The sequence below is a fragment of the Mycetohabitans sp. B46 genome, from assembly GCF_037389205.1.
Classification (GTDB): domain Bacteria; phylum Pseudomonadota; class Gammaproteobacteria; order Burkholderiales; family Burkholderiaceae; genus Mycetohabitans.
In genome coordinates, this window is sequence record NZ_JADBGL010000005.1 from 115,344 (window position 1) to 173,014 (window position 57,671).

Annotated in this window: 48 protein-coding genes and 7 pseudogenes (2 of these 55 cut by a window edge); 23 read left to right on the forward strand and 32 right to left on the reverse strand. The window is 60.1% G+C overall.

The window, feature by feature from the left end; genetic code table 11:
- A protein-coding gene (locus tag IHE30_RS07250; RefSeq protein WP_337689707.1) for a 4-hydroxyphenylacetate 3-hydroxylase family protein crosses the window boundary here: on the reverse strand, positions 1–130 show its start. It extends 1,433 nt beyond the left edge of the window; only the first 130 of its 1,563 coding nucleotides appear in the window; its start codon is at positions 128–130; its stop codon lies beyond the left edge, outside the window.
- A gap of 77 nt (positions 131–207) precedes the next feature.
- A complete protein-coding gene (locus IHE30_RS07255) occupies positions 208–963 on the reverse strand; it encodes a sulfite exporter TauE/SafE family protein (protein WP_337689708.1) in 756 nt (251 codons plus the stop codon).
- A gap of 200 nt (positions 964–1,163) precedes the next feature.
- On the opposite strand from IHE30_RS07255, the gene IHE30_RS07260 reads away from it, so the two are divergent.
- Both IHE30_RS07260 and IHE30_RS07265 read left to right on the forward strand, forming a co-directional pair.
- On the forward strand, positions 1,164–2,051 hold the full coding sequence (locus IHE30_RS07260) for a LysR substrate-binding domain-containing protein (RefSeq protein WP_337689709.1): 888 nt from the start codon (positions 1,164–1,166) through the stop codon (positions 2,049–2,051).
- A 132-nt stretch (positions 2,052–2,183) separates the two neighbouring features.
- Positions 2,184–2,798, forward strand: a complete 615-nt coding sequence (locus IHE30_RS07265; RefSeq protein WP_443193618.1) for an OmpW/AlkL family protein — start codon at positions 2,184–2,186, stop codon at positions 2,796–2,798.
- Between the two features lie 135 nt (positions 2,799–2,933).
- On the opposite strand, the gene IHE30_RS07270 is transcribed toward IHE30_RS07265, so the two are convergent.
- The 5 genes from IHE30_RS07270 to IHE30_RS07290 all read right to left on the reverse strand — a co-directional run bounded on the left by IHE30_RS07270 (position 2,934) and on the right by IHE30_RS07290 (position 5,441).
- Positions 2,934–4,094: a glycosyltransferase family 9 protein gene (locus IHE30_RS07270; RefSeq protein WP_337689710.1), complete on the reverse strand. Its 1,161-nt coding sequence runs from the start codon at positions 4,092–4,094 to the stop codon at positions 2,934–2,936.
- 44 nt (positions 4,095–4,138) lie between these two features.
- Positions 4,139–4,336, reverse strand: a complete 198-nt coding sequence (locus tag IHE30_RS07275; RefSeq protein ID WP_337689711.1) for a hypothetical protein — start codon at positions 4,334–4,336, stop codon at positions 4,139–4,141.
- On the reverse strand, positions 4,336–4,563 hold the full coding sequence (locus IHE30_RS07280; protein ID WP_337689712.1) for a hypothetical protein: 228 nt from the start codon (positions 4,561–4,563) through the stop codon (positions 4,336–4,338). Before IHE30_RS07280 ends, IHE30_RS07275 begins: the two co-directional genes overlap by 1 nt.
- Positions 4,563–5,192: a GTP cyclohydrolase II gene (gene ribA, locus IHE30_RS07285; protein WP_337689713.1), complete on the reverse strand. Its 630-nt coding sequence runs from the start codon at positions 5,190–5,192 to the stop codon at positions 4,563–4,565. Before ribA ends, IHE30_RS07280 begins: the two co-directional genes overlap by 1 nt.
- A 111-nt stretch (positions 5,193–5,303) precedes the next feature.
- Entirely contained in the window at positions 5,304–5,441 is a 138-nt protein-coding gene (locus tag IHE30_RS07290; RefSeq protein WP_337689714.1) for a hypothetical protein, read from the reverse strand.
- Between the two features lie 361 nt (positions 5,442–5,802).
- On the opposite strand from IHE30_RS07290, the gene IHE30_RS07295 reads away from it, so the two are divergent.
- From IHE30_RS07295 to IHE30_RS07305, 3 genes and pseudogenes are all read left to right on the forward strand, one after another.
- Positions 5,803–6,288: a universal stress protein gene (locus tag IHE30_RS07295; RefSeq protein ID WP_337689715.1), complete on the forward strand. Its 486-nt coding sequence runs from the start codon at positions 5,803–5,805 to the stop codon at positions 6,286–6,288.
- Positions 6,289–6,449: 161 nt separating this feature from the next.
- Positions 6,450–6,539: pseudogene (gene cydX, locus IHE30_RS07300) on the forward strand (cytochrome bd-I oxidase subunit CydX); the annotation flags it as partial.
- Positions 6,540–6,664: 125 nt separating this feature from the next.
- Complete coding sequence (locus IHE30_RS07305; RefSeq protein WP_337689716.1) at positions 6,665–7,330, forward strand: AAA family ATPase; 666 nt, start codon at positions 6,665–6,667, stop codon at positions 7,328–7,330.
- Positions 7,331–7,391: 61 nt separating this feature from the next.
- Here IHE30_RS07305 and IHE30_RS07310 read toward each other — a convergent pair whose 3' ends face one another.
- Positions 7,392–7,757: a DUF3022 domain-containing protein gene (locus tag IHE30_RS07310; protein ID WP_337689717.1), complete on the reverse strand. Its 366-nt coding sequence runs from the start codon at positions 7,755–7,757 to the stop codon at positions 7,392–7,394.
- A gap of 183 nt (positions 7,758–7,940) precedes the next feature.
- On the opposite strand from IHE30_RS07310, the gene IHE30_RS07315 reads away from it, so the two are divergent.
- The gene (locus tag IHE30_RS07315) at positions 7,941–8,588 is read left to right on the forward strand and encodes a phosphatase PAP2 family protein (RefSeq protein WP_337689812.1); all 648 of its coding nucleotides are present in this window, start codon (positions 7,941–7,943) and stop codon (positions 8,586–8,588) included.
- 43 nt (positions 8,589–8,631) lie between these two features.
- On the opposite strand, the gene IHE30_RS07320 is transcribed toward IHE30_RS07315, so the two are convergent.
- Together IHE30_RS07320 and IHE30_RS07325 are read right to left on the reverse strand one after the other, a co-directional pair.
- Complete coding sequence (locus IHE30_RS07320; protein ID WP_337689718.1) at positions 8,632–9,588, reverse strand: sugar kinase; 957 nt, start codon at positions 9,586–9,588, stop codon at positions 8,632–8,634.
- 469 nt (positions 9,589–10,057) lie between these two features.
- Positions 10,058–10,933 carry a LysR family transcriptional regulator gene (locus IHE30_RS07325; protein ID WP_337689719.1) on the reverse strand — a complete coding sequence of 292 codons (876 nt, stop codon included), beginning with the start codon at positions 10,931–10,933 and terminating at the stop codon, positions 10,058–10,060.
- Between the two features lie 110 nt (positions 10,934–11,043).
- On the opposite strand from IHE30_RS07325, the gene IHE30_RS07330 reads away from it, so the two are divergent.
- From IHE30_RS07330 to IHE30_RS07355, 6 genes are all read left to right on the forward strand, one after another.
- The gene (locus IHE30_RS07330) at positions 11,044–12,141 is read left to right on the forward strand and encodes a YeiH family protein (RefSeq protein WP_337689720.1); all 1,098 of its coding nucleotides are present in this window, start codon (positions 11,044–11,046) and stop codon (positions 12,139–12,141) included.
- A gap of 223 nt (positions 12,142–12,364) precedes the next feature.
- Positions 12,365–13,126 carry a glutathione S-transferase gene (locus tag IHE30_RS07335; RefSeq protein WP_337689813.1) on the forward strand — a complete coding sequence of 254 codons (762 nt, stop codon included), beginning with the start codon at positions 12,365–12,367 and terminating at the stop codon, positions 13,124–13,126.
- 17 nt (positions 13,127–13,143) lie between these two features.
- Positions 13,144–14,877 (forward strand): ClcB-like voltage-gated chloride channel protein, encoded by a 1,734-nt coding sequence (locus tag IHE30_RS07340; protein ID WP_337689814.1) that lies wholly within the window; start codon positions 13,144–13,146, stop codon positions 14,875–14,877.
- Positions 14,878–14,952: 75 nt separating this feature from the next.
- Positions 14,953–16,290: a C45 family peptidase gene (locus tag IHE30_RS07345; protein ID WP_337689721.1), complete on the forward strand. Its 1,338-nt coding sequence runs from the start codon at positions 14,953–14,955 to the stop codon at positions 16,288–16,290.
- A gap of 97 nt (positions 16,291–16,387) precedes the next feature.
- A complete protein-coding gene (locus tag IHE30_RS07350) occupies positions 16,388–16,657 on the forward strand; it encodes a hypothetical protein (RefSeq protein WP_337689722.1) in 270 nt (89 codons plus the stop codon).
- Positions 16,658–16,713: 56 nt separating this feature from the next.
- The gene (locus IHE30_RS07355; protein ID WP_337689723.1) at positions 16,714–16,932 is read left to right on the forward strand and encodes a DUF2795 domain-containing protein; all 219 of its coding nucleotides are present in this window, start codon (positions 16,714–16,716) and stop codon (positions 16,930–16,932) included.
- A gap of 23 nt (positions 16,933–16,955) precedes the next feature.
- Here IHE30_RS07355 and IHE30_RS07360 read toward each other — a convergent pair whose 3' ends face one another.
- Positions 16,956–17,600 (reverse strand): TetR/AcrR family transcriptional regulator, encoded by a 645-nt coding sequence (locus IHE30_RS07360; protein ID WP_337689724.1) that lies wholly within the window; start codon positions 17,598–17,600, stop codon positions 16,956–16,958.
- A gap of 178 nt (positions 17,601–17,778) precedes the next feature.
- On the opposite strand from IHE30_RS07360, the gene IHE30_RS07365 reads away from it, so the two are divergent.
- From IHE30_RS07365 to IHE30_RS07380, 4 genes are all read left to right on the forward strand, one after another.
- Complete coding sequence (locus IHE30_RS07365; protein ID WP_443193619.1) at positions 17,779–18,996, forward strand: efflux RND transporter periplasmic adaptor subunit; 1,218 nt, start codon at positions 17,779–17,781, stop codon at positions 18,994–18,996.
- On the forward strand, positions 18,993–22,190 hold the full coding sequence (locus IHE30_RS07370) for an efflux RND transporter permease subunit (protein ID WP_337689725.1): 3,198 nt from the start codon (positions 18,993–18,995) through the stop codon (positions 22,188–22,190). Before IHE30_RS07365 ends, IHE30_RS07370 begins: the two co-directional genes overlap by 4 nt.
- Positions 22,190–23,782: an efflux transporter outer membrane subunit gene (locus IHE30_RS07375; protein WP_337689726.1), complete on the forward strand. Its 1,593-nt coding sequence runs from the start codon at positions 22,190–22,192 to the stop codon at positions 23,780–23,782. The genes IHE30_RS07370 and IHE30_RS07375 overlap by 1 nt, the downstream gene beginning before the upstream one ends.
- Before the next feature lie 330 nt (positions 23,783–24,112).
- Positions 24,113–24,322, forward strand: a complete 210-nt coding sequence (locus tag IHE30_RS07380) for a dodecin (RefSeq protein ID WP_337689727.1) — start codon at positions 24,113–24,115, stop codon at positions 24,320–24,322.
- Positions 24,323–24,352: 30 nt separating this feature from the next.
- On the opposite strand, the gene IHE30_RS07385 is transcribed toward IHE30_RS07380, so the two are convergent.
- The gene (locus IHE30_RS07385; RefSeq protein ID WP_337689728.1) at positions 24,353–25,183 is read right to left on the reverse strand and encodes a response regulator transcription factor; all 831 of its coding nucleotides are present in this window, start codon (positions 25,181–25,183) and stop codon (positions 24,353–24,355) included.
- A 491-nt stretch (positions 25,184–25,674) separates the two neighbouring features.
- On the opposite strand from IHE30_RS07385, the gene IHE30_RS07390 reads away from it, so the two are divergent.
- On the forward strand, positions 25,675–27,792 hold the full coding sequence (locus IHE30_RS07390; RefSeq protein ID WP_337689729.1) for a sigma-54-dependent Fis family transcriptional regulator: 2,118 nt from the start codon (positions 25,675–25,677) through the stop codon (positions 27,790–27,792).
- Between the two features lie 177 nt (positions 27,793–27,969).
- On the opposite strand, the gene IHE30_RS07395 is transcribed toward IHE30_RS07390, so the two are convergent.
- The 8 genes and pseudogenes from IHE30_RS07395 to IHE30_RS07430 all read right to left on the reverse strand — a co-directional run.
- Positions 27,970–29,187 (reverse strand): glycosyltransferase family 4 protein, encoded by a 1,218-nt coding sequence (locus IHE30_RS07395; protein ID WP_337689730.1) that lies wholly within the window; start codon positions 29,185–29,187, stop codon positions 27,970–27,972.
- A complete protein-coding gene (locus tag IHE30_RS07400) occupies positions 29,171–31,507 on the reverse strand; it encodes a polysaccharide biosynthesis tyrosine autokinase (protein ID WP_337689731.1) in 2,337 nt (778 codons plus the stop codon). Before IHE30_RS07400 ends, IHE30_RS07395 begins: the two co-directional genes overlap by 17 nt.
- Before the next feature lie 70 nt (positions 31,508–31,577).
- Positions 31,578–32,858: a polysaccharide biosynthesis/export family protein gene (locus tag IHE30_RS07405; protein ID WP_337689732.1), complete on the reverse strand. Its 1,281-nt coding sequence runs from the start codon at positions 32,856–32,858 to the stop codon at positions 31,578–31,580.
- Positions 32,859–33,004: 146 nt separating this feature from the next.
- Complete coding sequence (locus IHE30_RS07410; protein ID WP_337689733.1) at positions 33,005–34,381, reverse strand: undecaprenyl-phosphate glucose phosphotransferase; 1,377 nt, start codon at positions 34,379–34,381, stop codon at positions 33,005–33,007.
- Positions 34,382–34,404: 23 nt separating this feature from the next.
- Complete coding sequence (locus IHE30_RS07415) at positions 34,405–35,214, reverse strand: Crp/Fnr family transcriptional regulator (protein WP_337689734.1); 810 nt, start codon at positions 35,212–35,214, stop codon at positions 34,405–34,407.
- A gap of 740 nt (positions 35,215–35,954) precedes the next feature.
- Positions 35,955–37,211, reverse strand: a complete 1,257-nt coding sequence (locus tag IHE30_RS07420; protein WP_337689735.1) for an acyl-CoA dehydrogenase family protein — start codon at positions 37,209–37,211, stop codon at positions 35,955–35,957.
- Positions 37,208–37,459 carry an acyl carrier protein gene (locus tag IHE30_RS07425; protein WP_337689736.1) on the reverse strand — a complete coding sequence of 84 codons (252 nt, stop codon included), beginning with the start codon at positions 37,457–37,459 and terminating at the stop codon, positions 37,208–37,210. The genes IHE30_RS07420 and IHE30_RS07425 overlap by 4 nt, the downstream gene beginning before the upstream one ends.
- 565 nt (positions 37,460–38,024) lie before the next feature.
- Positions 38,025–39,407 (reverse strand): annotated as a pseudogene (locus IHE30_RS07430) (sigma 54-interacting transcriptional regulator); the annotation flags it as partial.
- 807 nt (positions 39,408–40,214) lie between these two features.
- On the opposite strand from IHE30_RS07430, the gene IHE30_RS07435 reads away from it, so the two are divergent.
- Entirely contained in the window at positions 40,215–40,976 is a 762-nt protein-coding gene (locus IHE30_RS07435; RefSeq protein ID WP_337689737.1) for a J domain-containing protein, read from the forward strand.
- Here IHE30_RS07435 and IHE30_RS07440 read toward each other — a convergent pair.
- The gene (locus IHE30_RS07440; RefSeq protein ID WP_337689738.1) at positions 40,942–41,121 is read right to left on the reverse strand and encodes a hypothetical protein; all 180 of its coding nucleotides are present in this window, start codon (positions 41,119–41,121) and stop codon (positions 40,942–40,944) included. The genes IHE30_RS07435 and IHE30_RS07440 overlap by 35 nt on opposite strands.
- A 626-nt stretch (positions 41,122–41,747) precedes the next feature.
- Between IHE30_RS07440 and IHE30_RS07445 the strand changes: the two are divergent.
- A pseudogene (locus IHE30_RS07445) lies at positions 41,748–42,026 on the forward strand (transposase); the annotation flags it as partial.
- On the opposite strand, the pseudogene IHE30_RS07450 reads toward IHE30_RS07445, so the two are convergent.
- The 8 genes and pseudogenes from IHE30_RS07450 to IHE30_RS15135 all read right to left on the reverse strand — a co-directional run.
- Positions 42,026–42,226, reverse strand: a pseudogene (locus tag IHE30_RS07450) (IS5/IS1182 family transposase); the annotation flags it as partial. The pseudogenes IHE30_RS07445 and IHE30_RS07450 overlap by 1 nt on opposite strands.
- Positions 42,227–42,548: 322 nt before the next feature.
- Positions 42,549–42,869: pseudogene (locus IHE30_RS07455) on the reverse strand (hypothetical protein); the annotation flags it as partial.
- Between the two features lie 17 nt (positions 42,870–42,886).
- Positions 42,887–43,221 (reverse strand): annotated as a pseudogene (locus IHE30_RS07460) (transposase); the annotation flags it as partial.
- A gap of 89 nt (positions 43,222–43,310) precedes the next feature.
- Positions 43,311–44,411: a hypothetical protein gene (locus IHE30_RS07465; protein ID WP_337689739.1), complete on the reverse strand. Its 1,101-nt coding sequence runs from the start codon at positions 44,409–44,411 to the stop codon at positions 43,311–43,313.
- Between the two features lie 39 nt (positions 44,412–44,450).
- Positions 44,451–44,697 (reverse strand): annotated as a pseudogene (locus tag IHE30_RS07470) (IS5/IS1182 family transposase); the annotation flags it as partial.
- Positions 44,698–44,859: 162 nt separating this feature from the next.
- Complete coding sequence (locus IHE30_RS07475; protein ID WP_337689740.1) at positions 44,860–45,798, reverse strand: DUF4255 domain-containing protein; 939 nt, start codon at positions 45,796–45,798, stop codon at positions 44,860–44,862.
- A 67-nt stretch (positions 45,799–45,865) separates the two neighbouring features.
- Positions 45,866–48,031 carry an ATP-binding protein gene (locus tag IHE30_RS07480; RefSeq protein ID WP_337689741.1) on the reverse strand — a complete coding sequence of 722 codons (2,166 nt, stop codon included), beginning with the start codon at positions 48,029–48,031 and terminating at the stop codon, positions 45,866–45,868.
- A gap of 20 nt (positions 48,032–48,051) precedes the next feature.
- Positions 48,052–48,189 (reverse strand): contractile injection system tape measure protein, encoded by a 138-nt coding sequence (locus IHE30_RS15135; RefSeq protein ID WP_443193627.1) that lies wholly within the window; start codon positions 48,187–48,189, stop codon positions 48,052–48,054.
- Between the two features lie 761 nt (positions 48,190–48,950).
- Here IHE30_RS15135 and IHE30_RS07485 point away from each other — a divergent pair.
- From IHE30_RS07485 to IHE30_RS07500, 4 genes are all read left to right on the forward strand, one after another.
- A complete protein-coding gene (locus IHE30_RS07485; RefSeq protein WP_337689742.1) occupies positions 48,951–49,667 on the forward strand; it encodes a hypothetical protein in 717 nt (238 codons plus the stop codon).
- Positions 49,668–49,781: 114 nt separating this feature from the next.
- A complete protein-coding gene (locus IHE30_RS07490; protein WP_337689743.1) occupies positions 49,782–51,185 on the forward strand; it encodes a hypothetical protein in 1,404 nt (467 codons plus the stop codon).
- A 42-nt stretch (positions 51,186–51,227) separates the two neighbouring features.
- On the forward strand, positions 51,228–52,037 hold the full coding sequence (locus IHE30_RS07495) for a hypothetical protein (protein ID WP_337689744.1): 810 nt from the start codon (positions 51,228–51,230) through the stop codon (positions 52,035–52,037).
- Positions 52,038–52,154: 117 nt separating this feature from the next.
- On the forward strand, positions 52,155–52,856 hold the full coding sequence (locus IHE30_RS07500; protein WP_337689745.1) for a hypothetical protein: 702 nt from the start codon (positions 52,155–52,157) through the stop codon (positions 52,854–52,856).
- 57 nt (positions 52,857–52,913) lie between these two features.
- Here IHE30_RS07500 and IHE30_RS07505 read toward each other — a convergent pair whose 3' ends face one another.
- The 3 genes from IHE30_RS07505 to IHE30_RS07515 form a co-directional block, all read right to left on the reverse strand.
- A complete protein-coding gene (locus tag IHE30_RS07505) occupies positions 52,914–55,262 on the reverse strand; it encodes a contractile injection system tape measure protein (protein WP_337689746.1) in 2,349 nt (782 codons plus the stop codon).
- 13 nt (positions 55,263–55,275) lie between these two features.
- On the reverse strand, positions 55,276–57,015 hold the full coding sequence (locus IHE30_RS07510) for a class I SAM-dependent methyltransferase (RefSeq protein WP_337689747.1): 1,740 nt from the start codon (positions 57,013–57,015) through the stop codon (positions 55,276–55,278).
- A gap of 89 nt (positions 57,016–57,104) precedes the next feature.
- A protein-coding gene (locus IHE30_RS07515; protein ID WP_337689748.1) for a hypothetical protein crosses the window boundary here: on the reverse strand, positions 57,105–57,671 show its end. 1,206 nt of this gene lie beyond the right edge of the window; only the last 567 of its 1,773 coding nucleotides appear in the window; its start codon lies beyond the right edge, outside the window — the gene reads right to left on this strand; its stop codon occupies positions 57,105–57,107.

Genomic DNA, 57,671 nt, shown 5'->3' on the forward strand with positions numbered 1-57,671 from the left:
ATCGAACCTTTTCACCATAGATGAACACTTCACGGCCGTCGTCGAGACTGGCGAGATACTCGTCAGCCGTCAACATTTCGTCCTGCTCGGCGGCTTTCAACTTCAATGCCGCGGATGTGCTTTGAGTCATGGATACTCCTGGTAACGTTGAGTCTTACCGCGACGGCCTACAGCGCCATGGAACCGCCCGATCCTACCGGGTATAACCTATGAAATTGACGAAAAATACCGCACCAGCAAAAACACGCCGGATACAAGAATGACGCTATTCACCAGCTTGACGAATTGCTCACGCGAGAGCTTCAGCGTGATGTGGCGTCCCATCCACACACCAGCCAGCATGCCTGGCGCGAGCAGCACCGCGAGCAGTAGCAGGCTGCGGTTGGCATAGACGCCGGCCGCCAGGAACATCACCAGCCTGGTGAGCGTCGACAAGCCAATCAGCGTGGTTTGCGTGACGCGGATATGCTCCTTGTTTTCAAGCCGCCCCTGCAAGTAAATCGCATAAATAAAACCGCCACTGCCAAATAACGCGCTGAAAATGCCGCCCACAAGGCCAAAAGGCACCGACGACCATGAACGCAATTGTGTCATTGGTCGATAGCCACTTAGCGAGTATGCCGCGTAACCCATCACAAAAATTCCAAGTAGCAGCAACAGCAGATCCGGTTTCGTCGCCAACAAGATCACCGCACCGATTCCGCTGCCGGCAACCATCAAAGGAACCAGTCGCTTCAATTCGTCAAGCTCGGCTTTTCTGCCGTCTCGCACCACATTCGTGGTGGCCGCACAAAAATCCAGCAATGCAAGCAGCGGAACAATGTGCGATACCGGTATGAAATGGGCCAACAGCGGACTGGCCACCAGTGCAGTGCCAAACCCAGTCATACCAAACACGACATACGCTAATGCGATCCCTAGCCATACGATGAACACATGCGTTACAGTCAGATCAAATATCAATTGTGATCCCTTGATTGATTGCTATTTTGGTGTTATCTACCGGCCACTCGAAATAGGGGAAAACCACAGAATCCATTGTGACCCTTATTTATCAGACCAGTTATTTGGTCTAACCGCCAAATCCGCAGGCAATATATCTCGCTGAATTTGGGCCAACCAATATAATTTTGGCAAAGTGCTATCTCAATGAGGCATGGAGCATGATGTCGCTACGGCAGCTGCGCTACTTTGTGGAAATCGTCGAGGCGGGCAGCTACAGCCTTGCCGCCGAGCGGCTTTTCATCGCGCAATCCGCATTGAGCAGGCAGATCAAGGAGCTAGAGGCAACGGCACAAGTGCAGCTACTCGTGCGCGGTGCGCGCCGGATTGAGCTGACCCGGGCTGGAAAGGCGCTGTATGATGGCGCAAAGCGTCTACTGTTCAACCTCAATGAAACGCTTGTGCAGACGCGTCATGCGGATCGTGGCGAACAAGGCATCATCCGCCTAGTCCATTCAAGCTCGGTGCCATTGGCTGGACCCTTGCTGGAACGCGTTCGATGCTATCTTGACGCCAACGAGCACGTTTCAGTGCAGGTGTCCCAAATGCCGTCAGAAGAGCAGATGGCGAGTATCGAGCAAGGCGTGAACGATGTCGGCTTTGTACGACTGCCTGTTCACCTAGAATTTCCCGGTGTGCGAGTTGACGAGCTTTATTCAGAGCCACTGATGCTTGCCGTCAGCGCCACGCATCCGCTTGCGGTACGCGAAGCCGTCTCGATTGCCGAGCTACGCGAGGAGCCGTTTGTATCACTGCCGCATCACGAACGAGGCGGGCTCAGTTTTCGTGTCGCGGAATTGTGCATGAAAAACGGCTACTTTCCGCGTTCGGCTCGCGTGACATCACGCAAGACAACACAACTGAGTCTGATCGAAGCGGGTTTCGGCGTATCGCTGGTCGCGGAAAGCATGCGCTTGATCGCGCCAGCAGGCGTGCGCTTCATTCGGCTTGCCGGCACCGGCAATACCACTGCCGTTGCGATGCTGTACCGAAGCAATGCATCCGCACTCGTCCAAGCGTTTGTGGCGGCAACCATGGAAAAAAACTGAGCACCGATCCCGGCTTGCGGCGGCCCATCCCTCAGCAAGCGCACGGGTATTGACTCACGTCAATACAGGGCGTGAACGCCCGTTCGACAATATGCATGGCTCACCCACAACATTGCACAAGAGGACTACACCATGAACGCACTTTATCGTATCGCAGCCGGCATGCTGCTCGCGGCGCCCGTTTTGTTCACGGCGCCCGTCCATGCCGAGCAAGGTGATATCTTGGCCCGCTTGCGCGCGATCAGCATTCAGCCCAACGTGTCGGCCGGCGGCACACTCGGCCAACTTGGCACCGGGGTCAACAATGCGATCGTTCCGGAACTCGATTTCACGTACATGGCAACACGCAACATCGGCATCGAGTTGATCCTTGGAACATCACGGCACCAGGTTACATCCAACATCGGCGCATTGGGTGGTGTCAACGTGCTGCCGCCTACGTTGTTGTTGCAATATCATTTCAATCCGGGCAGCACGATCCGCCCGTATGTGGGCGCCGGGTTGAACTACACCTATTTCTATAACGATGGGCTGCATGCGGGCGACACGCCGGTGTCAATCAAGCATTCCAGTTTCGGCCCGGCGCTACAGGCTGGCGTGGACGTGCAAATGACCAAGCGCATCTTCGTCAACGCCGATATCAAGAAGATCTGGATGCGCACCAGCGCATCGATCGGCGACACGCAGCTTGGTTCATTGAAGATCGATCCGCTGGTGGTAGGCATCGGCGTTGGGATGCGCTTCTGATACGCTCGCGCCAATAACAACAAGCAGACGTTTGCACCGCCAGCGTGATCGCGTCCATCGTGCGGCCCGCTTGGCGGCCAACTCGGTCTCGCCCTGCACGTGCAACGCCGACTCTGTGTACCGACTCATGCGCGACTACGGGTTGTGGACCGACGTCGCCGGCGAGCCGAGCCCGCTCGGCGTCATTTCTGGCAGGGTCAGTTTTGGTTGGCTCGTCATCCATTGGCTTAGCACCGATTGCCCCGGCGCGCGACCACGGGGTGCCAACCAGTTGCCGCGGGCCGCATGCCATGCTTGGTATGCGCGCTCGACCCGACGCAAGTCCGCCTCCCGCCCGCTCGCATGCATCTCATCCAATTCCGGTACGTCCAGCGCGAACGCCTCGCAGTGTGGATAGTCACGCACGCGCAGCGCCGGTGCAATCGTCGTGAAATACGCGGTACTCGGCACGCCAAAGCCTGCCGCCACGTGTACCGCAGCTGTGTCGGACGTCACCACGTGGCGGGCATGGGCGATCCAACTCAGAAAGCTCGCCGTATCGGGCGACAGCGCGGCAATATCCGTATAGTGCTCGTGCTCCAGCGCGCCGAAGCCCAGCACCGGCAAGCCGAAAGTACGCCACATCTCATCGACGATCGACACGCGCACGGCGGCCGGGATACTGCGCACCGGCGTGCTCGCCTCCGGACAAAGCAACGTGTAGCCACGCGCACGCCACGCCCCACCGGGGGCTGGTAAGGGCAGCGTGGTGAGCCATTCGTTCGCCTTGTACCGCGCGGGCACGGCGTGAGGCGCCATGCCGAGCGCGAACAAGAAAAAATCAATCATTGGCCGGGTCGCGAAGCCCGGCCAGAAAAGATGGTTGCCAACGTCGATGGCAAGCTCGGTTGCCGGAATCGAGTCGAGCGGCACCGGCAAGTCGATCACGCCGCCGAAGCGGGGTGCCGCCAATGCATACAGTTGCTTCACGTAATCCGGCGCATGGGCGGGCCGGTAGATCGTCACCGACAACGACGGATACAGGCGTCGGATTGCATCGAGCGCGCTCAATCCAATGATCGAGTCGCCGAGCGTGACGCCCATGCCATTGATCAGATGCAAATGCGTTGGCTGGCGATAGTCAATCGTGAAGGGCGCCGCATTCGCATTGCGGATCCAGCTGACTGCCGACAACGGCCGGTAGCCCTGCGCCCGCTTGCCGGTCACCTCTAAGTCATACGAAGCCACCACGTGGGCGTGCGGCGACAGCAGTGAGCCAGGGCTTGACAGTGCAGACACCTCGTCAAGCGTGGTCATGGCGTGCCGGTCTAAACAACGATTCCCCTGCCTTGTTTTCCTGCTTACGAGCGCGGCAGCTTCTTGCTCTGTGCATCTGCGCCCAACAACAATCCCAGTGTCGCTTCTGGGCAAATCACGCGCTCGGTGAGGCGCTCAATCTTCGCCTGCGGCGCTTTGACTGCACCGGCAAGCGACACACCCTTGTCATTCATCTTGATCACAGCCGTAAGCACGTCCCAGACCTTGTCGGTCACCCCCATTATGGCTTGCTCCCCGTCGTCGCCCCAATACGCTTGTTCAATCCTGCGATAAACGACAGAGCGTCATCGATTGCACCATTCACTTCTTTCGTGGACGCGTTCACGCACTCGATCAGTGCGAACCTGTCCGCCGCGCCTCCGGTCGGGATGAAGTCCTGCGCAGCTTGATGCATGAGTTCGCTCACGTTCAATAACAGATGAGCACCTCGCAGAGCCAGCTCGTACATTATTCGTTCTCGCTGAAATAGTGGCCAAAGCGCTTGCGCTTGGTCCAGATATAGCGTTCATTTTCCTCGCGCATTGGGATGGCGAGGTCGACGCGGTCATGCACGGGAATACCATGGCGCCGTAGCGTGTCGAACTTGTCCGGATTGTTGCTCATCAATCGTACCGACGACACGCCGAGCCAGCGCAGGATGCTCGCGGCTGAATCGTATTCGCGCGCATCATCGGGCAGCCCGAGGTCCCGGTTTGCATCGATCGTGTCGCGGCCCTGCTCCTGCAGTGCGTACGCGAGAATCTTGTTCGACAATCCGATGCCGCGTCCTTCGTGTCCGCGCAGATACAGCAGCACGCCTGCCGCTTCAGCCGCGATCTGGCGCAGCGCCGCGTCCAGCTGCTCACCGCAATCGCAGCGGAACGAGCCGAGCACGTCGCCGGTCAGGCACTCCGAATGCAGCCGTGTGAGCACCGCCTCGCGCGTGCGCACCTCCCCCATGACCAGGGCTAGGTGCTCCGTGCCATCGCCCCTGACGCGAAACACGTGGGACGCAAAAGTCCCATAGCGGGTCGGCAGCGTCGCGCTGGCAATATGTGCCGCGCATTCGCTGGCCTCGTCAAAATGTTGTTGCTGCATCGTAACCTCAATCATTCGCACCGCCCCAAGGGCTTCGGATGCAAGTCTACCGCGTCGTGGCGTCTGCTGCCGCACGCGCGCCGCGTGGAATGCATCCGCTTTGCGGATTGCTCAGTGTACGAGCGCATTGAGATCGATGCGCCGCATTAGGTGATACGGCATGATGCTGATGCGCCGGCGGTCGCCGCCCGGCTTGCGCGTTTCGTCGAGTGGCACGGGCGTGACGAGTTCCGTGCTTCGGCGCGCCATCGCGTCAGGCCTTCCAGTGCGTCACGATTTCCTGTACCAATGGTTCGAACACGAGTCGCCCCATACCACCGGCAAGACTATCGAGTCTTGCCAGGCAAAACAAGGGGCAAAGCGAACGCAGGATTACGATAACGATGTCTGATATCACATCGGTTTGACGCGACTACCCCAGGTGCGAAGGCACGCCAGCCCAGACGCTGGAGCCGCTGCATGTGCACGCGGGCGATCTGGTCCATATGCGGCCATTTCTCAGCGCCGAGAACAGCACACGCTGCGCGCGCCCGCCTTTACGACGATAATGCAAGGGTGCGTGCGCGCGCCCGGGCGCACCAATGGTCCCTCACACCAGGAGAACGCCAGCATGTACCACCGCATCCTTGTGGCCATCGACGGCAGCCACACCTCGCGCCATGCATTCAACGCCGCGCTCGATCTGGCAGCGTCCGAGGGCGCGCAGCTCCAGCCGGTCTTCATCATCGATGACGTCCCGCTCTACTACTCGGTGCCCGGCTACGATCCGTCAATCGTCGTGCGCGCGCAGACCGCGGAAGGTCAACGGGTGATCGACGAGGCGGCTGACGCGATGCGTGCTCGAGGCATCGCTGGCACGCCGCAGATATTGACGACATCGTCCCTCGAAGGGATCGCCGAGTGTATCGTGCGGGCGGCGCAAGCGTTCAACGCGGACCTGCTCGTGCTCGGTACCCATGGACGGCGCGGCGTGCGCCGACTGGTGCTAGGCAGCGTGGCGGAACAGACGCTGCGGCTCGCGCAGCGACCGGTGTTGCTGATTCCATCGGCGAGCCACGCACCACAAGCGGCGCCGTCGAACATCGCGAACGGTTAATACCGCTCACTGCACCACACATCACACACCATACAACACGCATCACGCATCGTGATGCTTGCATGCGCACGCTTGCGCGGGCATCATGACTTTATTGGGCACCGTTGCGTCCCGCTGCGGCTGGCCACGAGGCAGCATCCAACCCAATGGAGGAAACCGCAATGTGGTACTTCTGCTGGATACTAGGTATCGGCGTGGCGCTGGGCTTCGGCGTGATCAACGCGATGTGGCTGGAAAGCGAAGGGAACCTGGCGCGGATGCGATCCGACTCGCTGAGCGGTCGCGACTGTCGTTGGCGTGACTGGTCTGGTCCGCATGAACCACCCCGCGCGTGCCCAGTCGCGCTGCACCGGGTGGGCTGCGGGCGGCCACGACGATGACACGATTACTTTTCTTTTGCGGGCACGCCGGCACCGGCAAGACCACGCTGGCCAAGCAACTGGTTCCGGCGTTGCTTGAGGCCACGCGTGAGCCGCTGTGCCTGCTCGACAAGGACACGCTGTACGGCCGCTACAGCGCAGCCGCGATGCAGGCGCTCACGCACGACCCGAACGACCGCGACAGCCCAGTCTATCTACAGACATTGCGTGGCCCTGAATACGAAGGGCTGCTCGACACCGCGCGCGAAAACGTGTCGCTGGGCATCAGCGCGGTTGTCGTCGGCCCGCTATCACGGGAGGTGCGCGACCGGCGGATCTTCGATCGCGAGTGGCTGCACGTGCCGGCGCATGTCGACGTGCACTGGGTCTGGGTCAGCGTGTCGGAACATATCGCGCACGAGCGCATCGTGCGGCGCGCGAACGTTAATGACGCATACAAGCTCGCGCATTGGGACACCTACCGCCAACGACGTTTCGAGCCTGATCCGGCCGACTACCCCCAACTGCTGATTTTCGACAACAGTGCACCATGCGACGCAGACCGGCGTATGCTGCGAGATCGGCTCCTCGCACCCGCCCGTCCCGCTGCGTCCGCTACCCCCGCTACCCCCGCTACCCCCGCTACCCCCGCTGCCGACAGGCCGCCGTTCACGCCGGGATGAGTTCCCGCTTCGGCTGTCCCGTATATAGGCAGCCAGCATGCCCCTGGCCGCGACGCGCGTGTCATGCGAACTCGCGTCCGAGCTCGACCTCAGACACCGGCTCGATCTCCTTGCCCAGCGCGTACTGCTCTTCCATCGAACCGATCACTGCCTCTAAGTAGGCGCGTAGCACGGCTTCGGCCCGCGCACGCTCGTTGGGCGGCGCGGCCGCATAGCGCGTCAGACTCGAATCGACGAACACCACGTCGAGCTTGACCTTGGCATGCCGCCGCGAAAAGGGCGAGACTGTCCAGTCAATGCGCAGTGCCGGATGGCCGGCCTCGGTCTGCGTATCGGTGAAGTGGGCGGTTTCCGGCAACAGGTCGCTGACGACGCGGGCAAGGTGCTCACGCAGCGGATCGTTAAAGAGAAAAGGCGGACGGGCCATGGATGAAGAGCTTCGAAAGAGTGCCGAGGCTATCATAATAGGCCGCTGCAAGTCGGGAGGGCAGCAGCCCTATGACGTTAGCCGCCGCGCCCAGCTTGCCGTGGCCACCGCCCTAAGCACACGTTAAGGTGACTGCGATATCCTTGGGCGCTTGTCATTTCTGAAATCGTGCCGCGCCAATCAATGGAATCCTTGAATCAAACGCTGTTCCTGTTACTCAACGCAAGCGCGCCGTCGCCAGCGATGCACGCGTTGATGTCGTTTTGCGCGAATGCGCTGATCTGGGCCATGCCGGCGACGCTCGTCGCCGGCTGGTTGCGCGTGCCAAGCCGCGCGCGCCCAACGCACGAGGGGACCTCCGCCACTGCCACCGGCCGCCCGCAAGCATGCCGTGGCCATTTCGTCGAAGCCGCACTGGCCGCCGCGCTCGGCATGGGCATCGCCCAGATCATCGGGGCAATGTGGCCCCACCCCCGGCCGTTCGCGATCGGCTTGGGGCACGCATGGATTGCCCACGTTGATGACGCATCGCTGCCCAGCGACCATACCACGCTCGCCTTTTCAGTCGCCTGCAGCCTACTGCTGCACACCGGCACTCGGGTGGCCGGAGCGGCCTTGGCGTTGGCCGGGCTCATGGTTGGCTGGGCTCGCATTTATGCGGGCATCCATTTCCCGCTGGATGTCGGCTGCGGCATGCTGCTCGGCATGGCGTGTGCCGTGCTCGCTCACCGTCTCGCACCCTGGGTGGTGCCGCCGCTGTTGCGCCGCAGTGAGCCGCCCTATCGGTTTCTGTGCGCGGCGCTGATCCGGCGCGGCTGGGCGGTCGCGTAGGACGCAGGATCGATTCCTGTACGCCGATCGCGCACGATGACACTCACTGCTCAAGCGCATCCAGCGCCGCCCGTGTAGGCAAGCCTTCGCTGTCGCCGATGACCTGAATTGCCAACGCGCCGATTCGATTGCCGCGCTCGACTGCGTGCCGGACCGCGCGCCCCTGCAGCAGCGCACTGATCACCCCGACCGCAAAGCCATCGCCGGCGCCGACCGTGTCCACCACTCGCTCGACGTAGACACCCGGCACGATGCCCTCATCATCGCCGTGCCGATAGTACGCGCCGTGCGCGCCGAGCTTGACCACCACGCCACGCGCGCCGCGCTCGATGTAGAAGCGCGCGATCGCGGCCGGATCGTCGCTACCAGTCAACACCGCGCCTTCCTCCACGCCCGGCAACACCCAATCGGCGAGCGCCGCCAACGCATTAATTTGCTCGACCATCGCTTCGCGCGACGGCCATAGCGTCGGACGCAGATTCGGGTCGAACGACACTGTCTTGCCGGCCCCGCGCATTTCGCGGGCCAATTTGAATGCCAACTCGCGGGAGCTTTCCGAGATGGCCGCGGCGACGCCAGTTAGGTGCAAGTGCCGCGCGCCGAGCACGTAGTCGGCCGCATAGTCGTCGAGCGACAGGTGGCTTGCCGCCGAGCCGCGACGAAAATGCTCGACCTGCGGATCGCTGCCGTCATCGGCTCGGCTTTTCAGTTGGAAGCCGGTCGGATAGCGCGGATCGACCGTCACATGCGTTGCATCGATCCCCTCTTGGGCCAATACGTCCAGTACATAGCGACCGAATGAATCCGCGCCGACGCGGCTGATCCAGCCAACACGGAAACCGAGCCGCGCGAGCCCGGTGGCGACGTTCAGGTCCGCGCCGGCAATGCGTTTGGTGAAATGCTTGACGTGGGCAAGGTCATGAGCACGCTCAGTCGCCACGAACAGCGCCATCGCTTCGCCGTAGGTCATCACATCCAGCGGCAACAGGGTTTTGATCATTGTTCATCCTCGACTGCCAGCGCAGTCTTAATCTATGCCGGGTCCTTGAGGTTAGCGCAGTCCTGTCCATGCCGGGCCTTTGTTGGCCGGCGCAGTCCTGTCCATGTCGAGCCCTTGACGGCCAGCGCAGTCCTGTCCATGGCGAGCCTTTGAAGGTCAGCACAGTCCTGATCTATGGCGAGCCTTTGACGCGGCCAGCGCAGTCCCGCCATGTCGGACCCTTGGCGGCCAGCGCAGTCCTGTCCATGGCGAGCCCTTGACGGCCAGCGCAGTTCTGAACTATGCCGGTCAGGTGTCCCCCGCACAACCCAGGCATGCCAACGTCTCGCGCAGTCAGAGGTGGCGCAATCCGTTTGTAAAGCCGGATTGAAAACCGGTCCCCAATCCGCACCGAAAAGGCACGAGGTCTGCACCTGATTGATGCAGAAATGGTCCGCACAGGCGGCACATCGCGCCATAGAGACTATCCCTAGTCGATGCCGCATATGGCCAGGAATTTGAGCGCCGCGCGCGACGCCGCCGAACCGTGCATGACCAGGATCGAGAAACGCCGCGTCAGCGGTTGCGGCGCCAGCGACACGCTGATCAGGCGCGCATCCTCATGCCGCATCGCCATCGCCGACACGAAGCCCACGCCCATGCCGGCGCGCACCGCCTCCTTCACCCCCTCGACACCAGCCAACTCCAACGCGGCCCGCGCGCTCGCGCCGGCTCGCGCAAACGCGCGCTCGACCTCGTGCCGCACGCCGGAGCCGGACTCGCGCCAGATCAGCGGAAACTGGCTGATCCGCGACAACGGTGCGGCTCCATCGGTTGCTAGCGGGTGACCGGCTGGCACGATCGCGACAATCTCGTCGTCGTGCCACGGGTGCACGCGCGTGTCGGCCAGTAGCTCGGCGGGCACACTGCCTTCAATCAGCGCGATATCCAACTCCTGTAGCGCATGGCAAACATCGCTCGTGTTGCCATAGGTGGTACAGATCTCGATATCGGGATGGACGCGGTGAAATTCCGCGACCAGATACGGCAGCAAATAGCTGGCTGGCGTCGTGCTGGCCCCGATGCGTAATGTACCGCGCTCCAAACCCCGCAACGCGTCGCGCAGCGCATGCGCCTGTCGCCACGTATCGCGCAGCCGCGCGGCATGGACGGCCAGTTGCCGGCCGGCATCGGTGAGCCGCACGCCGCGGCCGTTGCGCACGTATAACGGCTCGCCAAATTCCTCTTGCAGCAGCCGCAGCTGTCCGGACACCGCAGGTTGTGACAAATGCACCGCTTCGGCCGCCCGGCTGATGTTCTGGTGTTCCGCGACGGCGGCGAAGGTCAAAAGTTGGTCAGGGGTCATGCGTTAGAAATATCAATTAAGCCGATAGTTTACATTTCAAATGACGATTTTTCATCTCGATATATCCAATTTAGGATGGGGCTGTCGAGGTCACCTATCACTTGAACGCCATGTCCCCTTTAATTTCCAAGTCCTCCCCACTGTCGTCGGGCACGCCCGCAGGCGCGGGCGCGGCGTCACGCCGCGGGCTGCTCAACGGCGTGCTGTTCGTCGCGCTGTTTGCCTTTGCAGTCACCCAATTGGCCGCGTGGCCGCCCATCGCCAGGCTCGGCATGAGTCCGCTGATCGTGGGTATCGCGTGCGGTGCGGTGTACGGCAACGCATTGCGCGCCGCCATGCCGGACAGTTGGGCCGCCGGCGTGAACTTCTCCGCTCGTAAGCTGCTGCGCATTGCGGTCGCATTTTTTGGGCTACGCGTCAGTCTGCAGGAAATCGCGCAAGTCGGACTAGCCGGGCTGGCGATGTCCGTCGTGGTCGTCGCTGCAACGCTGGCTATCGGCTGGTGGGTCGGAACCCGATGGCTGAAGCTGGACCGGGACACCGCGCTGCTCACAGCCGCGGGCAGCGCGATCTGCGGCGCGGCAGCAGTCGTCGCGTTCGAGTCCACGTTGCAATCTAAGCCACACAAGAGTGCGATGGCGGTCGGCACGGTGGTGCTGTTTGGCACGCTGTCGATGTTCGTCTATCCGCTGATGGCCAATGCCGGATGGCTTCACCTGGACGCGACTGGGCTCGGCCTGTACTTCGGTGGCACCATCCACGAGGTGGCGCAGGTGGTTGGCGCCGCCAGCGCGATCAACGCGCAAACGGTACACGTGGCGACGATCGTCAAGATGACCCGTGTCATGCTACTGGTACCGGCGATTTTCGTGGTCGCCGGCTTCATCGCCCGTGCCGCACGCCATGCGCAGCCGGCCGGTAGTAGCACGCGGCGCGGCAAGCTGCCCGTGCCGTGGTTCGCGCTTGGCTTCCTCGTGCTGGTGCTGGTGAACTCGCTGCACGTGATCCCGTCGCATGTGTCTTATGTCCTCAATAGCCTAGACACCTTCGCGCTGACAATGGCGATGACCGCGCTCGGGATCGAAACCCGGGTCGCGCAGATTCGCGAGGCTGGGCCGCGTGCACTGATCGCCGGCGCGCTGCTGCAGCTCTGGCTGATCGCCGGGGGTTACGCACTGACGCTCGGCGTCGAGCGCTGGCTCGGCTAGCACAGCAGCACAGCAGCACAGCAGCACGGCAGCACGGCAGTACGGCAGTACGGCAGTACGGCAGTACGGCAGTACGGCAGTACGGCAGTACGGCAGTCAATGGTATCGTGACGACAGGCGCGGCCCAGCTTGCGGCGCCGCGCGGGCACAGCGGCCGTCAGGCGCCGAGTCACCGGCGACCGGCGGCCGCTGTCCGTCGCCACCCTGTCCCAGGACTGTGATGATGAGCTATGAACTGTACTACTGGCCGGGCCTGCAGGGCCGCGGTGAATTCGTCCGCCTAGCGCTCGAAGAGGCAGGGGCGGATTATCTTGACGTCGCGCGCCTGCCGCCGTCCGGTCGCCGCGAGGACGCGAACCCGCAGGGCACGGAGCACGGCATCGACGCGATGATGTCGATCCTGCAAAGCCAAACCGAGCCTTGCCCCCCATTCGCTCCCCCCTTCCTGCGCGACGGCACGACACTCGTCGCGCAGACCGCTAACATCCTGCTGTACCTGGGGCCCCGGCTCGGCCTGGCGCCCGCCGATGAAACGCTGCGCCACTGGGCCCACGGGCTGCAGCTGACGATGGCCGACATGGTGACCGAGGCACACGACACGCATCACCCGATCGCCAATGCGCTGTATTTCGAGCAGCAGCGCGACGCCGCCCAGCAGCGCGCCGCCGATTTCATCGCCAACCGGATACCGAAGTTCATGCATTATTTCGAGCGTGTGCTCGAGCTGAATCCCTCGGGATCCGCGCACCTGGTCGGCGCGACATTAAGCTACGCAGACCTGTCGATGTTCCAACTCATCGATGGGCTGCGCTACGCGTTTCCTCGCGCCACCGCCCGCTTCGCGACGCAGTATCCGAAGCTCACGGCGCTATATGAAGCGGTGCACGCGCGGCCACGCATCGCCGCGTACCTGGCGTCGCCTCGCCGCATCCCGCACAATGAGTCGTGCGTATTCCGGCACTACACGGAATTGGACGCCCGTTGACCCATCGTCACCGCGCCGTGCTGGCCTGCTTGCTCAAGCTGCGCACCCGCGCGCAACGCCTGTTCAAGCTGTCCGACGAGCATACGATGCTGCTGTGGGCCACCCTCGCCGGCTTAGTCGGTGCAGCCGCGACCATCGTGTTCCGCCTCGGCATCGACTGGCTGGAATCGCTCGTCGACCCCAACGCAAGCGGACTGGTGCAGATCGCGCGCGACCTACCGTGGTACGCGCGGCTCGCGCTGCCCAGCGCTGGAGGCGCCGTGGCCGGCATGCTACTGCTGGTAGCCCGGCGCGACGACGATGGCAAGGGCCATGCCGACTATATGGAAGCGATTACCATCGGCGAAGGGGTGGTACCCGTGCGGCAAAGCCTGTGGCGCAGCGGCTCTTCGCTGGTTACAATCGCTTCCGGGGGCTCGATCGGCCGCGAGGGCTCGATGGTGCAGCTTGCCGCGCTCAGCGCGTCGCTGCTCGGCCGCCTCGTGCATGTCGCCCCCGAGCGTCTGCGCGTGCTGGTGGCGTGCGGCGCCGCAGCCGGCATCACATCCGCGTACAGCGCCCCGATCGCCGGCGCGCTGTTCGTCACCGAAATTGTGTTGGGCTCGATCGCGATGGAGCGCTTCGGGCCGATCATCGTGTCATCCGTGGTCGCCAATGTCACGATGCGCGCATTGTCCGGCTACCAGGCGCCCTACGAAATGCCGCCCTTTCCAGCCATCTCCGGCCTTGAAGTGCTGTGGTTCGTCGGACTCGGCATCTTGTGCGGGATGCTCGCGCCGGCGTTCCTGCTTTTGCTGGACGCATCGCGCCGGCTATTCGGCCGATGGGTAGCACCCCTGCCCTGGCGGCTCGCGCTGGGCGGCGCGTTAGTGGGCGCCTTGTCGATCCAGGCACCGCAAGTGTGGGGCAACGGCTATAGCGTGGTGAACGCCATCCTGCACCAGCCGTGGACCTGGCAAGCGCTCGTTGCGGTGCTGGTGCTCAAGGTGGCGGCAACCTGCGCGACAGCCGGCTCAGGCGCGGTCGGCGGTATTTTCACGCCGACGCTGTTCGTCGGTGCGGTGCTCGGCGCGATCTATGGACTCGCGGCCCATGCGCACTTGCCGCTCGCCACGTCGGCACCGTTCGCGTATGCGATCGTCGGGATGGGCGCTTTCCTCGCGGCAGCAACCCATGCGCCGTTGATGGCGATCCTGATGATTTTCGAGATGACGCTCAGCTACCAGGTTGTGCTGCCGCTGATGCTGGCCAGCGTAATCGCCTATTTCATCGCGCGGGCCCTGGCCGAGACCTCAATGTACGAGGTCACGCTGCGGCGCAACCGCGAGCGTCGTGAACGGCTGCGCCTGAAGGCCACGCAGATGCGCGAACTGGTGCGCCCGGCCGACACCGTCCTTGGCCTGGACGCGAGCGTGGCGGACATGACGCGCGTATTTCTCGAGTATCCGGTCAAGTACATTTATATCGTCGACGCCGCCGGCTGGTTCCAGGGCGTGGTCGCGTTAAAGGACGTCACCTCCGACCTGCTCGACAAGCACGCTCTGCACGAGCGCCGCGCGTGCGACTACCTGCGTCGAGATTTCGCCGCACTGACGCCGGACATGCCGCTTGCCGCCGCGTTGCAGCACTTTCTCGCCTTCCAAGGCGAGCGGCTACCCGTCGTCGCATCGACGCAGGCGCCTAAATTGCTGGGCGTGGTCTACAAAACCTCGCTGTTGCAGGCATACTTCCAGATGAACGCCAGCGACTGAGCCGCGCCATATGCGGTGCGCCGCCGCGATGGCAAAGCGCAACGGATTCACTACAATGGATTCGGAGGGTGCGACATGTCCGAACAATCAACTCCTGCACTGCGGCGCGACCAGGCCGGCTGGATTTTTGTGCATATCGAAGGCGCGCCGTACGAGCGCGGCCTGCAGCACGGCCAGTTGCTCGCCCGCGAGATCAGCAGCGCGATCCACACCGCGCAATACCTGGCCAAGTGGGACACCGGCGAAGAGTTCGACACCTTTGTGAACGCCGCAATCGATCAGTTTACCGACCGTGTCGATGACGAGTTTACCGCCGAGATGCGCGGCATTGCCGATGGCGCTCAGATGCCCTACGAACTGGTGCTCGCCTGGAACGGCTACATGGACCTGTTGCAAAGCTGGTGGCCCGCGCATGTGAGCCAAACACGGCCGCAACTTGCCGGCAAGCCATGGCGCGGGCACCTTGGTCATCACTGCAGTGCGTTCATTGCAACCGGCAGCGCCACGCGCGATGGTCGCATCGTGATGGCGCACAACTCATGGGACCGCTATGCGGTTGGCGATGCGTTCAACGTGATCTTCGATATCGTGCCCGAGCAGGGCAACCGGATCCTAATGCAGGGGCTGCCCGGCTGCATCTCCAGCCTGACGGACTTCTGTATCACATCGGCGGGTCTGATGGTAACCGAGACGACGATCGCCAATTTTGTCGGCTACAACACCTCCGGCTCGCCGGAGTTCTACCGTTCGCGCAAGGCGACGCAGTATGCGGATAGCATCGGCTCGTGGTGCGAGCGCTTCGCGACCGACAACAACGGCGGCTACGCGAACAGCTGGCTACTTGGCGACACCAAAACCGGCGAAATCGCGCGCTATGAACTCGGGCTGCATTATTCCGGATTCGAGGTCACTAAGGACGGCTTTTACAGCGGCTTCAACACAGCCAACGACCTGAAGATCCGCAACCAGGAATGCGTCAGCGAGGGGGACGACTACAACGACGTGCGGCGCAATGGTGCGCGCCGGCTGCGCTGGATGCAGCTGATGGAAAAACACCGCGGCCGGATCGATGCCGAACTGGCCAAGGAGATCATCGCCGACCATTACGATGTATATCTCGACCGCGATGATCATCCGAGTTCGCGCACCCTCTGCGGCCATCTGGAACTGGACGACGCACGCTTTGGTGGCGCCAATCAAGGTCCGTTCAATCCGTGGGGCGCCAACGACGGCAAGGTGGTTGACAGCGACATGGCGGTGCGGCTCGAATTGTGGGCGCGCTGGGGGCATCCATGCGGCCGGCCGTTCGACGCACAAGCATTTATGCGTCGCCATCCACAGTGGAATTGGCTCAACGGTTACATGCGCGATCGCGCGTCCCAGCCGTGGACGCTGTTTGACGCGGTCCGTTGAGTGCATGCCGGCACGCAGCGCGGCGTGTGCCCTGGCGGAACACGGGCACGCAGTTTGCGCAAGCATCGCCATTGCGCTTCAGTGGAGGACCGACACCATGAATCCGTCCGTGTCACATCTGTTGGCGGCGCTGGCCGCAGCCATCGTCAGCACGCCGCTCGTCGCCATCGTGCCGTGCGACAGCGGTATGCCCGACGTGGACCGTGCTGCGCACGCGCGGCATGCCAGCACGGTGCCGGCCACCGGTCGCGGCGTGGCGCAGCGGGACGGTGCCGTGTCTGTCGAGCACTGGCAGACCATTGAATTGCCGACGCCCCGACCCGACGCAGCCGCCAAGCTCGCGCGGCATGTCAAGATCCGAACATGAGCGGCACGGTATCGCCATGCGCCTTCCCCCTGTAGCCTCGTCTGGAGACCTGACGAATGAGCGCCACTGACCCAATCGACCAACAAATCAGCCAGACGCTGCGCAATGTGCGCTATCCGGCCACGCGAGATGCGCTGGTGGCTGCCGCCTGCTCGGCGGGCGCCAGCAACGACGTACTGCTCGCGCTGCAGGCGCTGCCCGAGCATGACTATCCAGATCCGCAGTCGGTCGCACGCTGGATCGGCAGTGCTGCGGGCCCCGGCCTATCCGCCTAGCGTGTAGGCGCGCGGCCACGCGCTCAGCGGGGCCTCGCCGCCCGATGACTGAACGTCGCCGCGCCGAAGAACGCCGTCAACACACTCTCTGTCATTTCGTCGGTCACGTGCGGATCCGATGCGCGGAAGAACTGGATGCCGTCGCACAGCGCCACCAGGCCAAGCGCGAGTTGCTCGGCCGGTGTGACCGGCCTGATGCGCCGGCGCGCGCAGAGTGCATCGATGAAGTGCGCGATGTCCGCGCGGGTCTGCTGCGACAGTGCATTGAGTCGCGCACGAAACTTTGCGTCACGCGTGGCCAGCAACCGCGCCTGCATCCACACCAGGAAACATTTGTTCTCGCGGTACAGCGTACTATAGTACGTCAGGATCCGCGCCTCAATGTCTTGCGCGCTACTCTGCAGATCGAAGATGCGCTGCAACTTCTGCTGGATATCGCCGTGATTGCGCTTAAGCAACGCCAGCAGCAACTCCGCCTTGTCTTTGAAGTTCGAATAGAACGCCCCACGCGTATAGCCGGCTGCCGCGGCGACATCCTCGACGCTGGATGCGTCGAATCCTTTCTTCATAAAAAGCGTCTGCGCAGCGTCCATCAGACGCTGACGCGTCTGCTCCCGGCTTTGCTCTCGCGTAAGCCGGGTACGGGGGCGGGCACGAGACGGCGACATGGACGTATGGTACCACCATCGGCCACGTCGCCACGTCAATACGCCTTTGCATTCAGATACAACAGTGCATTAAAATGCGACCCAGTATTTAGCGGGCGGGTGCGACGCCACGCGCATCACAGGCGTGTCCGGGCAACGCATCGGCTCATTGCGTCCGTCGCCTCTCGCCGGAGTTGCCGTGAAAGCTCTTGTCTTGCATTCCGCCTCACGTCGTCGCCCGCGCCTGGTGCCGTGCGGCACCGCCATCGCCAGTGCGCTGGGCGCGCTCGTGCTGCTCAACGCGTGCCGCGACCATGCCGAGCCGGCCGCGCCCGCTCGACCCGTCGTGGCGGCTACCGTGCACAGCACCACAGCCGGCACCGTTGCCGCGACAACCGTTCCCGGCGAAGTGGCCGCACGATTCTCGACGCCGCTGTCGTTTCGCGTCGGCGGCAAATTGATCGAACGCCGGGTCCATCTGGGCGACACCGTGCGCGCCGGTCAGATCGTCGCGCAACTCGATCCCGCCGATGCGCGCAAGCACGCCGCGCGCGCCGCCGCACAGTTGAGCGCGGCCGAGCACCGGCTGCTGTTCGCCCGACAGCAACTCGAGCGCGACCGCGCGCAAGCGCAGTCAAACCTGATCAGCAAGCTGCAACTCGAGCAAACCGAGGACAACCATGCCGCGGCCCTCGCGCAGCGCGACGCCGCCGCTCAGCAAGCCGCGCTCGCGAAGGATCAGCTCGGCTACACCACACTCACCGCTGACCACGCGGGGGTGATCACGCAAGAACTGGCCGACACCGGACAGAACCTGTCGGCCGGACAAGCAGTCTACCAACTCGCGTGGTCTGGCGCGCTGGACGTAATCTGCGACTTGCCGGAGCGCACACTGGCCTTCATCGGTCCCGGTGCGAAGGCCAGCGTCACGCTTGCCGCGTTGCCTGGCCAGGCGTTCACCGCGACGCTGCGCGAGTTGGCGCCGTCCGCCGATCCGGCCAGCCGAACCTATCGCGCCAAGCTCACGCTTGCGCTGCCCCGTGGCGGCGCCGACACGGTGCGCCTGGGCATGACTGCTCGCGTGGCCTTTCAGCCGGACGCCGCGCGCGCGGTCAACCATGACATCGTCCTGCCCGCCACCGCACTGTTTCATCAAAACGAACGACCAGCGGTATGGGTGATTCGTGCCAATGCCGCGTCGCGCGACGCCGGCCAGCCGCGCGATGCGCACAAACAAGACGTGGGCACGCTGGAACTGCGCCCAGTCACGGTGTCGCACTACACGGAGCGCACCGTGGTGGTCAGCGCCGGACTGACCGACGGCGAGCGCGTCATGCTACGCGGCGTGCACACGGTCAGCGCGGGTGAGCAGGTCAAGCCCGTCGCACCGCTGCATCCGGAGGATTTCGCGCTATGACCGGCGCTCAATACAAACCGCCCGGTCATTCGCATGACGAAGGACGCTTCAATTTGTCCGCCTGGACACTGCGACACCAGGCATTGGTGGTCTTCGTGCTGGTGCTGGTCACGCTTGCCGGCATCCTGTCGTACCGGAATCTGTCGCAATCGGAAGATCCGCCGTTCACCTTCAAAGTGATGGTGATCCAGACACGGTGGCCCGGCGCCGATGCCCAGCAGGTCCAGCAGCAAATCACTGACCGGATCGCCCGCAAGCTGCAGGAAACCCCAAAGATCGACTTCCTGCGCAGCTACTCGCGCCCTGGTGAGTCGCTGCTATTCTTCACAATCAAGGATTCGGCTCCAGCCTCGGCCGTGCCGGACACGTGGTACCAGGTCCGCAAAAAGATCGGCGACATCGCCTATACGTTGCCGCCCGGCGTGCAGGGACCCTTTTTCAACGACGAGTTTGGCGACGTCTACACGAACATCTATGCGCTGGAGGGCGACGGCTTTTCCGCCGCGCAGCTGCACGACTATGCAGACCAGTTGCGCGGCGAGTTGCTGCGCGTGCCCGGCGTCGCAAAAGTCGATTACTTCGGCGATCCCAACCAGCACATCTATATCGAGATTTCGAACGCACAGTTGTCCCGGCTCGGCATCCGCCCCCAACAACTCGCCCATGCGATCAACACGCAAAACGCCGTCGCTGCGGCCGGCGTGCTGACCACCGCCGATGATCGCGTGCTCGTGCGGCCGAGCGGCCAATACGATCATGTCGACGCGCTCGCTGATACGCTGGTGCGCATCAACAACCGTTCGTTCCGGCTGGGCGACATCGCCACGATCCGCCGCGGCTACGATGATCCGCCGGTCACGCAGATGCGCTTCAACGGCCGCCCGGTGCTCGGCATCGGCGTGACGATGCAGCCAGACGGCGATGTGATCAAGCTTGGCAAGGCGCTGGACACACGCGTTCAGCAGTTGCGCACGCAGTTGCCTGCCGGGCTGGCGCTGACCGAGGTCTCCAGCATGCCGCACGCCGTGTCGCATTCCGTGGACGATTTTATGGAGGCTGTCGCCGAGGCGGTCGGCATCGTGCTGGTGGTCAGCCTCGTATCGCTCGGACTGCGCACTGGGATGGTCGTGGTCATCTCGATCCCGATCGTGCTGGCCGTGACCGCGCTGGTGATGGGCGTGTTCAATATCGGGCTGCATAAGGTGTCGCTGGGTACGCTAGTGCTCGCCCTGGGCTTGCTGGTCGATGATGCGATCATTGCGGTCGAGATGATGGCAGTCAAGCTCGAGCAAGGCTGGAGCCGCGCGAAAGCGGCTGCATTCGCGTACACCAGCACCGCATTTCCCATGCTCACCGGCACGCTGGTAACCGTGTCCGGTTTCCTGCCGATCGCGTTGGCCAAATCTGCCACCGGCGAATACACCCGCTCGCTCTTTGAAGTTTCAGCGATCGCGTTGCTGCTATCGTGGCTCACCGCGGTGATCGTGATCCCGCTGCTCGGCTATCACCTGCTGCCCGAGCGCAAGCGGCCCGCCGTTGCCGAAGCGCGGGGGCTCGCAGACGAACGGGAGCAGGAGCCAGTGCACGGACGCAAGCAACGGAATGGGCACGAGCACGAACACGAACACGATATCTACAACACGCGCTTTTACGCGCGCCTGCGCATATGGATCACTTGGTGCATCAAGCAGCGCTTCGCCGTGCTGGCGGTGACGCTCGTCCTTTTCGTGGTCGCGCTCGGCGGCTTCGGGCTAGTCGCGCAGCAGTTCTTCCCGAGTTCGGAGCGGCCAGAGCTGTTGATCGACGTGCGGCTGACTGAAAGCGCCTCATTCGACGCGACGTTGCGGGAAACGCAGCGCATTGAGGCGCTGCTCAAAGGGCGGCCGGAGATCGACCATGCGGTCAGCTTCGTGGGCAGCGGCGCGCCGCGCTTCTACCTGCCGCTAGACCAACAACTGCAACTGCCCAACTTCGCGCAGTTCGTCGTCACCGCCAAGTCCGTGAAGGACCGTGACGCACTCGCGCGTTTCCTCGACGATAAACTTGCAACCGACTTCAGTGGCGTTCGCACACGGCTGTCCCGACTGGAGAACGGCCCGCCGATCGGCTATCCGGTGCAATTCCGCGTCAGCGGCGACGACATCGCGACGGTACGCGCAATCGCCACGCAGGTCGCCTCAATAATGCGGGACGACGCTCGCACGCGCAACGTTCAATTCGACTGGGACGAGCCCGGGCAGCGCTCGGTGCATTGGGTGGTCGATCAGGGCAAGGCTCGCGAGTTGGGCGTATCGTCGCAGGATATTGCCAGCTTCCTGCAGATGTCGCTGTCCGGCTACACTGTCACGCAATACCGCGAGCGTGACAAGCTGATCGAGGTAGACTTGCGCGCGCCCCGCAACGAGCGTGTTGACCCGTCAGCGCTCGCGTCGCTGGCGATGCCCACGCCGTCCGGGCCGGTGCCGCTCGGCACGCTCGGGCAACTGTCGTATGGGCTCGAATACGCAGTGATCTGGGAGCGCGATCGGCAACCAATAATCACGGTGCAGTCCGATGTGCGCGGCGGCGCACAGGGCATCGACGTCACGGAGTCGATCGACAAGGCATTGGCGGGGCTGCGTGCAAAGCTGCCGGTAGGCTACCGCATCGAGGTCGGCGGCTCGGTCGAGGAAAACGCGAAGGCGCAAGCATCGATCAATGCGCAACTGCCGCTGATGGTCATCGCCGTGCTGACTTTGCTGATGATCCAGTTGCAAAGCTTTTCTCGCGTGATGATGGTGGTGTTGACCGCACCGCTCGGGCTAATCGGCGTAGTCGCCGCGCTGCTCGCGTTCGGCCAGCCGTTCGGCTTCGTCGCGCTGCTCGGCGTGATCGCGATGTTCGGCATCATCATGCGTAACTCCGTGATCCTGGTCGATCAAATCGAGCAGGATATCGCGGCCGGACATGGCCGCCTTGCCGCCATCGTCGGCGCAACGGTACGCCGTTTCAGGCCTATCACACTGACTGCCGCCGCTGCAGTACTGGCACTGATTCCGCTGCTGCGCAGCAATTTCTTCGGCCCGATGGCGACTGCGCTGATGGGCGGTATCACCAGCGCCACCATATTGACGCTGTTCTACCTGCCCGCGCTGTACGCCACGTGGTTCCGCGTGCGTAACGACGAAATTCAGCCGCCGCAGGAGGCACGATGATGCGCCGTTTTCCAAGCGTGCTGTTGTCACCCACGTCAACGCCGAAGCCCGTGTTGAGCTTGTCCTTCATGTCGAGGCGGTGGCCCGGCTTACGCTCGTCACCCACCTGCGGGAGCTATCTGCGCCGCGTCGTCAACAGGCGAGTGGCGCTCGCCACGACAGCATGCGTTGCCGCGGCATGCGCCACGCTGTTCGGCGGGTGCGCCTTCGCGCCGAGCGAACGGCCCACGCCGCCTGCGCCGCCTCACTATGCCGCACAGCCCAGTGCGGCGCAGAGCGTAACGGCGGCAGGCGTAGCGCAGCGCTTCGCGCTTGGCGCGCGTGCCGTGCCGCGCTGGTGGATGCTGTACCAGTCCGACACCCTCAACGCGTGGGTCGATGAAGGGCTGCGCAACAACGCCACGCTGGCGGCGGCAGAAAAAACCCTCGCCGCCGCGCGTGAACAGCTGCATGCGCAGATCGGCGAATCCATGCTGCCGTCAATCGACGCCGGGGGGCAGGTGCAGCGCCAACGGGCGCTGGGCATGCCCACCCAGGGGCCGCCGACATTGCGCTACAACACCTTTGTCGGACAAATTCGCGCGAACTACACGATCGACCTATTCGGTGCAGCGCGGCTGGCCAACCGGGCAGTGTCTCGGCGGGTCGATGTCCAGTCTTACCAGTTCGACGCCGCGCGTCGCACGCTTGCGGCCAATATCGTCAGTGCCGCGCTAGCCGCGGCGTCGCTGCACGAACAATGGGATGCCCAAGCGCGCATCGCCGCATTGGCAGCGGCCGAAGCCGACGACACGGACAAGCGCGTCGCACTAGGCGCCGCCTCGCAGGTCGATGCGCTCAATGCGCATCAAAGCGCGCAGGCGGCCGCGGCCGCGGTGCCGCCACTGCGTGCGCAATGGCTAGCGGCGCGGCATGCCCTGGCCGTGTTGATGGGCCGCACGCCGGATGCAGCGCCTGAGGACCTCGCGCTGGACCGCCTCACATTGCCGGACACCGTGCCCGTATCCCTGCCATCGGAGCTGCTGCACGAGCGCCCGGACGTGCTCGCCGCCGACGCGGCGGTGCAGGCGGCAGCGGCCGAGGTCGGCGTCGCAACCGCACAGATGTTTCCGAGCCTGACCTTGTCGGCATCGTGGGGCCAGGGCGGCTTGAGCTGGCCGTTGGCGACCAGTACCGCCGGCCGTCTGTGGAACCTCGGCGCGGGTCTAACTCAGCCGCTGTTCCATGGCGGTGCCCTGCGCGCACAGCGCAGGGCCACACTCCACGCCTATGATGCGGCGCTCGACCAATACCGGCAAACCGTGCTGGATGCATTCCGCGACGTGGCTGATACGCTTGTCGCCCTGGAGCAGGATGCCCGCACGCAGGCAGCCGCACTTGCCGCACAGCAGGCGGCCGAACAAGCCACGCAATTGGCAAGACAACGCCATGAGTTGGGTGCATTACCGATATCGGCGCTCCGCGCTAGCGAACAGCAGGCGCAGTCGACGCGTATCAACGCGGTACGAGCGCGCGCCGCGAGGCTGGCCAATACCGCGTCGCTGTTCCAGGCCATGGGCTCGCCCACCGTCGACACGTCGGCACAACGCTAGCGCTGCTCGCCGTGCAGCGACGTCAGGCTATTCTAGCGCCACGCGGATTGGCCTCGCTGCCTTGTCGCGCCCTATCGTGTCGTGTCGTGTCGTGTCGTGTCGTGTCGTGTCGTGTCGTGTCGTGTCGTGCCGTGCCGTGCCGTGTGGTGCCGTGTGGTGCCGTGCCGTGTAGTGCCGTGTGGTGCCGTGCCGTGTAGTGCCGTGCCTTGTCGACGCACCCTCATGCCATCCACGCGGCGCACACGGAGCTGGCATACGCCGTGCTACGAGCATGCGAGACTGAACACGATGGCGCGCCGCCAGCGCTGTCCACCTTGCCGGGAGAAAACCATGAGTGACCACGTATATAAACAGATCGAATTGACCGGATCGTCAACGCAATCCATCCAGCACGCCATCGAGAACGCAATCGAAAAGGCATCCCGGACCTTACGCAACCTGCATTGGTTTGAGGTCACCGACACGCGCGGCCATATCGAAAACGGCAAGGTCATTCACTGGCAGGTCAGCCTGAAGGTCGGACTGCGCATCGAGGACTGATCCGCCGTTGCCGAGCCAACGGGGTACCACTCACGCCGCCTGCCGCGGCCCCGTCGCATCCAGTGCGACGATGCGGTATCCGTGCCCGTATAGCGGCTGAATCGCCCATCCGTTCTCGCCGTTGAGCACGAGCTTCTTGCGCAGCTTGTAAATGTGCTGGTCCAGCGCGCCATCGACGCGTTTGTCGGAGCCGGCCCATACCGTGCGCGCGATATGTTCACGGCTAACGTATTCGCCTTCGTTCGAGAACAGTATCCATGCGACCTCGAATTCGCGCGGTGTAAGCCGCACCTGTCTGCCTCGCAGCGATACGGTGCATGCGCCCCGATCCAGCCGGTACTCGCCACGCTGCAATACAGGCTCCCGAGCATCGCGCGCGCGCGCGTCGCGGCGATGACGCAGTATCGCAAGTTGCAGCCGGGTCATCAAATCACGCGTGTTGACTGGCGCCAACACGACGTCGTCGGCGCCCGACTCGAACACCGCCGTGCTGTTCGCCACGTCGCCTGCCACGCCAATCAGGATCACCGGCATCAGCAGCGCGCGATAGCAAAGCCGGCGCGCCAGGATGGGTTGCAATGGATCGACGCCTGCCGTCGCGTCGAGCAGCACTGCACTGAATGCATGGCGAGATACCGCACGGACCAGCGAGATGTCGTCGCCGAATTGGCGGCAGGCAATCCCATATTCCTGCAGCGCAGCCCTCACTCGTGCATGAAGCCCCGCGTCCTGGACCAGCACTGCGACGGTTAAACCCGTGGTGCCCTCATCCAACAGGCACGTGGCGTTGGCCGCGACGCACCGTTGCCCCGCGCGCGGCGACTGGAGCAGGCCACTATTTCGATCGTTGATACAAAACATAGTAGTCCATAAGGTGTTGACGTCTACCCACGTCGCACTGAACCACATCGACCCATTGCTGCGGGCAACGACTTACGCTAACATTTCAGTATTCTTTCAATTTATTTCATTTATCTGACGGCAAAGCAAAGATCGCTGTCCGATCCAGACAGACTACTAAAAGCAACGACCATGCCATTGGCGTCGAGCTGTCGTAAAAACGAACGCTTGCAAACGTTTACGAGTTTCGGCATGCTCATATACAAACGATGGCTTGAGACAGTTTTGACTCATGCAGCACCGCCGGCCGAGTGCCGGATGCACGCGCATCGGGCCGCCAGCCGCGATTGACGGGGCCGGCAAGGCGGTTCATGGGCCTGGCACACAGTGTCTCACGCATCGATACACTGATACATTCGCAAATGAAAGACGGGTGGCGGGATAGGGGCCTCGAATGCCTGCGGGATACGAAGGAACAATCAGGCGCATGACGGCTGAAGGGTGGTGACTTCATGGCAAGGGATCCGAAAACCGCCCACGTAGACCGGGTGATCGATGCAGTCCGCAATGGCACGAGTGATTCTCCGGATACCAGCCCGCGGCTGCTGTCGTCGTGGCACAGGTCACTGCAACTGTATGGCATCGACCCGACATCGCCGGTATCGCCGCGGATCCTGACAGCGTACGAACTCAAGCAGATCCAGCAACAGGAAGAGGATTTCCTGCTTACCTCCGGTCAATACCTATCACGCCTGCATGACACGCTGCGCAGCGCGGGCTACTGCGTGCTGCTGGCCAACGCGCAAGGCGTGACGGTGGACTACCGAGTCGATCCGCAGTTGCGCCGTCAGTACAAAGAGGTGGGGCTGTACATTGGGTCCTGCTGGTCCGAGCGCGAGCAAGGCACCTGCGGCATCGGCAGCGCGCTCGCCGAATGCGCGCCGATGACCGTGCATAAGGTCGATCATTTCCGTTCGCTGTTCACAGCGCTCACGTGCACCGCCGCGCCGATTCTCGCGCCGGACGGCAAGCTGATCGGCGTGGTGGATGCGTCCGCGCTGCAGTCGCCCGATAGCGTGGACAGCCAAAGCATCGTTCATCAACTGGTACGGCATACCGCGCAGTTGATCGAGGATGGGTACTTCGTGAAGCAGACGGCACAGTACTGGCTGCTGTTTGGTCACGGCAACCCGCACTTTGTCGAGGTCAATCCGGAAGTACTCATTGCGTTCGATGAGCGTGGCGCCATTGTTGCGGCAAACCGCGAGGCCAAGCAGCGGTTTCCGATACTCGCGTCGGGCGCGCCTGCGCACCTGTCGATGCTGTTCGACGTGTGTGACACGGACCTGTTTCCCATCGACGGACTGCAACGAATGACCGCGCTGCGCTCGCCTGCCACGGGTGATATGCTGTACGCGCGGATACGCGCGCCGCAGGCAGGCATGTCGCCGTGGCAACCGTCGCCGCTAAGCCTGCCGGCCTCCCCGCACGCGGCCGACGCTGCATCGGTGCGCTCGGCGCCGCCGTCGATGCGCGTATTTCTCGACAGCCGTGACCCGGTGATCGCGGGCAATGCGCGCATCGCGTTGCGTCTGTCGGGCGGGCACCTACCCATCCTGATCCTAGGCGAAACAGGCGCCGGCAAGGAAATGTTCGCTAAAGCCATCCATGCGTCCGGCGAACGAAGCAAACAGCCCTTCATTGCGGTGAACTGTGGCGCCATTCCGGAATCGCTGATCGAGAGCGAGTTGTTCGGCTACGCGCCTGGCGCGTTCACCGGCGCGCGCTCGAAAGGCGCGCGCGGGCGCATCGCGCAAGCCGACGGCGGCACGCTGTTCCTCGATGAAATCGGCGACATGCCGATCGATCTGCAAACACGGTTGCTACGCGTGCTCGCCGAAGGGGAAGTGTTGCCGTTGGGTGCCGATACGCCGGTGCAGGTCGACCTGAGCGTGATTTGCGCGACCCACCGCGACTTGGACGCGATGGTCGCCTCCGGGCAGTTCCGCGAGGATTTGTATTATCGGCTCAGCGGCGTCGTGCTGACGATGCCGGCGTTACGCGATCGAGCCGATATCGAAGATGTGATTGTCGCCGTATTTCAGGATGAGGCACGGCGTGTGCCCCGTGCGCTCACGCTCGACAGCACGCTGCTCGCCCGGCTGGCGCGCCACCCGTGGCCGGGCAATGTCCGGCAACTGCGCAACGTGCTGCGCTACGCGTGCCTGCTTTGCGATACGCAACTGATCACGGCAGCGCACTTGCCGGCCGATGTCCGCTCGCAGCTCGATACTCTGGCGCAATCACCGCATCCACATCCACATCCACATCCACATCCACATCCACATCCACATCCACATCCACATCCACATCCACATCCACATCCACATCCACAGCGCGCAAGCGTAGCATGGTATGCCACGAACAGCGATGCAACGGACGAGCGGTTCGGCAACACGCATGCCTACGATATGCTAGCCATCGAGCGGTCTAAGATCCTGGACGCACTGGCTGAGCATCGCTGGCATGCCACGCGTGCCGCGCGTGCATTGGGCATGTCGCGTGCCACACTGTATCGGCGGCTGGCCAAGCTGGGCATCGCTCGCCCCCGCTTCGGCGAAGCTGGCTGACACAACTCGCGCCTAGGGTGCCGACATGAAGCACCGCGTCGGCCTGACTTCAGCGACGCGCCGTCCACGCCTTCTACGCGCTGATCAGCGACAACGGCGGCGATGCTAAGCGAGCGCCGCACGGGCACGCCCGGGCGGTGGTCCGCCGCCAGGTGGTCGTGCGCCGCGGCGCTGCCATCATCCGAACTGACGCAGTACCTGTAGCAAGCGGCTCGCAGACGTATCCCAGCGATACTGCTGCGCATGAGCGCGGCCCTTCTCGCGCATTGCGCGGCGCTGCTCAACGTTGCCCATCAACTCGACGATCTTCGCTGCAATGTCAGCTGCATTATGCGCATCGCAGTAAAGCGCTGCATCACCACACACTTCGGGCAGCGACGCCTCGCGCGAGGCGATCACCGGGCAGCCGCAGTACATCGCCTCGAGCGGCGGCAAGCCAAACCCTTCGTACAACGACGGAAACACGAAGCATGCCGCATTCTCGTACAATGCCTTAAGCTCACCATCGCTGACGTAGCCGGCCCAGACGATGTGCTTGGCAGCGCTGGCGGCGCGCGGCAACGATGAGCCAAACACCTTCACGTTCTGCCCGCCGGCGATCACAAACGTGAGCCCCGGATATTCGCGCTCGAGCAAGGCGATTGCTTCCAGCGTGCGTGCAAGATTTTTGCCCGGCGCCAGCGAGCCGACAATTAGTATGAAACGGTCAAACGACAAGCTCAACCGCTGCAGCACGGCATAGTCGCTCTCGAGTCGATCAAAGTGGTCAACACCGGGCGGAATCACGGAAATACGCTCGGGCGGCACGCCGAGCCGCGCAGCGATGCGCCTCTTCGAGAACGATGAGACCGTAAGAATATGCTGCACGTTACGCTTGAGCAGCGCGAACGCGAAGCGATACCACAGGCGGAACTGGGTCGAATAACCTTGCGGCAAATCAAATACGGCAGCATCGTGGATCATCAAGACTTGACGGCGCTTAAGCAGCGGGCCGATGTTGCACAAGCTGAGCAGCGTGCGGGAGCCAGCGGCAAACGGCAGCGCAAGCTGCTCCCAGAGCATACCGCGCAGATGCGGCACCACGTGCCGCGGCGTGGCGGCCGGCAGTTCGCTATCTATATGGTCGCGGGGCACGAGCAGCAACGGCGACGCAGCGAGTGTGCCGCACTGCTGCGATAACGCCGCGGTCAATTCGCGCGCCACACGCTGTACGCCGGTGAGCCGCTGCGACGTGAACTTACCGTTGATTGTGATGGGCGTCGGCAACAGCGCCGCGTGGCTGCGCTCACCAACCAGCGTGCCGTCGCCAGCGGCAGACTGCACGCGCGGCGGCGAGACGGCCGCGAGCGGCGCGGCGGCGCCATGCGAACACTCGCGCTCAGGCTGCCGACGCATCGCCTTCCCGTGTATAAGCGTAGATATACTCGTAGCTGCGGCGATCGCTACGGCGCGCCGACATCCCGTTGAAGATCGCGCCGGCCACCTGGGCACCGGCCCGGCCCAGGCGCTTGAGCGTTTCCTGCACTTCCAATTCGGTCTGCGCGTTCTCCCGCAACACAAGCACCGTCGCGCCCGCGTAGCCGGCGACGATTGACGCATCGGCGACCGCCAGCACCGGCGGCGTATCAACCAGCACCAAGTCATACCGTTCATCGAACTGCGTGAGTTGCTCCGCCATGCGCTCCATCGCCAACAGCTCGGACGGGTTGCCGGGTCGTGCGCCGGCCGGCAGCAGCGACAGATTGGCCACACTGGTCGAATGAATCGCCTTTTCCGGCGCCAATCCGTCGCCGAGCAGCTCGGCTAGCCCCACTGTATCCATCTGTAGTCCGAAATTCATACCCAGCCGGCCGCGACGCAGATCCGCATCGACCAGCAATACACGCTTGCCAGCTTGCGCGTATAGCAAAGCCAGATTGGCGGAAATAAAACTCTTGCCGGTGCCAGGCGTCGCGCCGGTCACCATCACGATCCGGTTCGTAGCACTGAGCAGTTTTGAGTTGAGCATCGTGCGAATGCCGCGTAGCGCCTCGGTAGCAACATCGCGTGGGCGCGTGGCCGCCAACAGCCCGCCGGCGTGCGCACGCGACTGATACCCGCCCGCTGCCGCATCGAGCGACGCGATCAGCGCCGTCGTGCCGCGCGCGTCGCCATGCAGCGACGGCTCGCGCGTCCCGGGCAGCACGGGCAGCGGCGGCGTGCGCGTCAGCCGCACCTGCTCGTCGCTGAACAATACCGCACCGAACACCGGCAGACGCAGCTTGCCTTCGATCTGCTCGGGCTCGCTGACCGATTGCGACAGATAGCGGCGCGATATCACATACAGCACGCCAAGCATTAGACCGAGCACGATCGCGCCCGAAATGATCAACGCGCGTCGCGGCTTGACCGGCGTGGAAGGTTGCACCGCGGTGTCGATCACATGCACGTTGCCTACTGTGCCAGCACGCGACACGGACAGCTCGTGTGCCTTATTAACCATCGCTACATAGATTTCCTCAGCCACCTTCGCATCACGCGCCAGGTCGGCAGATTGCCGATCAGCGCTCGGCAGCGAATCGAAACGCGACTCAAACTTGCCCTTGGCCGCACGCAACTGCGCCAGCTGCGCATCGACCGTCTTGACTTCAGGACTTTGCGGCGTGAACCGATCCAGCAGTTGAGTACGCTGTAGGTTCAGTGCGGCGATTTGGCGTTCGAATTCAATGCTGCCTTGCAGATAGCTCTGGCTCTCAGTAGTCGCCTGCATTGAGCCGGACGCGACCCGATGCGACTGCAGTTGTGCCTCGGCCTGCTTCAGGTCGTCGCGCAGCCGCGGCAGCTCATTATTGATGAACGAGAGCATCTTGCTCGCCTCTTCCTGCGTCTGCGTGACGCGCGAGCCGATGTAGTTCTGCGTCACCGCATTGGCCACCGCCGTGGCCAGCGCCGGATCACTGTTCTCATAGCTGATCTGCACAATGCCGGTTTCCTTGCCAACCTGCGCAACCTTGAGCTGATTGATAAAGCGCCGTACCGCCGTCACCTCGTTCAAACGCTCGACTGTGAACGTCTCGCCGTCGCGCGCCGCCAGCCGCTCGACCAGCATCGATACCGGGCCAGCTTGTGCCAGTTGCCCCTCGACACCATTCACCAGCAGGTTGCCCTGTTCGTCCAGCAGCTGATAACGCCGAGCACCGAGCACCTTAAGCTCAAGCTTCTTGTCCTGCAACTCGTGCGGTACGTTTAGTTGGGCGATGTCCACCAGCTCACCACCCCATGCGTACTTAGACAGGCCAAACCACGCCCGCGACGGCTCGCCACGCGTGGCCAACGCGTCAGCGATCTTGCCCAGCACCGGAAACCGATGCGGCGTCACAAGCACGTCCAGCTTGTACTGAGCAATCACCGGCGCGAGGACCGCGCGACTGGAAACAATCGCCATCTCAGTGTCCGTCGGCGGTCCGTTCGGCGAGCTATTGTTCTGGTTTGGCTGCTTGGTGACCAGATCTGCCAACTCGTTTTGCTTGGGCACTTCGACCTGCACCAAAGTGTCTGCCGAATACAGCGGCGTGGCGAAGAACGCGTACGCGCTCGCCAGCGCCGTGATCACCGCCGCGATGCCGACCACGGCCCACAGGTTGTCAGTGATCACACGAACCAGGTCTCGCGGTACGAGCCCCTCGCTTGCGCCCGACGGCGGCAAATAGCCCATGTCGATGTGTCGCGCTTCCATGTGAAATCCTCAGTTATCGCTCGTTGCCATAGATTCGAATCATGCCCAGGGTGTCTGCGTCGATCGATTGTTAGCGGTTGTGCGCCACCGACCAGACCAGGTAGAACGATTCGGCCGAAGGCAGGATTTGTGCAAGCAGGCGGTTGAAGCGGGCAGCCGGTGCGGTGCCGACGTAGACCACGTCCAGCGGCTTCATGTCAAACTCAGTGGCCAGCATCATGGCATCGACCTGTGTCATGTCCAGCCGGAAGATCTCCGGCTTGTTGTCGGCCGGCGCGTAGCTGGCCTTTTTAAAGCCCTCCTCCAGGCCATCCTGCCCATTGGAAATTTGCGTGAGCGGCGGATTGGGATGGCGGATCACGATGATCTGCCGTGGGTTCGCCCCGGCCGGATCAATACTGCCGGCTGCGGTCAGCGCGTCAGCCAATGTCAACTGGCCTTGGTTCATGAACACCGTCTGCGGCTTGGGCACCTCGCCCATCACAAACACGCGGTTCTGCGTCCGGTCCGGCACGTTCACGATGTCGCCGTTCTGCAACACGATGTTCTGCCGCATGTCGCCCCGGTTCAGGATTCGCGTCGCATCGATCGTGATCACCTTGCCGCCACGCGACACGAGCACCCGCTGCAAATCCGCATCCGGATTGCCACCGCCGGCACGGTTGATCGCATCGATTACCCGCATCGGCGAGCCGGTCAGTGACAATTGCCCCGGATTTTTCACACCGCCAGTCACCTGTACTTGCTGGCTGCGATACTGGATCACGCGCACGTCAATCTGCGGGTCCTTCAGACGGCCCTTCAACCGGTCATACAACAGTCGCGAGATCTGCACCGTGCTCCGTCCCAGGACCCGCACGCGGCCCAGCGACGGAAAGAAGATCGTGCCATCGGCGGCGACCCGCTGACCCTGCGCGTCAAGCTCGCCCGGACCATTGGTGCTGAATGCGCTTTGCGGCTGCTGCTGGCCGGCCCCCAGGCTGCCCATGCCCTGCAGCGTGCCCGTGTCGGGCAGCGGAGCCGTCGCCGCATTGCCGCCTTGCGTCAACTCCGGATGCCCCCATACGGTGATGCCTAGTACGTCGTTCACCCCGACCCGGTAATCGCTCACCTCATCGGCCGGCATCGCATGCAGGCTCGCCTCACGCGCACGCGCATCGGCCGCATCCGATTCTTTCAGCTTGAAGACGAGTTCCGGCGTGATCAGGTTCACGTCGTAGGTCGTCGTATCAGTCGGCTTGCTTAGATTGTCATGCATGCGGCTCGAGTCCAATGTCGGTCCCGGAGCCAACGCACAGCCGGACAATGCCACCGTCATTGCGACAGTCATCCACATGGGGTGCTTCAACATCTTCGTTTCTCCTTTTTGCGCGGCGGGCCTTCGCCATCGCGCGACATGCGCGGCGTCTGGCCTTGGTCGCAGATTTTCTTTCCACTTCATCCAGCAGCAAGGCGTCGGGCCACCAGGCCGACGTGCAGCACCTCGATCAGTACGGCTCAAAATGCGTTACGGCCGACAAAACCTTTTACCAGCGTGATCAAGATGATCTTGATGTCGAACCAAAAAGTCCAATTTTGTATGTAGAACAAATCAAATTTGACTCTTGCTTCCATCTTTTCCACTTTGCGCGTCTCACCGCGGTAACCATTGACTTGAGCCCACCCGGTGATCCCCGGGCGGATGCGGTAGCGATACATGTAGCCGTCGATCAAGTCCTTATACAGGTCGTCGTGCTCGATCGCGTGCGGCCGCGGGCCAACCACCGACATTTGTCCTAGCAGCACGTTCAGAAATTGCGGCAGCTCGTCCAGCGACGTACGGCGCAGGAACGCGCCAACCTTGGTGATGCGCGAGTCATGACGCGACGCCTGACGCACCACACCATGCTGCTCCTGGTGCACGCGCATGGTGCGGAATTTGAAGATCTCGAACTCCTGTCCATCAACGCCCTTGCGCTTTTGTTTGAACAGCACCGGGCCGGGAGACGAGAGCTTCACCGCGATGCCCAGCACAATGAACAGCGGCAATAAAGGCACTAGCACGGCTAAGGCGAACAATCGGTCGAACACCAGCTTGGGCCACAGCTGCGGGTCGGAAACCGGGCTGGCCGCCAGGTTGATCGCCGGCATGCCCAGCACCTCGGTGACCGACTGACTGAACAGTGTCATGCTTCGCACGTCCGGCAAGAATCTCAGGTTGACGAAATCGTGGCGAAACTCACGCACAATGCGCTGGATCGCACGTTCATGCGACAACGGCAACGCAAGCCACATTTCATCGATCCCGCCGGCGCGCACGATGCGAGCGAGTTGCGCGAAGTCCGTCAGTACCGGCACGCCGCCAATGCAAGCCGCAGGCACCGCGCCGCTATCGTCGAACACATACACCGGCCGGAAACCCGCTTCCGACGCCGCGTGCATCTGATCGAGAACGGCGCGGCTATAGCTTTCGGTGCCGACGATGATCACCGAGCGTTGATTCTTTCCGCTTTGCCGGACCTTGCGCAATACTACATGGATAAACAACTTGCCCGCGAGCAGCAACACGCCGCAGGCCAACACCGCCGTGCCCAGCCACAGGCGCGAGATGTCGTTGCTGCGATGCAGCGTGAAGATGAAGCACAAGCCGAGCACGACCACCGCGAACCAAGCAAGCGTGACGCGTGACAACAATCGGTACAGTGTCTGGCCCCGCCACGAGCGGTAGATGCCCAGTGGCGGGAAGACCAGCAGCGTCAAGGCACACGACAACGCCACCAGCGAGCGCTCCGCATCAGTCAGGTCGAATGAGCCGTTGTAGCGCAACGCATGCGCCAGCCATGCGCCCGCCGCAACGAGTAAGACGTCCGTTAGCCTTGCAACGATTCCTAGCATCGTGAATTTCTCCGCGCGAGCGCTTAGGCGGGTTGCAGCACACGGACGTAGCCGAGCGCGCGCAGCGCACGTCCCTCAGCCGGCGCGATCGTGCGCGAGCGCTCCAGCGCCACGACATCGTCGGCACGCGGCAACAGCCGGTCAAATTCTCGGCGGATCATGCTGTAGCACTCACATGCACGCGCCTCGAGGCCATGCCGGTCAAGCACGGTGATATGCCCTCGGCGTTGCCTGATCAAACCTGCTTCCTGGAGCTTGCCGGCCGCCTCGGTCACCCCCTCGCGACGTACCCCCAGCATGTTTGCAATCATCTGCTGGGTGACCGTCAGTTCGTCCGTGGCCAAGCGGTCATGCGCAAGCAGGAGCCAGCGACAGAGTTGCTCATTCACCGAATGATGTCTGTTGCATAGCGCACTTTGAGCGATTTGCGTCATCAGCGCCTGAATGTACAGCAGCATCAGTCGATGAATACCCATCGACTTTTCGAACTCCTTTCGGAACACGCTGGCGGGCACACGGTATGCAAAACCGCTACTGCGCACCTCGACACGGCTGGGCATCGTACCGCCGCCGGTGAGCACAGGCACTCCGACCACGCCCTCGTTGCCGATCGCCGCGACCTCGACCGTCGCGCCGTCCTCCATCAGATACAACATCGACATTACCGCAGTCGTTGGGAAATACATGTGACGGATCGGTTCGTCGGCATCGCAAAGCAGTTGCGGGCTTTTAACGCGAACCAGCTCGAGGTGCGGCTCGAGTGATCGCCAGTCCTCCTCGCTCAAGGCGCCGAGCAAGTGGTTCGCATGCAGCTCATCTCTAGAGTAGAGCATATTCGTGTTCCGGTTTGGCTATGCTGCGCAAACGCAGCGTGGTGTCCGTCGAATTTCGCTGATCACAATCCAAGGACAATTGCAACCGCTGCAATCTTTACCTTGACCTCGGATCCGCGGCCTGTTGAACGTTTTCTGTTACTTTGCCGTGTCGCCCTCGCAAGGGGACATCGCCTTGATTCAGCGAGTTGTGTGCCACTCAATCAGAAATGCTTGATTCATAAAGGTCTGCACGTGACGCGCGCAGCCGCGACACCGTCGCGCCACCCAAAAGCGTTGCATTGGTGAACAGAGTAGGTGCCGTAGGACACACCCGATGTTGCATTGCGCCATGGGTGTAACCCGGTTCAGAACGTGCGCTTTACCGCTTATCTCTTTTCTGCTCGTGGGTTCAAGCTCGTTCAGCACAGCCCAACACCCCGCTGAGGCACCGGATCAACGCCCGAAAAGCGGTGTGATAAGACACACAAAACTGTTTCAAATTTGAATTGCCAAGCCGGTGCCAGTCTATGTTCGGCATCCCACACTTCATGCACAACTCTTTGATTAATAATAATTTTTATTAATTTAGCAAAACACAGAAACGGCAACGCGCGGATCCGCGTAATAGTTACCGATAATGGACTAGACGCCACCCTTTCGATCGGGACCCATTGCGTCGATGTAACACTATCGACATCGAATTTACAGTTTGGAACGCGTGAACCGTGCGTGCGGCGGTGCGCGCCACACAAAAGAGACTATTCTGGGAAGATATCGCTCGACGGCGTGACGTCGGAGGCGGAGGTAGAAATGGAAGGAATTGCTGCATGGTGGAGGGACCCCAACCCAAGCGGCGCAGCGTACAAATCGCGCAGATGCCGTGCAACACTGACATCAGTATCGTTGCGATAACCATCCATGCCGCAGACCATCATCGCGTGATTGACTAACGCCAGCGCGCTTCTCGATACCCCGGTCCTCAACACCTGCATTTCATCGACAAAGGCGCAATCCCGCGGCGGCAAGCCGCCCGGACCGCTACTGGCCTGCTCCAGTGCGCTGCCCAGATGCGCGCGCATCATCTGCAGCAGCGCATTAGCTTCGGCAAGGCGCGCGGCACCGGGCATCAACGCGTGCGCCGCCTCGCTCTGCCCCCTCGAGTAAGCCTGCGCTCGTTCCAATGCGCTGGCGGCAATGCCGACCCATACGGCGCTGTGCAGCAATTGGACAATCGCATGAAGGTTGCCTGCGCCCTCCCGCGCCGTATGCAGGATCTGGCTCGACTCGCCCGTAACGACCATACGGAACTCGTCGCTGCACAGTCCTCGCATGCCGAGCGCATCCCAGCTTTCACGCCGCTCCAGCTTGTACTGTTCCTTGGACACGGCAACGAATCCGTCTTCGCCCGCCGGCAGCAACAGCGCGTCCGCGTAAGCGCCATACGGGATCGTCGTGCCGTCAATTACCAGTGTGAATTGCTCCGCATGGTGCTGCAGCCATGCGGGCCTGGGCCCACTGGCGGTGCCCGCGACCGGGGTCGCGTCGGTTATGCCGGCCATGCCGAACAGCATTTGCTCGGCGCACAATCGCTGCAGCAATGCGCGACTGGCGTCATGCGCTTCGTGATGCAGCACGAGCCAGGCGACGCTCGCCTGGTGCATCGCGAACATCATCGCGCTGGATGCACAAGCGCGCGCCAGCGCCTCGCAAATACCCGCAACGGTCTTGAGCGATGTTGCAGCTCCGCCCAGCGACGCCGGCACCAGCGATGACATCAAGCCTGCTTCACGCAACGCGCCCAGCGTCTCGGTGGGAAAGCGCGCGTCGCGATCCACATCGGTGGCATGTTCAGACGCAATGCATAGCAGCGGCTGCAGGTGGGCGTATTCGGGCGAGGCCAGCCCGGACCATCGCCGTGAACTCGTGCGGGCCACGCCGCCGACCTTGGCCGGCATCGCCCGCGTTGGGCCTCGCGCGATCGCTACCGCTTTCTGCCGCCCGGGCTCCACCATCATGCGGCCGCCTCATCGGACTGGAGCTGCTTGATGGCCTGGCTCAACGAAGCAACGCTCGTAAACAACTCGCGCGTGAGCCACTCGTCCGGGATTTCGACATTAAAGGCGTTCTCAATCGCCATCAGGATCTTGACGGCAGCCAGCGACGACATACCAGCATCGTACAGGCTGGCATCGTCGGGCAAGGACGCGATGGGCACGTCCAGGTCGGCCCATTGGGCAAGGATTGCTCGCAGCTTGCTATTCATGGTGTCCCCAGGTACGGCCCAGCGCCGCGACTCGGCGGCAAAGCCTGCCTCTTAAAGGTACATTAATAATCGAACCGATTTAATCCGTTGCGAGGCATTGCATTCAGTACGCTTGCGAACAAAGTCGCAGCGCCGCCAGCCTGGGGACCGGGGGCGCGCACACCCGATGCCTATCAGCAGCAACAGCGCGTCAATTGCGCGGCAAGAGCCAAAAATCCTTGACAATATCGTTCAATGCCTCGTCGCGCATCGTGCGGCGACCGCTACCGGCAAGGTCAGAAACGGGGTGCCAGCTCCGTTCGTCTGCGTCGGGCAGCGTATCGGCGCCGGCATGCAGGCTGCCGGGAAGCCATGGGTTGCACCAATGCGCACACAGCGATGTGGCGTCAGCCCGCGCTTTCGTCGATGAACACGACCGGTGGGGATCGAAACCGTGCACCACCGCGTCATCCGCGCAGGCAGTATCGCCCGATGTTCGCGCCGGTGGATGTGCCGAGTGCGGCGCGTCGCCCGGCGCGGCGCGAGTCAGTCTGGCCTGACCGTCAGCGGTCGGCCCACGGCCGGTTGCGCGCGTCAACGACACGGCGTGCGATGGCCTCGGCCGGGTATCTTCCTGGCCCTGGCGCGTGCGCATGCCGTGCGCAAGCATCAGCCGGTACAGCGTGGCGCGTGACACGCCGAGTTCTTGCGCAGCACCGGCAAGCCGGTTCCGATGTCGCGCGAGCGCCCCTTCAATCGCACGGCGCTCGGCGTCCTCGCGAGCGACCGCCAGCGTCGGTGCCCGTTGCTCAAGGGCATCCTCCAACTCCAGATCCTCAGGCGTGATTACCCGCCCCTCGGCCATCACGATCGCCCGGCGCACTCGATTGATCAACTCACGCACGTTGCCCGGCCACGAATAACGATACATTGCGTTGAGCGCTGCCGCAGAGAAGCCGCGTATGTGCCGCGGGCTGTCGCCACGATAGCGCTCGAACATGCGCTGCGCAAGCAACTCGATGTCACGACCGCGAGCGCGCAGCGGCGGCTCTTCGAGCCTGAGCACGCACAAGCGATGATAGAGGTCTGAACGGAAGCGCCCCGCGCTCACCGCCGCCTCCAAGTCGACGTGCGTGGCAGAGATGATTCGCACATCCACCGAAATCGCATCGTGTCCGCCCAGGCGTTGTATGGTGCGCTCCTGCAGGAAGCGCAGCAGGCTCGCTTGGCTCTCGAGCGGAAGATCGCCAATCTCGTCCAGAAAAAGTGTACCTCCATTGGCCGCTTCGACGTAGCCGGTCTTGCGCTGATTCGCGCCGGTAAACGCTCCGCGCTCGTAGCCGAACAGTTCGGATTGCAGCAGATGAGGCAAAATCGCACCACAGTTGATCGCAACGAACGGCCCCGTTGCGCGAATCGACTGGTCGTGGATCGACTTGGCCGTGAGTTCCTTGCCCGTGCCGGATTCGCCAAGAATTAACACTGGCGCGTCAGTATTGGCGACCTTGCCAATCACGCGGAACAATTGCTGCATCGCCTCGCACGCGCCGATCATCTCGCCTTGTGCACGCGGTGCGTCGTCTCCCGCGTCGAGTTCCGCCATCTGGTACGCGCGTGCGACCACATCTACCACTAATTGCGCGGGGCCCGGCATCGTCACGAAGTCAAAACAATGGCTGCGCACACATCGGCGCACAGGCGCCGCCGCCAATTGCGCGGCCGTGGGCGTTGCCACCCACATCATGTCCGGGCGCAGTAGCACCGGTTCGAACTGCGCAATTGCATCCTCAAAGCCGCTGCTGACATCAAAGATGCCCACGCGTGCGCCATTGGTGTTCACCAGGCGCTCTGCCTGACGCGCCGTATCGCACGTCGCGACGCTCCATCCATGCCGGGCCAGCAACCGTTGTAGTGCACGGTCCGCTGACCGCGTCACGTAGACGAGTTGCCGCCTGTGTTCGCTGTTCATTCACTCTGCCCCTTATCAATAGGATAGCGCGTGGCACCCTGTCCCGGCGAGCCTGTGCAGCGTTGAGCGTCCAATCGCCCTGTCCCGCGCGCGGCCATACCTGAGTGACGGCCATCCCATCATCATGGACTGCGTACGAAATTCAGCCCGTGGCAAGAAGCGTTGCGTCATGTCAATGCCCTCTTGGACAGGATGACAGACTGGGTTGACGCACGGCCTGCGGCACGCAACGCCCCCCGCTCGGATATCACCGTCTCACCTTGCCTATTGGCTGGCCCGAGCGGTACACGACGCTCGCGCGTCCGATCGCTGAGACCTGTCCGTCACCGATTCTAGCCTCTGCAAAGTTCTATAAAAAAGTGCCGGTCTTGCCAGCACCGCCGAGACAAAACCCATAGTAAGCGAGCACGGCGTCATGATGGCGTCGAAGCGTTACGGACGCCGACGGTTTGTAAATCTTTGTATCTGCGCAGCCCCACAAAAATCCGGTATGGCATTGGCGCGTTCGTACCGCAAAGACTCCATTTCGCGACACCTGCAATGGTCAGCTTCGTTTTTGCTAGGCTTGTCCATCCATCCCGGGTTACCACTTGAAACATTTATTTCCCCTGGCGTATCCGATAAATCGTTTAGGTCGTCCGAATTAGGCAGCGGTTTGCGACGGACAAGGAGAAACCGTGCGAAGTGAAGGCAGCTTATGCGAAGCAGCCAGCCTGTCAGCGTGCGTTTGCGTACAAACGCTCATGCCCCGCATTCGTAAAACCCTCGGTACGCGATGGGCGTGGCGTGCCGGTAAAGCACTCCGCGATGAAAACGTTATATGACATCCTGGGGGTCACACCTCACGCCACGCCAACCGAATTGAAGGCGGCGTGGCGGCGTGCAGCGATGAAGTGGCATCCGGACCGCAATCGCGGGCAGGAACACTATGCGCAAGCGCAATTCCAGCGGATCAACGACGCATACGCCGCGTTGACCAACCCGCTACACCGCGTTCAATACGATCTTGCACTGCATGCCGGCGTGCGCCGTATTGCGCCGCAGCCCCACGGCCACCATCGACGAACATCGCGGTGGCGGTGGGGCAAGCGGATGCGCCTTTTTCTACGCAACGTACGCATGGCGCCACACACGCGTAGGGCCGCACGAGACGTGTCGCGTTGGCACTGGATGGCCGGTATCGGTACCGCGATCGCCGCCGTCGTGCTGATTGCCGACCTGAGCATCGACGATGCGCCACTGCGCTCGAATTTCGTGTCCACGACCGGGACTGCGGCGGCGACGTCCGAAGCCGATCCTGCGCTGGAAGAGATGCATACTGCGCTCGCACAATTGCGCGCGCTGGCGCGTACCGCGCGCGACGATACCGCCCCGGCAAGACACGATCGTCATCCGCGCGCCAATGCTGAGGCGGCCACGCCGCCCGCGATTAGATGCGTTACGGCGGATACTGCACGCATCCTGGTGGCATGCTCCGCCACATCGCAACCGGCCGCGGAAACGGCGGCCACAGCTATCCAGCGCTGCCCGGCTATTATGCGAACGCGCCGGTCAGGTATTCAACCGTGACGCCTACATTGGCATTGGCTTCGGCCACAAGCGCGTATCCAAGGGGTTCGGCCTGGTCGCGGATGTCGACGTGGCCTATGGCCGCCCGCGCGCGAGTTTCAACGTATCGCCAGCGCTCGAAGCACTGGGTAAAGGCGATGTACACGCATAGGAAGAGCAGATCCGCAGCTCGCTAACGCTATCGTTTCTGTCCAATCTTACAGTTGGGCTCAGCTACCGGCTCTAGCCCGCGTAGTGTCGAGATGTCCGATAGCGCGCGGAATAATCTGTGGTCCCGGGGACCGGACTCGAACCGGCAAGCTGTGAAGCGGCGGATTTTCTTCACACCACGCCTTTCGGCGCCACCGACCTCGCGATGTCGGCGTTCGTGCGCTGGACTATGCCTTCGCCATCGCGTGATGCCGCTCATGTTACCGCGGTATCGCACATTAGGCGCCCTCCGTCTAGTCTCTACACCTTCCCGCCAGGCCCAGCGGGCCCGACCGGCTTGGCTCGGCGTTGCCTCGGCTCATGCGCCAGGGGGTTCGCCGAATTTGAAGGGTTCTACATCGACCGTTTCCGGCCGTGCACTCAAATTGTCAAGTCCGCTATGTTTACCAATTTCATCACCCCGGGATAGGGCGGAGCGCATTCTACCATCCAAACGCGTTAGAAAGAAGCCATGCTCGACGATCCAACACAACGCAGGCTATCACGCGTACAAATCACTTAGTCGGAGTCGATGCTAAGAATGTAAAATTGGCAACGCTACTCGAACTGGGGAACCCATGGCGCCCGATACTTAAGTTGCTCTGGCGCGCGTTTGGTAACCAGCGGCAACTGGGTGCCTGCGTAAGGCTGGTACCGCGGCCCTACGATAGCGGACAGAGCCGGATCGATCAGAGAATCAGCAAGCAGGGAAATAGACGAATGCGAGCCCAACTCATCAAGATGGCCTAGTGCTGTCTGCGATATTAGCCTAGCAGTGCGCTGGCGCAGTGGTTCAACAAGCGCACGCAGGGCAGCGAAGCCAATCACCGCGCGCGGTGCATTGCGATTGTCGCACTTGCCAGCCACTGCCAAACAACCTCCGGGTCCGACAGGTCGAAGGTATATTGCAAGTACAGCAGCCCTGCAATCAGCCGTGGCAAGCTCGCCGGCCGGCCATGGGGCGGCACAAAGCTCTCATTCATCGCCATGCTCAACTGATCCCAATCGATCAGTTTGGTCAATTGCATCAACGGATGCTTCAAGTTGCTTTGCTCGTGCAGTGGCTAGCGAAACAACTCTCCCGCTGTCACCGGCATCTTCGAACTCATTCACCTTCGTCAAATTTGGAGCAAACGCACACCCCTATGCCTGGTCCTTGTAATTTCTACAACACCGTTTCAGCTTCCGTGCCTTGCTCAATAAGCCTTGGCAGATTTAAAATCCATCGTCATTCAAACTATTGGAGCCTCAAATTGCCCTACCGCGGGCTTTTGTGAACCAGGCAGTCAATGAACTATCGTTATGATTCACAGCAGGCCGTTACGCCTAAGGTGAGCACGCTTTTATTACGATGGCCTATCGATAGCTTGTCGCCTTTAAAGGCTATTTCTTTAAACGTCTCTCTAACTCGTGGCACCAGCTGGGCGTCACAGTATGCGCGATGCGCTGCTCCCACAGATGCGCACAGATGAACACAATAATGCTGGCAAACAACAAGCCAATCAACGCATCGGGCCCTACGGTAAGCATGAGCGCCCTGGCAATCATCGGGCCAAAGAAACTGGCTAGGCTCCACGACGCGCCGATCAACGAAGCGGCAGTCACCAGCGCGGAGCCACGAAAGCGCTTGCCAATCGCGGCGAGCGACAACGTATAGACACCACCGGCCGCGGCACCGAGCACGATCAGTACAGGCCAGCGCAGTCATGGCTGGCTTCCCGGGGGCTGGCAACGCTGGCCGCGTCCAGGCTCGCTCGCTCCCAATCAATCTGGTCATGTTCACGCAACCGGCAAAGCATCGCCAGATGCAGCCTGCTCCACACGCATGCGGCCTGCCAGTCGCGCAATCGTCGCCAGCATGTCATGCCTCTGCCGAAGCCGAGCTCCTGCGGCAAGTCTTCCCATGCAATGCCTGTATGCAGGACATACAGGATGCCGCTCAATGCCGCCCGGTCGTCAACAGTGCGCCGAGGCCGCCTTTCGGTGAGGGCGTGAACGCTGGAATCAACGGCTCCAGCACCGCCCACAATTCATTGCTGGTTTTGCGTCTTGCCATGACCCCAGGATACGGCGCTTACCGCCTGACGTCCAGGTTGCGTTAGCGACTCTAACTCAATAAATATTTAATCAGTCAAATAATTGATACTACTCATTGCCGCCGTTAGTTAACCGACGATTCTCATCATCAACCAATTGTTTATATAAACGCGTATCAGATCTATCATCTTTCCCCGCATAATCCATCGAAACAATGCCCGGACTGACACCTCGCAAAGCAAGGTGACGAACAAAATTGGCAACCTGTTCTTTTTGATCCATGGCCAAATTTTTAACACTAAATAAATTCATTAGACTAAAAAAATAATTAAAGTTATTTGAAATAGGATTAGCTCTCATTGGCATGTTTGTTTGTATAATGTTGAATTTATTCTCTCTGTCAACATCAAGATTACCATGAAAATTTAGAATATGAGATCCTGTTCCTGATCCGCCGGCCTGATTGGCCCATTTTGTATTGGTACTTTTATCATAATCCCAAAAATATTTTTTTAACGATCCCTCCATAATACTATCCTCCGCATTTTTGACCAGTAGTAAAATATTTTTATTTTGACCAATCGTATTTTCAACAGTCAATCCACCAAGAGGCTTTTCTGAACCTGACGCATTATTTTCAATAATACGCCCCTCAAAATCTGATAGCTGACGAATGAAGTGCCTTGCATCTCTCCCTTTGAAATGTAACTTCAGTATATATAAATTCCTTTCATCCTCAGCTGCATACCTAAGCAGCTTTTTGACCTCTTCCAATGCATCCCCGCCCGTCAAGCCAGGGCCATGGAAAAATCGGTAAATATTACTTTTATCGCGCTTTACTCGTAAATCAAAATAATGGACGCCCGCTTCAGCTTGTCCCACCAAATCTAAGGATTGGCACTTAAAAGGGCCCGGAAATTTTTCTCCCCAGACACCGCTGCCTTGCGCTTTTTCTTTGCTAAACAAATAGGTGCCTGCATCGTGTGAACCAAGCATGTTGAGTTGAGTTAAACGTGTTTGAGGCGGCAGGTCTGCGTGATCTAATGGTGGTAGATCCTCAGGTGGTCGATCCGGATTTTCCGGGTCCAGGTTACGCCGGCTGAGTGGCATAACTTGCAAGTCCATCGCGTCCTGGTCTGGCACAGCCAGCTCACCTCGATTTCTTCTTTGTTTTTTGGATTGAATATCATATGATGTTGACTTTGGCATGGTTCACCTCATTAATAAATGTATTTTTTATCAATTTAATGTGTCAGCGATCACCCGTTTTAGACTTGACTCTTGATGATGTTGGCCCGCTTGTGCCAGCGCGTCAAGCTTGGCGGCCTGGTCTGTAAGTAAGTTTGGCCGGTAAAGCCCTGCGTGGCAAACTCGCTAGTCAGCATCGATGTGAGATAAAGCTCGCGCTCGTTGCCTTGCCAAGCCGATCTAAGTCGATTAAATCGGCAAGACGCACCAACAAGTACTTCAAGTTGCTCTGCTCGCACAGCGGCAAGCGGAATCAATTTAATAATTAAATTAAAAATCATTTATGCGAGTATGCCAAATCGAATTGGCATATTATCGCGGTATCTATGTTGCTGTCACAACCAAGCCAATCTCAACTCGCCATCGGTATTCTTCCCTACTTAAATGCATGACACTACGGACACACAAGTCAGTCTTTATTCTCATCAATCGATACCGTGCCGGGAGCGTCCACGACAGTCAAATCAGTGCTCACCAATAGAGAATCGGGTAGTTCCTCATCTAACTTACTCCAACGATTGTTATACTCGTCAATTACTTCTCTTACTGCATTATTCGTCGCTTTATCAAGTAGGCCGCTTACGTGAACTGTAGGCTGCTTTGGCTCTTTGTACTCGCATGTTATTGCTAAAAGTGCGAGCTGTGCTTGTACCTCAAGCATTCTGTTTACGTCCGACTTCTGCAAAACTTGTTTAACCAACGCGCGCTTAAAGGGCAACGATTTATCGTACTGTTCCCAATTTGACGTTTCAAGTTCTGTACTGAGCACGGGTTGCGCTTTTGCAGGCTGATCCGGAACTATTTTAATTGGTATCGTCACTTGAAAATTTAGGCACAGGCGTGGCCGATCACCCAACGATTGCCAAAAATTCCCTAGACTCGACAAGCGCTCCGATGGTGCGATCACCCGCGAAAATGACGGCAGACCTGCCTCCCGAAGAAGCGTTCCCAGCTCAGCACTGAGCAATGCATCGAGCACCGCATTCATTACTATCATCGGTTGAGCGTCCGGCTTCATCCCCTCTTTCTTCGGCTGCTCCCAATACGTCACAAGATAACAACAACGCACGTTGACTTGTCTAGCATCAAATGTCCCTGTCTTCGCGCAGTACTGGCGTGATTGCCCGTGACGTAGCTCAAGATCTTCCTGAATGTCGTAGAGGAACACACAAACAGTTGGCATATCCGGTAGCAATGTTTTGTCCGGAATATCAAAACGAACATCGATTAACTCATCGCTGATTCGCGACAAGTATTTTCTTAAAGAAAATTCAATCGCTTTATTCAAAGTGATGATCGGCTGCATACTTTCTGACTTCTCGCCCCTATCCATGATATGATCTGCCATGGTCGCATCCGTCATTTAAAATTGATGTTTTTCATCAACCCCACCTTGCATTGGCGGAGACTTTTACTTAGAGTTGCGGTACGATTCGCCCCGTCTTGCTCAGCTCGCGGCGCACCGCGCGAGCGATATCAGCCCAATTTACCGCTCGGTCCTGCTCGGCCGCAAGCCAACTCGCCAGCAACGCCACGTTCCGGATTCCCGCTCCCGTCAACTCCGTGACCGCCGAGAGCCGCGCAAAGTCCACCTTCGGATCCACCGCCACCTGCTCCGGCCAAATCGCCCGCCACATGCGCTCACGCAATACGGTATTAGGTGTCTCGAAGCGTGTAATAAACGTCAAACGGCGTGTGAACGCATCATCTAAGTGCGCACGATTGTTCGTCGTCAACACTACCAGCCCGGGATACTGCTCCAGCCGTTGCAACAAGTACGACACTTCGATGTTCGCATGCCGGTCTTGCGCGTCCTTCACCTCACTGCGCTTGCCAAACAGCGCATCCGCCTCGTCGAACAACAATACGCCCGTGTCCGCCACCGCCAGATCGAAGATCTGCGACAGATTCTTTTCTGTCTCGCCGACATACTTGTTGACCACCGTCGATAAATCCACTCGGATCAGATCCAGCCCTAACTCCCCGGCGAGTACCTCTGCAGCCATCGACTTGCCCGTACCCGATTCACCATAGAACAATGCGCTAATGCCAGTGCCATAGCCTACTTTGCGGGCGAACCCGCGCGTCAGCACCGCGCCGCGTTGCCGGATGGCCGCGAGAATCTCGTACAGTTGCTCACGTAGGTTCTCGTTCACGATCAGGTTGTCGAGGGTGCGCCGCGGCTGCATGCGCTGTGCGAGTTGCCCAAAGTGTTGCTGGCCCCGCACGCGCAGCGCTTGGCACAGGTCGGTTTCCGCGAGCGGCGCTTGCGCTCCACGCAGTGCCCGATAGCCTTGCGCCTCTTGCAGCGTTGAAGTTAGGGTGTCCGGATTCACCCGTGTTCGCTTAAGCAAGCCCGCCAGATCCCACGCATCACCGGTGGTTCCCAGGCCAGCTTGCAGCAGCTGTACATCGTCGTCGTGCATGCGCGGCGGCATCGTCAGGCGCAACTTCGGCAGGCTTGCGAACGCCTCCGCTGTTTCCTGCGTAGGCAATAGGCACACGATGGGTTGACCATGTCGCGCCAGTCGCGGCTCCAGCGCCTCGAGTAGCGGCCCGTGCCGAGATACGCCTTCGGCGATATGGCGTAATACCAGTATGCCGCCGTGCAAGCGCGCTTCACGCAGCGCCGCCAGTAGCAGCGGCCAGGCATCCGTTGCATCGTCTGGCAACGCCCGCAAGTTGACAATCAGGACTGGACGGCCTGCCTCGCTGGCTAGCTGCGCGATAAGCGCCTGGCTTCCATCGCCCCCTTGCAGCAGTAATAATGGGGTGGACATGGCGCGTGATCCGCTCCCGAAACAGAACGTCGCAATTTGCTCCGCGCACTCGGCCCACGCGCCGTGACGCAGCGCCTCATCGGCGTGTGAGGCTGGGCGCCATTGCGCGAGTTCCGTCAGTGCCATGGGCAGCGACATCGCATCCGCCCCGCTGAGATAGCGAAACACGGTCTCGTTCACGCACAGGTAGGCTGCATCGTCGCGCGCGCATGCGCGACCACTGCGCTCGGCCGTATGCACAAGGTCATTGGGCAACAAGCTGCCTGCGCTCGAGTACAGTTGGTGGCGGTGTGCGATGCGCTCCACCGGCGTGGCGCTAAATAGCGTCAACGCGAGTTCCACGCCAGGCCAACTCGCGCCTTCATCACCTTGCAAATAAGCAATCAGTGCGCGGTAGCGTGGCTCGATGAGCGGCAATAAGCACAGCACCAGCACCTGCGTTTCAAAATGCGTTAGCCCGAATCGGTCGATAACGTTGGCGAGCCGGCCGCGCGGCACGGGTGCGCACAGTGTTGTCCACGGGGGAGCATCGACGCTCGCTGTGCTCCAATGCGGCATGCCGCGCGGTTGCGTGCGCGTGGCTTCAAGCGCCTCCTCCGTGCACAGCAACTCCGCTATGTTAAAGCGGTCGTCTTCGCGTTGGTGCTGCCACACCAGCAGATGCTGCAGCGCCTGGTCGACGTATTCAAGCCATGGTCCCAGCACCTCGAACGCATGTGCCACGCAGGCATTCGCGGGCGGCACATTGGCCCAATCAACCGTATCGGGTTGCCCAGCACCCGATGCAAGAGCGTCTGGCAAGTCAATCGAGAGAATTTTCATTAAAGCCACATCACGCTGTTTGGGGCCGGCAGCCACGGCAGCGATACTTGCATGAGCGGCCACGGCACTTCATTGAGTAGTATGTCGATCGCCGCGCGATCGGCGCTAAACTGCAGCCTGCCGTCTCCTTGCTGCAGCGTGCCCGGGCGCTATAGGAACAGCTCGCGCAGCGCTTAGCGGAATCAATCTCCCTCGCTCACCGCTGTCCTCAGACCCGTATACACCTTTCAGGATTTGCAGTCCTCACGCGTCAATATGCACGTTTCTTGCAAATCTCACAACACTATTTGGCTTTACAGTTAGGCTAACCAAATAGCTTTGTCACCTTGTATTGTGAAGGACACGAAATGGAATTGTGAATAAAAAAGATAAAATTCCACCGCAAAAGACATGGATTGCATTGAATGCGTCAACACTGCAACAATGAATGTGTCAGGGGACAGCTTGTTTCCGGTTACAGAATCTCATCGCGTTTCGCACGGGCGCAGCGTTTTGACGGATCGCAAAACTGTACAGCATGGTGCCGGTAGCCGCTGCCTACGCACCAGGCGCACTGCGCGCGCTCGGACTTCCGGTGAAACTTGTTTGTCCTGTTGTTCATGGCTCCATTCTCTCAAGAGTACGAGCCTCCACAGCATCCGGGGCAATTTAGTCATTGACTATTTTTGAACATGGACTAAAGTGAGTGTGAGTTCGCTGTTGGTTGGCCAGGGAACTCAAGCTGGCGGGACAGTCACCTCATCGATGACGAGTTCAGCTGCATCGGGCAAGTCAGACGTATGCGGTCTTTTAGCGGCACCATTCTCAATGGATGGAAAGAAGCAGGAAGTTGAGAAAGCGTCGTGGTCCCAATAAGAAGTAGCCAACCGCTTTGCCAAAAACGTAAAATAGGGGAAAAATGATGATGTTCTTAGCTAGAGTTCTCTCTGACCCACCCGTTCTCACCAAATTTCAGGTCGATCAGGACAATCTTACCGCAACAAGCATTCCAATTTACTATAATACTTTGGAGGGAAACCAACCGAAGACAAACAAAAATACCATTCACCTGTGGCAAACAGATGGTTGGGATACTTCCGTACAGGAGTTGAAAACATTTAAAATCGACTCCGACCAAGCCAGTGGCCCTCAGAGCTTTGACATTGATTTGGCTAATGTGAATTACTTGATAGGCTACGCGGTAGGTGAAGGAAAGGGGGCTGTCGTAACCACGCAGCGCTTAGAGACCCAAGGCGGGGGTAAATGGAATGTAATTCCGGCGCCCGATACTGAAGCACTCTCGTTTAACATGACCAATGTCAATACGACAACGGTGTCGTACAGCTTCCGCATACCGCTGGGGACGAGCGCGGAAGCCAACGGGGATTGGATCGGAGTCTGGAAAGGTTCTACGGGGTCGTACCTCTACGATAAAGAGAAACCGCCCATTAGTTTAAAGTCGATATCAATCGACGACAGCTACGGGAACGATAGGTTGACCCTTTCTAACGGCCAGCAATTCACAAGCGGCGCCAGCTACATGCTCGGCTACTTCAAGAGCGGGTATAATAGTAGTAACCCGACAGAATCCGTGCGGTCCACGCTCGCCGCCATTGTCAAATTTAAGGGTCCCTAAGCATTGAGCTGCGCCCGGGCAGATGAAGTTACCCGGGCGCCCTCTCCTGCCCCTCAGTTCAGCTGCGCGGGAAAAATCAAACATATGTCCTTTAAAAAATTCAAATAGGAGGAAATGATGGTGTTGCTAGCTAAATTTCTCGCTGATCATCCTGTTCTTACCCAGTTCAATGTCGATGAGCAACACCTCACCGCAACAAGCATTCCCATTTACTATAATACTTTAGAGGGCAACCAACCGAATACATACAAAAATACTGTCCATCTGTGGCAGGTAGACGGTTGGGAAGTTCCTCCATCGATCCCAAATCTAATAAAAAAGCCTTTAATCACCGCCGACAACCCCAGTGCCTTCCAGTACTTTAACGTCGAGTTGACTCGTGCGAATTATTTAATTGCCTACGCGGTGGGCGAAGGAAGGGATGCCGTTGTGACCACGCAGCGCCTAGAGCCCTTGGGCGATGGTCAATATAAGGTCACCCCACCGCCCGAGGAGGAAGCACTCTCGTTTAAGATAACTGATGTTAATCCGACAACAGTGTCGTACAGCTTCCGCATGCCGAGTGGGACGAGCGCGAAGGACGATGGGGATTGGATCGGAGTGTGGAGGGATCCCAAGGTGTCGGACCTCTACGACAATGCGCGAGAGCCTATTTACTTCTTGCCGGTAGAAGACGACGACAGCAACGGTAACGGTAGCCTGACCCTTCCCCATGCGCAGCAATTCGAAATCGGCGTCAACTATATGCTAGGCTACTTTAAGAGCGGATACAATACGCAAAACCCCTTGCGGACCACGCTCGCTGCCGTTATCTCTTTTAAAGGCCCCCCAAGGCCTAGCCTCACCCAGTTCAGTGTCGATCCTATTAACATCGACGCGACCGAAATTAATTTTCACTATAAAACGCTGGACGGGAATCAGCCGAACACATACAAAAATACCGTTTACCTCTGGCAGACAGAAGGTTGGACGGTCCCCTCAAAGACGGAAAAAAAGCATTCAATTACCTCGGATTCAACCGAAGGTTCACAAAGCTTTAACGTTGAGTTGGATCAGGCGAATTACTTGATCGCCTACGCGGTGGGCCCAGCAGTGAATGCTGTTGTAACCACCCAGCGCCTAGAGTACCAGGAAGACAGCAAGCGCTACAAGATTATCCCGGCGCCCAGCGACGAGGCACTCTCGTTAAAGATAACCAATGTCAATACGACAACGGTGTCATACAGCTTCCGTACACCGGCGGGGATGAGCGCGAAAACCAATGGGGATTGGATCGGAGTGTGGAAGGGTACTACGGTGTCAAAACTATACAACGATGCGGAAGAACCCCTTGGCTTAAAGCCGATATCAATCGACGACAGCCACGGGAACGATAGTTTGACCCTTCCTGACAGCCAGCAATTCGCGAGCAACACCAGCTACATGCTCGGCTATTTCAAGAGCGGATACGATCAGAACAAACCAAACGAACCCGTGCGGACCACGCTCGCCGCCATTGTCCACTTCAGGGGTCCCTAAGCACTAAGCAGCATCCGGATAGGCCTTAAACTAGGAGGCAATATGACAATAAGCTCAGGTAGATTCCACTCTCAAATCACTTCAATCACTGTCGAGCCGGAAGATATCAGGTCAACAATCATACCCTTTCGCTATGACACACTGCCTGGGAATCAGCCGAAGGCAAACAAAAATATCGTCTACCTTTGGCAAACGAATGGGGAGGAGGTTCCCTTCCATGAGGACCCGCAGCGAAAATCGATGCTCATCGATTCTAATCGGGCTGACAATCTCACCAACTTCGATGGACTTTCGCTGGCCAAAGACTCCTATTTGATGGCCTACGCGGTAGCGAATAACGTGAACGCCGTTGTAACTACGCTCATCATTAAGGGTACGGGTGACGGCCGATTTGACGTATCCTTTCCAGAAGATAGCCTGGCGTTTTCGGTGACCCAGATCGGCTCGACATCATTGTGTTATCACTTTTGCGTGCCGAGAGGAATGAGTCCGATGGATGATGGCGATTGGATCGGACTGTGGGAAGGTTCTACGGTGTCGGAACTCTACTACAAAAAACCCCTATTCTCCTCGCCGGTGTTAAGCGACATCAACAGCGGGTACGGTGGACTGACCCTACCGGAAGGCCAAAACCTCATGAGTGGCATCGAATACACCCTCGGTTACTTCAAGAGCGGGTATAAGAAAAAAGATAAAAAAGACGATAAAGGAGAAAGTAAGGAAGGAGATAAGAAGGACAATCAAGCAGTAGGAGGTAAAGAAGAAGATAAGAAGAACAATCAAGAAGGGGGAAGTAAGGAAGACCCCTTGCAAACCACACTCGCCGCCGTTACCATCTTTACCGGCCCATAAACGCTAGGCGGCACTCGGGCGGGTGAAGGGACCCGGCGGGCGCCCGCGGCTGAGTTTAGCTGCGCCAGGTCAGTCAAACGTATGCGGTCTTCTTTCTCAAACTAAAAGGGAAAAATGATGGACGAGCCCTCCTCCCAAGCAACTTCGATCACTCAGTTCACTGTCGAAGCGGAGGATATCAAGCCAAGAATCATCCCCTTTCGCTATGACACCCTGCCGGGGAATCAGCCGAAGACTAATAAAAACACCGTTTATCTCTGGCAAACGAAGGGAGAAGACGTTCTCGTCAAAATCACGCCTCTCAGGTCGCAATCCATCAGTCGTAACGAGCCTAACGCCTCGACCAACTTCACGGGGCTCTCGTTGAGCAAAGAGCCGTACTTAATGGCCTACGCGGTGGATGACAACGTCAAGGCCATTGTCGCCACGCTGCTCATTGAAGGTGTGGGCGACGGTCGATTCTCGGTATCTTTTCCCACGGATAGTCTATCGTTTTCGGTGACTCAGATTGGCCCGACATCGTTATCGTACCGGCTCTGCGTGCCGAGAGGAATGAATCCGAAGGACGACAACGATTGGATCGGACTGTGGGAGGGTTCTACGGTGTCTGAACTCTACTACAAAAGACCTCGATGCTTCTCGCCGGTGCCAATCCACACCAACAAAGGGAACGGTGTGTTCACCCTCCCTGAAGGTCAAAACATCGAAAATGGCATCGAATATACGCTCGGCTATTTCAAAAGCGGGTATGACGAGCAAACCCCCTCGCAGACCGCGCTTGCTGCCAGTACCACCTTTAAGTGGGAAGGGGGCGAGTAGTCCGTAGTGCCTACCGCACTCGTCTTCAACAAGACGAGTGCGGTAGGCACTGACTCTTCATCTGCGCCACTCCACGCAGAACGAGTCGTTACACCATGGCAACCACACCTGCTCAAGTGGCCACGGAATCGCGTGTAACAGCACATCAGCCGCATGCGGTTCAACCTGCAGCGTCCAGCGCTTATTGGGCTGACGCGTCAGCATGCCGGGACGTTGCAGAAACAATTGCCGCACATCAGCCACGCCACAGCGGTGCAACCCCGGCAGGCGAGATGGCAACGCCGCGAGCCAGCCGTTTAGTTGCGCCCTTACCGTTGGGTCAGGCTGCCAATCGGGTAACATAGCGTCCAATGCCACACCGCACAGTAGCTTATTAACCGGTATGCGCCACTCGGCGACCGTGTCATCACCCCAAGCCAGTTCATCAAGCCAGCCCGCAGCAATCAACGGTGCACTGACATCGATAAAGTGATTGGCATCATCGAGTAGCGCAAGCGTGCGAAATAAGCCTGGCAACATCGGCCACAGCAGCACGAGACCCGCGCTTAAGACGGCAAACTCGGCCGGTACGAACGCGGCATTCCGGTCACCGCTTCTGTTCATACGATCGGGAGTATCCGGTAACACAGGCGCATTTGGCCGAACGGTATGTTGTGCGGACACCGCCTTTGGAGCCGGCCGATTGGATCTTGCGATAGTATCCGGCTGACGTGTGGCGAATGGAACGTCTTGTGCCGTACGGGCTAGGCTATCCGCGTTAGTCGGTTCGGGGTGCTGAGCCTCATAAGCAGCCCAGATATCCTGTAGCGCCGGTATCGCACACAGTTGCGCCAACCGGCGACGCACTGCTGAGCGCAGCGCCGGGTTCGCTTGTAGCCACCGCTGCAAACGGGTTCGCGCGGTACGTATGGCTTTCTCGGTGATCTGCGTTGCGGAGGGCATCGGCATCGCTGAATGTGTCTGCAAAGACTCTAACGCAACCCACAGCAATGCATCATCAGTATCCGCCGCCGGTTTATTGCGCTCAAGCGCGCGAAACACGCCCGGCAACAGCGGCCAGAGCAGCCCAAAATCAGCGCTGAAGCCAGCTGGTCCGCTCGGCGTGATCGCGGGGTTCATCCGATAGGGCGTATCCGGTGCATGCACGAATGCATCTGGCCAAATGGCATCTTGCTGCTCGGGCACTGCCTCCGGCACCGGCCGATTGGACTCTGCAATAACATCCGAGGAGTATGCGGTGGGCGGAATATCTTGCACCGCACGGGCTAGACTATCCAGCTTAGCCGGTTCAGGATGCTGAGTCTCATAGGCAGCCCAGATATCCTGTAGCGCCGGTATCGCACACAGTTGCGCCAACCGGCGACGCACTGCTGAGCGCAGCGCCGGGTTCGCTTGTAGCCACCGCTGCAAACGGGTTCGCGCGGTACGTATGGCTTTCTCAGTGATCTGCGTTGCGGAGGGCATCGGCATCGCTGAATGTGTCTGCAAAGACTCTAACGCAACCCACAGCAATGCATTACCAGTATCCGCCGCCGGTTTATTGCGCTCAAGCGCGCGAAACACGCCCGGCAACAGCGGCCAGAGCAGCCCAAAATCAGCGCTGAAGCCAGCTGGTCCGCTCGGCGTGATCGCGGGGTTCATCCGATAGGGCGTATCCGGTGCATGCACGAATGCATCTGGCCAAATGGCATCTTGCTGCTCGGGCACTGCCTCCGGCACCGGCCGATTGGACTCTGCAATAACATCCGAGGAGTATGCGGTGGGCGGAATATCTTGCACCGCACGGGCTAGACTATCCAGCTTAGCCGGTTCAGGATGCTGAGCCTCATAGGCAGCCCAGATATCCTGTAGCGCCGGTATCGCACACAGCTGCGCCAACCGGTGACGCGCTGCTGGGCGCAGTACCGGGTTCGCTTGCAACCATTGTTGCAGCCAGGCTCTCACAGTGCGTATAGTGCTCTCGGTGAGCTGCGTCACAGTTGCTGTCGGCATCGCCGGAGATGCGTGAACATTCATCGCGAAAAGAGACGGTGCAGCTGGCGCTGTCCCAACGCCCGTATGCAGCCAGTGACTCCACGCCTGGAACGCATCATGCCGTGCCATTGAATCCTCACTGGCCCTGTTTTGCTCAGCACGTGCCAATTCCTCGATAAGCGCCTGCTCCACTCGCTGCAGCAAGCGCGTTCGCCATTGCTCTTTCCAGCCAGATGCATCCAATACACCTAGATCAATCACCATCCGTTTGATGAGTCTGGGACGAGAGGCTCGCTTCGCTAAACGATGGATGAGCTGGTCGAGATCAGCAAGCACATGCTGGCGAAACAACTGACTGCATTCCCGCAGCAACGCGTGACCATCGAACTGCTCGGCCTTGAACGATAAGCGCAGTCGGTCAATTTTGGACACGGCTGCTCTCCAGTCAATTTTCTGGCGAACTGAACGAGACAATCGCTTGATTAAACGATTGCCCAGCTGTACTTGACACCTCTTCTGATAAAGTCATCGCTTGTACCTGGCCGTGCTCAGCATCCTGCCGGTTGCCGCCTGGTTCGTCATTTGCCTGTGCGACTAGCAATGCCGCCCGCGCATAATGCCGCAAACGTTCAATGAGCAGCTCACGCAGCGACACGTCGCCATGCTCAGCAAACGTGAGCAGCCCTTCTCTCACTGCACTCGCCAGTGCTGTGAGTAGCGCAGCGATCGACATGTCGCCTGTCAAGCGGGGTAACAGAAAAATATCAATGGCTGTAAGCTGCACAGGCCGGTGAAGCAGATTCGCCGTGGCCCACGCGCCGGCTGCGGCATCGCTGCGCGCCAGCGCACTGGCACAGCAAAATGTCCTATCCAGTTTATCCTCCAGTACCGCGCATTCCAGTGTGCTCGCAGATTGTGCGCATACCGGTTCCGTGCGCGCGATCGCGAGCCCGCCCACAACGAGGTAAAACAGCGCGTCACGTATTGCCGCTCGAATGGGCTCTGGAATGCCAGATCCCACCGCCGCCGCACTCAGTTCATCCAACGTACTCGAAGCCGGATACCGTAAGATAAGTGTCTTCAAAGCCGCTTGCACAATGGGGTCGGATGTCCGGTATTGACCTTGAGGAGCATGCAACACCCAAGTGTCATCCTCCAGCTCGAACCGGTAAAGCTCACACAAAACGACGTGCAGTTTATCCATATGCATAGCCCGCAATGTGCGCTCAATCGCCCGATGATCATGCACGAGCAAGCTTTCGCGAAACGGGCGGCCTGAGACGAGATCATTCACCTGCTCGTTTGCAAGTAAGCGGTCGCCCGTCCACGCGCGGATCGCGGCCGCCCGCTCGGGAGCGCTCAACTCCGGCAACATGGTAGTTAAGCGCGCTTCGCACAGAAACGCTAGCCCTTTGGCCGCCTGCACGAATTCGCTGAATAGGCACGGTGCGTTGGTTGCAGCCAGATATTCATGCATCAAATACGGATCTGAGCGCTGCATCAAATCGTTGATGATGGCACATACTGCCGAGCCATACATCGAATCGGATGATGCATGCGCTTGTAAAAAGCTCAGCATTGCACGCAACTGCTCGAGCTGCTGGGTAGGCTCCGCATCCGCTGAAATCTGCCACAACAACGCATCCCGAATCGCCTGCCGCTGCCGCCAACCGGGCAGCACGTTATAACTAATGTACGCGATTCCGTCAGGTGCCAGATGCTGTTGACAGATTTGCATAATCGCCGCGCGTACCGCGGGCGGCACCCAGCTGTAGACACCGTGACAAATTATGTAATCGAATAGGCCCAATGTGCCAGGAAGCTCGAGCAAGTCGCGGCACTCGAGGCGCACGTTGCGCAGACCTGAGTAGGCAATGCGTTGTTGCCCATCCTCAATTTGGACCGGCGACAGATCGATACCCACGCACACCGACTCAGGAAATTCAGCGGCCAGCGGAATCAGATTTCCGCCAGCCGCACAACCCAGCTCCAGAATCTGCGCGGTACGCACTGGTGGTGCGGTGAGTCCGAACAGTTCTGCCAGCGCAGCCAGTCCTCCTGGGTGCGTCTGCTCAAACGGATACGAAGTGTACGGCAGACGGTCATACGTCGAGACAAAGGGCACAGGCACTGTTGCCGCGGTGTCTTGAACGGCTTCATCAGTTTGTAGTTGAGTTTCTAACATAAGTCTCTCCGAGAAGTGGGACAGCCTGCCATTCAGCCAACTCATGCGCCACCTTTCAGGTGCATAGCCTAATCATCGAACTGGTGATGTCATACGATGACTGAGCCTTTAAAGACCATCCCCAAAGGGGAGGCTTCGTCCTTGGCTGCTTTGATCGCAACAAGATACTGTTCTTTTTTTTCTTCCAAGTTCTCGATTGTTTTCATCGAGATGGACCGCGCAGAATAATTAAGCGCTTGCACTTTATCAATAGACCGAATAGAAGAATTTTCTCGTTTAATTCGATAAACTCCAATGGCATTTCCCTCTATCGCGGCGAAGTAATCTGCATTCTCACCGATGGCTAGCGCAGAATGAGGCAACTCATGTTCGTGCTCTTGAGTCCATTTCTTTTCACTTTCTTCTTTAAAAAAATATATTTTTTCTTTATCCCCCACCGCTGCAAATTTTCCATTTCCACTCAACGTTACACAGGTTGGATCAACAGATGAAAGGAGTTTACCATTAGAAAAAAAATTGTTACTTTTTTCGTATTGCTTCTTTACATCACCATCATCCTCATCATCGCCACCACCATCATCAGCAGCATCACTAAAATAATATACACTAACATCTTTTTTATCCCCATCCAAAAAAATGATTCGACTCCCGTCCGA

What these genes read in the sequence shown, in the direction of transcription:
- IHE30_RS07295 (WP_337689715.1), top strand. Translation starts at nt 5,803, where the DNA reads ATGTACCACCGCATCCTTGTGGCCATCGACGGCAGCCACACCTCGCGC.
- IHE30_RS07280 (WP_337689712.1), bottom strand. Translation starts at nt 4,563, where the DNA reads ATGTACGAGCTGGCTCTGCGAGGTGCTCATCTGTTATTGAACGTGAGC.
- IHE30_RS07510 (WP_337689747.1), bottom strand. Translation starts at nt 57,015, where the DNA reads ATGTTAGAAACTCAACTACAAACTGATGAAGCCGTTCAAGACACCGCG.
- IHE30_RS07350 (WP_337689722.1), top strand. Translation starts at nt 16,388, where the DNA reads ATGAATCCGTCCGTGTCACATCTGTTGGCGGCGCTGGCCGCAGCCATC.
- IHE30_RS07260 (WP_337689709.1), top strand. Translation starts at nt 1,164, where the DNA reads ATGATGTCGCTACGGCAGCTGCGCTACTTTGTGGAAATCGTCGAGGCG.
- IHE30_RS07495 (WP_337689744.1), top strand. Translation starts at nt 51,228, where the DNA reads ATGACAATAAGCTCAGGTAGATTCCACTCTCAAATCACTTCAATCACT.
- IHE30_RS07290 (WP_337689714.1), bottom strand. Translation starts at nt 5,441, where the DNA reads ATGGCGCGCCGAAGCACGGAACTCGTCACGCCCGTGCCACTCGACGAA.
- IHE30_RS07395 (WP_337689730.1), bottom strand. Translation starts at nt 29,187, where the DNA reads ATGCGTCGGCAGCCTGAGCGCGAGTGTTCGCATGGCGCCGCCGCGCCG.
- IHE30_RS07335 (WP_337689813.1), top strand. Translation starts at nt 12,365, where the DNA reads ATGAGCTATGAACTGTACTACTGGCCGGGCCTGCAGGGCCGCGGTGAA.
- IHE30_RS07380 (WP_337689727.1), top strand. Translation starts at nt 24,113, where the DNA reads ATGAGTGACCACGTATATAAACAGATCGAATTGACCGGATCGTCAACG.
- IHE30_RS07490 (WP_337689743.1), top strand. Translation starts at nt 49,782, where the DNA reads ATGATGGTGTTGCTAGCTAAATTTCTCGCTGATCATCCTGTTCTTACC.
- IHE30_RS07375 (WP_337689726.1), top strand. Translation starts at nt 22,190, where the DNA reads ATGCGCCGTTTTCCAAGCGTGCTGTTGTCACCCACGTCAACGCCGAAG.
- IHE30_RS07310 (WP_337689717.1), bottom strand. Translation starts at nt 7,757, where the DNA reads ATGGCCCGTCCGCCTTTTCTCTTTAACGATCCGCTGCGTGAGCACCTT.
- IHE30_RS07485 (WP_337689742.1), top strand. Translation starts at nt 48,951, where the DNA reads ATGATGATGTTCTTAGCTAGAGTTCTCTCTGACCCACCCGTTCTCACC.
- IHE30_RS07270 (WP_337689710.1), bottom strand. Translation starts at nt 4,094, where the DNA reads ATGACCACGCTTGACGAGGTGTCTGCACTGTCAAGCCCTGGCTCACTG.
- IHE30_RS07305 (WP_337689716.1), top strand. Translation starts at nt 6,665, where the DNA reads ATGACACGATTACTTTTCTTTTGCGGGCACGCCGGCACCGGCAAGACC.
- IHE30_RS07390 (WP_337689729.1), top strand. Translation starts at nt 25,675, where the DNA reads ATGGCAAGGGATCCGAAAACCGCCCACGTAGACCGGGTGATCGATGCA.
- IHE30_RS07475 (WP_337689740.1), bottom strand. Translation starts at nt 45,798, where the DNA reads ATGGCAGATCATATCATGGATAGGGGCGAGAAGTCAGAAAGTATGCAG.
- IHE30_RS07420 (WP_337689735.1), bottom strand. Translation starts at nt 37,211, where the DNA reads ATGATGGTGGAGCCCGGGCGGCAGAAAGCGGTAGCGATCGCGCGAGGC.
- IHE30_RS07265 (WP_443193618.1), top strand. Translation starts at nt 2,184, where the DNA reads ATGAACGCACTTTATCGTATCGCAGCCGGCATGCTGCTCGCGGCGCCC.
- IHE30_RS07435 (WP_337689737.1), top strand. Translation starts at nt 40,215, where the DNA reads ATGAAAACGTTATATGACATCCTGGGGGTCACACCTCACGCCACGCCA.
- IHE30_RS07405 (WP_337689732.1), bottom strand. Translation starts at nt 32,858, where the DNA reads ATGTTGAAGCACCCCATGTGGATGACTGTCGCAATGACGGTGGCATTG.
- IHE30_RS07370 (WP_337689725.1), top strand. Translation starts at nt 18,993, where the DNA reads ATGACCGGCGCTCAATACAAACCGCCCGGTCATTCGCATGACGAAGGA.
- IHE30_RS07275 (WP_337689711.1), bottom strand. Translation starts at nt 4,336, where the DNA reads ATGGGGGTGACCGACAAGGTCTGGGACGTGCTTACGGCTGTGATCAAG.
- IHE30_RS07385 (WP_337689728.1), bottom strand. Translation starts at nt 25,183, where the DNA reads ATGTTTTGTATCAACGATCGAAATAGTGGCCTGCTCCAGTCGCCGCGC.
- IHE30_RS07355 (WP_337689723.1), top strand. Translation starts at nt 16,714, where the DNA reads ATGAGCGCCACTGACCCAATCGACCAACAAATCAGCCAGACGCTGCGC.
- IHE30_RS07315 (WP_337689812.1), top strand. Translation starts at nt 7,941, where the DNA reads ATGGAATCCTTGAATCAAACGCTGTTCCTGTTACTCAACGCAAGCGCG.
- IHE30_RS07410 (WP_337689733.1), bottom strand. Translation starts at nt 34,381, where the DNA reads ATGCTAGGAATCGTTGCAAGGCTAACGGACGTCTTACTCGTTGCGGCG.
- IHE30_RS07425 (WP_337689736.1), bottom strand. Translation starts at nt 37,459, where the DNA reads ATGAATAGCAAGCTGCGAGCAATCCTTGCCCAATGGGCCGACCTGGAC.
- IHE30_RS07320 (WP_337689718.1), bottom strand. Translation starts at nt 9,588, where the DNA reads ATGATCAAAACCCTGTTGCCGCTGGATGTGATGACCTACGGCGAAGCG.
- ribA (WP_337689713.1), bottom strand. Translation starts at nt 5,192, where the DNA reads ATGCAGCAACAACATTTTGACGAGGCCAGCGAATGCGCGGCACATATT.
- IHE30_RS07465 (WP_337689739.1), bottom strand. Translation starts at nt 44,411, where the DNA reads ATGCCAAAGTCAACATCATATGATATTCAATCCAAAAAACAAAGAAGA.
- IHE30_RS07345 (WP_337689721.1), top strand. Translation starts at nt 14,953, where the DNA reads ATGTCCGAACAATCAACTCCTGCACTGCGGCGCGACCAGGCCGGCTGG.
- IHE30_RS07415 (WP_337689734.1), bottom strand. Translation starts at nt 35,214, where the DNA reads ATGCTCTACTCTAGAGATGAGCTGCATGCGAACCACTTGCTCGGCGCC.
- IHE30_RS07325 (WP_337689719.1), bottom strand. Translation starts at nt 10,933, where the DNA reads ATGACCCCTGACCAACTTTTGACCTTCGCCGCCGTCGCGGAACACCAG.
- IHE30_RS07500 (WP_337689745.1), top strand. Translation starts at nt 52,155, where the DNA reads ATGGACGAGCCCTCCTCCCAAGCAACTTCGATCACTCAGTTCACTGTC.
- IHE30_RS07330 (WP_337689720.1), top strand. Translation starts at nt 11,044, where the DNA reads ATGTCCCCTTTAATTTCCAAGTCCTCCCCACTGTCGTCGGGCACGCCC.
- IHE30_RS07360 (WP_337689724.1), bottom strand. Translation starts at nt 17,600, where the DNA reads ATGTCGCCGTCTCGTGCCCGCCCCCGTACCCGGCTTACGCGAGAGCAA.
- IHE30_RS07400 (WP_337689731.1), bottom strand. Translation starts at nt 31,507, where the DNA reads ATGGAAGCGCGACACATCGACATGGGCTATTTGCCGCCGTCGGGCGCA.